Below are 55,546 nucleotides of genomic sequence, written 5' to 3'. Positions count from 1 at the left end.
TGCTGACGCGAGCCTGGCGTTGCTGGCCGCCGATGTCGAAGGTCAGCAGGTCGCCCATTTGCAGTTTCAGGCTGGTGGCCAGTTCCGCCTCTACCGAAACACCGGGGATTTCATCGTCGGCAGGCATGGCTTGCCACCAGTTGCCGGCAGTCAGAGCGTTGCCCTCGGGCAGTTCGGCGGCCCAGGTCAGGCTGAGGTCGCGCTGCACGGCGCGCTCGCCTGCCGAATCCTTGCTGACGACTTGCTGCACCGGTTGCTCGTTGATTTGCACCAGGCGGCCGGGTGTCACTGGGTACAGGGGCGCTGAAGCGGCGTTGACCTGGTGCAGGCGTTGCGCGAACGGTTCACGGTCATCCGGCAGGATGTTCAGGGCGAAATGGTTGGGCGCATCCTTGGGCAACTGGGCTTGCCAGGTGTCCAGCAATTCGGCGCGTAGCAGGGCGACCAGGGCCATGGCCAGCAGGATCAGGCCGAAGGCCAGGGCTTGCCCTGCAGCGGCCGTGGGGTGGCGCAGCAGCTGGCCCAGCCCCAGGCGCCAGGTCAGCGGCGCCCCGGCCAGCAACTGGCGCAGGCTGCGCAAAGCGAGCAGCAGCAGGCCGCCGAGCAGCAACGCTGCGACCAGGCCGCCACCGAGCAAGGCGAAGGTGAGCAGCAGGTCAAGGCTGAGGCGCCACATGATCAGGCCCAGGGCGAGCAGGGCGGCGCCGTACACCAGCCAGCTGCTGGGTGGTATCGGCAACAGGTCGCGGCGCAGTACCCGCAATGGGGGCGCTTGGCCCAGTGCAGCGATGGGGGGCAGGGCGAAGCCGGCCAGCGCCACCAGACCAGTGCCGATACCGGCCAGGGCAGGCACGATACCACCGGCAGGTACTACGCTGGGGAGCAGGCCATGCAGCAGGCGGAACAGGCCCAGTTGGGCCAGCCAGCCGAGCAAGGCCCCAGCCAGCGCGGCGACCAGGCCGAGCATGGCCAGTTGCAGGCAATACAGGTCCAGTGCCTGACGGCGCGACAGGCCCAGGCAGCGCAGCAGGGCACTGGCATCCAGGCGGCGTGCGGCGTAGCGGCTGGCTGACAGGGCCACCGCAACGCCAGCCAGCAGCACCGCCACCAGGCTGGCCATGTTCAGGTAGCGTTCGGCCTTGCCCAGTGCGCCGCCGATCTGTTGGTTGCCATCACGGGTGTCGCGCAGGCGCTGATTGGCGGCCAGGTCCTTTTCCACCGCCTGGCGGTATTGGGCCAGTGCCGCAGCATCGCCGCGCCACAGGTCGCGGTAGGTGACCCGGCTACCCGGCTGGATCACGCCGGTGGCTTGCAGGTCGGCCAGGTTCATCATCACCCGCGGGGTAAGGCTGTAGAAGTTGTTGGCGCGGTCCGGTTCGTAGGTCAGCACGCGGCTCATGCGCAGGGTTTTCATACCCACGTCGATGCTGTCGCCAATCGCCAGCCCCAGCGCAGCCAGCAGGCGGGGCTCGACCCAGGCCTCGCCAGGTGCCGGGCCGCCGCCTGGGGTTTCCTCGGCATAGGGTGCCATTGCGCTGCGTACCTGCCCGCGTAACGGGTAGGCGCCATCGGCAGCCTTTACACTGGACAGCTGGATGCCGTTGTCGCCGCCCACCACGCTGGTGAACTCGACTACCTGTGCGTGGCGCAGGCCAAGGGCCGTGCCGCTATCGATCTGCTGCTGGCGGGCTGGAGCGCTGCCCTGCAGTACCAGGTCGGCGCCCAGGAATTCGCTGGCGCGCAGTTGCATGGCACCGTTGAGGCGGGCGCCGAAATAGCCGATGGCGGTGCTGGCGGCCACTGCCACCAGCAGGGCGAAGAACAGCACGCGAACTTCGCTGGCGCGAATGTCACGCAGCAACTGGCGCAGGGCCAGGCCCCACAGGCGGGACAATGGCATGTGATTCATCAGGCCTCCACCGGGGCCACCAGGCGGCCCGCATCCAGGCGGATCTGGCGACGGCAGCGCCGGGCCAGGCGTTCGTCATGGGTGACCAGTACCAGGGTGGTGCCGCGCTCCTTGTTCAGCTCGAACAGCAAGTCACTGATACGCTCGCCGGTGTGGCTGTCGAGGTTGCCAGTGGGTTCGTCGGCAAACAGCACGGCAGGCTGTGCGGCGAAGGCGCGGGCGATGGCCACCCGCTGTTGCTCGCCGCCCGACAGTTGCCGTGGGGTGTGGCTCAGGCGTTTGCCCAGGCCAACCCGTTCCAGCAGGGTGCGCGCGTGTTCGCGTGCATCGCGGCGGCCGTCCAGCTCCAGCGGCAGCATGACGTTTTCCAGCGCGTTGAGGCTGTCGAGCAACTGGAACGACTGAAACACGAAACCGACATGTTCGGCGCGCACCCGGGCCCGCTGGTCTTCATCCAGTGGCCCCAGGTCGTGGCCAGCGAGGATGACCTTGCCGGCGCTGGGCTGGTCGAGGCCGGCCAGCAGGCCAAGCAGGGTCGACTTGCCCGAGCCCGAAGCGCCGACGATGGCCAGGCTGTCGCCCTGGGCCAGGTCGAGGGAGAGTGCGTGGAGGATGGTGAGATCACCTTCCGCGCTGGGGACCACTTTGCTAAGGTTCTGCGCAACGAGAATGCTGGGGCCCATGGAGAATCCGATGCGAGTGTGGTGGTTGAGTGCCGGTCTGGCCCTGTATTGCCTGGCCCAGAGCGCGGCGGCGGGAACACTGCTGGTTGTCGGCGATAGTATCAGCGCCGGTTTTGGCCTGGATAGCCGCCAGGGTTGGGTCTCTTTGTTGCAGACCCGGCTCAAGGACGAAGGTTTCGACGACAAAGTGGTCAACGCCTCGATCAGTGGCGACACCAGTGCAGGTGGCCAGGCGCGGCTGCCGGCGCTGCTTGCAGCCCATAAGCCGAGCCTGGTGGTGCTGGAGCTGGGCGGTAACGATGGGCTGCGTGGGCAGCCTCCCGCGCAATTGCAACAAAATCTTGCCTCGATGATCGAGAGTGCGCGCCAGGCCGGTGCCAAGGTGGTGCTGCTGGGCATGCGCCTGCCGCCTAATTATGGCGTGCGCTATACCACCGCGTTTGCCAAGGTGTATGAACAATTGGCTGCGGACAAGCAGGTGCCATTGGTGCCGTTTTTCCTCGAAGGGGTAGGGGGTGTGCCTGAATTGATGCAGGCCGATGGTATCCACCCGGCCCAGGGTGCTCAGCAGCGTCTGCTGGAAAATGCATGGCCAGCGATAAAACCCTTGCTGTGACGCTTTAAACGGGGCCGGCTTTCGGCTAATGTTGCGCCCCCCGTTTCGAGTGCCCCCGATGCCGCGCCCCGCCTGGTCCCTGTATGCCTACCAATTGATCGAGCCCGATGAGCAGCTCGACTTGTTCGCTTGCCAGGAAATCCGCGTCCACCTGGTGGCCCGACAGCTTGAACTGGGCGTGCCGGTAGACCGCACCTTGTGCGGCGGCCTGCTGCCTGCGCAGCCGCGCTGGTCTGCCGTGCCGCGCGCCATCTACCGTGACAACCGCCTGTGCGACCTGTGCCGTGCCATCCTCGATGCCCAGCGGCGGGGCATGCGCCCGGTCTGGCCGGAGCTGCAGGCCAGCTGAACGGCAAGCACCTTTCATCATCTGAAACGCTTGTATGGCGCCAATGCCTCCCGCTTGCATCGACGCGGGTGTACAATCGATCCTCTTGACCCACCTTTCGAAGGATTTACCGGATGTTGCCGCGCTTTCCTGCCGTCACCCGTAGCCTGTCCCTGGCCGCCCTGCTGGTAGCGGGCCCCGCTGCTGCGCTGGAGCTGCCACTGCCACCGCCCGGTGAAGACATCGTCGGCCAGGTGCATGCGATCAAGGCAAAGTACGAGGACACGTTCGCCGATATCGGCACCGCCAACGACCTCGGCTACCTGGAAATGATTGCCGCCAACCCGGGTGTCGACCCCTGGCTGCCGGGCGCAGGCACCGAGATAGTCCTTCCGACCCGTTACATTCTGCCGCCGGGCCCGCGCGAAGGCATCGTCATCAACCTGGCCGAGTACCGCATGTACTACTTCCCGAAAGGGCAGAACGTAGTGCACACCTTCCCGTTGGGAATTGGCCGTGAGGGTTGGGGTTCGCCGATTGCCAACACCAAGATCACCGCCAAGACGCCGAACCCTACCTGGACGCCACCTGCGTCCATCCGCAAGGAGCACGCAGCGGACGGTGACATCCTGCCAGCCGTGGTGCCGGCCGGCCCGGACAACCCGCTGGGGCCGTTCAAGTTCACCCTGGGCGTGCCGGGCTACCTGATCCATGGGTCGAACAAGAAGTTCGGCATTGGCATGCGTACCAGCCACGGTTGCTTCCGCATGCTCAACAACAACGTGCTGGAACTGTCGAAGATGGTGCCGGTGGGTACTCCGGTACGCATCATCAATGAGCCATACAAGTTCGGTATCAGTGGCGGCAAGGTGTACCTGGAAGCGCACACGCCGCTGGACGATCAAGGCAACCCGTCGGTGGTGGACAAACACACTGCCGTAATCAATGCCTTGCTCAAACGTGAAGACCTGGCCAATAACCTGCGCATGAACTGGGACATGGTGCGTGACGTGGTGGCTGCAGAAGATGGCATGCCGGTCGAGATTGCCGTGCCAGTGGAAAACCAGGGCGGTGCGCCGATGGTGACGAGCATTCCACCCGAACTGCAGTAAGGCATTTGCGACACACCCAGGCCCGCCTTAGTGCGGGCCTTTTCGTTCTTGCCGGGCGCGTCTGCCTTGTTTGCAGGCAATAAAAAAGCCGACCCACAAGTGGGTCGGCTTCTCAACAATCCGTGAGGATTATTACTTGCGGCTGGCTTTGTCCAGCATACGCAGGGCGCGCTCGTTGGCTTCGTCAGCGGTCTGCTGAGCCTTCTGAGCGGCTGCCAGTGCGTCGTCAGCCTTACGGTAGGCTTCGTCAGCACGAGCTTGAGCGCGAGCTGCTGCGTCTTCAGTCGCAGTCAGACGAGCTTCGGTTTCTTTGGATACGCTGCTGCAACCGGTAGCCAGAACTGCGGCCAGAGCCAGAGCAGAGAATTTCAGAACGTTGTTCATCGTGTTCCCCTTCAAGGACTTTCTATTAAATAGCCATCTCTCAGGAAAGAGAAACTGGCCGGCGTACATAGTACCCATTACTTGTAGTAAGTAAACTGACTGAGCGCAAGAACTGCAAAAAAAATGTTGCTTGACGCCTTGCCGACAAGATTTGCGACGCGTGTGTGAAAAAAATGTGCAGGGAGCGCAAGCGATTGTAGTACAGGAACTTTTTTGTTGAACTAACAGTGACTTTAACTGTCCTTCGACGTCTTAAGCCCTACAACATCCGGCCGCTGTTGAACCTGCAGGGAAGAGTCGTTTTCTGTGCGTTTTCGCCTTTTTTAGCCGCCACCACCTTGAGCAATCCCGTTTGCGGCGCCTACTATCTTGTGAGTGCCATGGGATCCGAACGATTGCAATCGTCCAGTGGTCGAAGGGGCAACAGGTGGCATAGGGAATCTGTGCCGGATAAACCACCATCGGTTAAGGTATGGGTCTGCCGAGAAGACCTGCGAGGAGTAGTGATGAGCGAAGCGCTGACCATCCACCATGACCAGGCCGGTCATCAGTTCGAGACCAACGTGGACGGTCATCGTGCCTATCTGACGTACATGGATCTGGGCAAGCAGACGCTGGACATCTATCGCACCTTCGTGCCCAACGCCTTGCGGGGCCGCGGGATTGCTGCTGCATTGACCGAGCGGGCGCTGGAGTACGCTGAACAGATGGGGTACACGGTGATACCTTCCTGTTCGTATGTGGAACGCTACATGGAGCGCCAGCAGCGGCATTCGAGCAAGGCCTGAATCGGTAAATAAAGAGCGGGGCCGCTGCGCGCCCCATCGCGACACAAGGCCGCTCCTACAGGAGATCACATATCCCTGTAGGAGCGGCCTTGTGTCGCGATGGGGCGCGCAGCGGCCCCGCTTTTATTGCATTAGCCGCGCTTTCGCTGCGGCAGCACATCTTTCAGCTTGGCGTGCATGCTGCGCAGGGTCTTCTCGGTAGCCGACCAGTCGATGCAGGCATCGGTTACAGACACGCCGTACTGCAGTTCTTCCAGGTCCTTCGGAATCGACTGGCAGCCCCAGTTCAAGTGGCTTTCCACCATCAGGCCGATAATCGACTGGTTGCCTTCGAGGATCTGGTTGGCAACGTTCTCCATCACCAGCGGTTGCAGGGCCGGGTCCTTGTTGGAGTTGGCGTGGCTGCAATCGACCATGATGTTGGCCTTGATCTTCGCCTTGGCCAGGTCCTGCTCGCACAGGGCGACGCTGACCGAGTCGTAGTTAGGCTTGCCATTGCCGCCGCGCAGAACCACGTGGCCGTAAGGGTTGCCCTTGGTGGTGACGATTGACACACCGCCTTCCTGGTTGATGCCGAGGAAGCGGTGAGGCTTGGACACCGACTGCAGGGCGTTGATGGCAACGGTCAGGCCACCATCGGTGCCGTTCTTGAAACCGACTGCCGAGGACAGGCCCGAGGCCATTTCGCGGTGGGTTTGCGATTCGGTGGTGCGGGCGCCAATGGCCGACCAGCTGATCAGGTCCTGCAGGTACTGCGGCGAAATCGGGTCGAGTGCTTCGGTGGCGGTCGGCAGGCCCATTTCGGCCAGGTCCAGTAGCAGCTGACGGCCGATGTGCAGGCCATCCTGGATCTTGAACGAGTCATCCAGGTACGGGTCGTTGATCAGGCCTTTCCAGCCGACGGTGGTGCGTGGCTTTTCGAAGTACACACGCATGACCAGGTACAGCGTATCGGACACTTCTTCGGCCAGCACCTTCAGGCGCTCGGCGTATTCGTGGGCGGCCTTGATGTCGTGGATGGAGCAAGGGCCGACCACGACAAACAGGCGATGGTCCTTGCCGTCGAGAATATTGCGCACCACTTCACGGCCGGCAGTCACGGTCTGCAGGGCCTTGGCGCTGAGGGGGATTTCCTTCTTGAGCTGATCGGGGGTGATCAGGGTCTCGTTGGAGGCAACGTTCAAGTCATCGATCGGTAAATCAGCCATCGTGTTACTCGTCAGGTCACGGGTGCCGGCCGCCAACTATCCCCGTGCGGCCCAGCAGCAAGAATAATCGCAGCGGGGAGCCGAACCTTAGCGCGTTACGGGTGGCGCGACAATGGGCGGCACTTCCGTCAGCCTGCTGTTTTCCCTGCGCCTGTGGTGCTTTTGCGCCCGTGGGCTACCTGGCGGCGTGCAACCTGTGTAAAAAAGAGGGCTCACATCAACTGGAGATCGGCATGCACACGCCTACACGACGCATCGGCATCATCGGCAGCGGCGCCATTGGTGGTTTTTATGGTTTGATGCTGGCGCGGGCCGGTTTCGATGTGCATTTTCTGCTGCGCAGCGAATACGAGGTTGTGCGTGAGCAGGGGCTGGCGGTGGAAAGTGCCGTGCATGGCGCGCTGCAGATGAAGGTGCAGGCCTATGCCGATGCCGGCGACATGCCGCCTTGCGACTGGTTGCTGGTCGGCGCCAAGGCCACCAGTAACGACCAGTTGGCGCCGCTGATCGTGCAGGCCGCTGCGCCCGGCGCCAAGGTGGTACTGCTGCAGAACGGCCTGGGCGTGGAAGCGCAACTGCGCCCGGCCTTGCGCAGCGACATGCACCTGCTCGGTGGCCTTTGCTTTATCTGTGTCAACCGCCATGCGCCGGGTGTGATCCGCCACCAGGCACTGGGCGCGGTCAACCTGGGTTACCACAGTGGTCCGGCCAGTGATGGCGGCGCCGAGGTGGTCCGTGAAGGTGCGGGCCTGTTCGAGGCCGCGGGGATCGATTCGCAGGCCATGCCGAACCTGGAGTTGGCGCGCTGGCAGAAACTGGTGTGGAACGTGCCCTATAACGGCCTGTCGGTACTGCTGGCGGCCAGCACCACGCCGCTGATGGCGAACAGTCACAGCCGGGACCTGATCCAGGCGTTGATGGCAGAGGTGGTACAAGGTGCTGCCGCGTGTGGTCACGTGTTGCCCGAGGGCTATGCCGAGCATCTGTTCCAGGTGACCGAGCGCATGCCTGACTACTGGCCAAGCATGTATCACGACTATGCCCTGATGCGCCCGCTGGAGCTGCAGGCTATCTATGCCGAGCCGCTGGCGCGTGCGCGTGCGGCAGGCTTGCATTTGCCGCGAATGGAAATGCTGTACCAGGCGCTGGGTTTCCTCGACAGCAACGATCGGCCCCGCTGAGGGCGCCTCTTGTCGGCCCTCCAGCCCACGCCAGCAGCGCGCCGGACGGCAAAGCGTGCGTCCGGCCCGCTGCTAAGCTGAAGCTTGCTCTGCCGTTGCGGCAGTCGAGGAGGTCGAATGATCCGCTCCATGCTGTACGCCACCGACCTCGGTGTCTACGCACCCTTTGTGATGCAACACGCGCTGGCCCTGGCGCGTACGTTCAGTGCCGAGCTGTATGTGATCCACGCGGTGGAGCCAATGGGGCAATTCGCCGAATCCCTCCTGCAAAGCTACCTTGATGAGCAGACGCTCGACCAGTTGCACAGCCAGGGTGTCAACACGGTAATGGCCAACATCGAGCAGCGCGTGCTGGAAAATTTTCGTGATGAGCTGGGCGAGGAGGCCGACCTGGCGGTGATCAAGGCGGTGCGGGTACGCCAGGGCGACCCCGCGCAGGTGATCCTTGAACAGGCGCAGCGACTGAGCGTCGACCTGTTGATTTTCGGTAGCCACAGCGCCGGAGCGGGGGTGGATGTGCCCCTGGGGCGCACGGCGGTACGGCTGCTGCAACTGTCGCCGGTGCCGGTGTACATGGTGCCTTTGGCGCAGCACCTGGGGCGTAGGAAAACATGAAGATTGGCGTAGGCCATTTCCGGGGGCATGTAACAAAATAGTTCTAGATTTATTTCCAGAACCACTAATATAGTTATATATCGTCGCTGCCTGCTGCCGCGGACTCATCGCTGAACCGAGGGGAATCTATGAAGCTTCAACAACTGCGCTACATCTGGGAAGTGGCGCACCATGACCTCAACGTCTCCGCGACGGCGCAGAGCCTGTATACCTCCCAGCCGGGTATCAGCAAGCAGATCCGCCTGCTCGAAGATGAGCTGGGTGTTGAAGTTTTTGCCCGCAGTGGCAAGCACCTGACCCGTGTCACACCGGCCGGTGAGCGCATCATCAATACCGCCGGCGAAATCCTGCGCAAGGTCGAAAGCATCAAGCAGATTGCCCAGGAATTCTCCAACGAGAAGAAGGGCACGTTGTCCATCGCCACCACCCACACCCAGGCACGCTATGCCTTGCCGCCGGTGATCAGCAGCTTCATCAAGCAGTACCCGGAAGTGTCCCTGCACATGCACCAGGGTTCGCCCATGCAGATCGCCGAGATGGCAGCAGATGGCACGGTAGACTTCGCCATCGCCACCGAGGCGCTGGAGCTGTTCGGCGACCTGATCATGATGCCGTGCTACAAGTGGAACCGGTGCGTGGTGGTGCCGCAAGGTCACCCGCTGGCCAAGCTGCCGAAGCTGACCCTGGAAGCGGTTGCCGAATACCCGATCGTTACCTACGTGTTCGGTTTCACCGGGCGCTCGAAGCTGGACGAAGCCTTCAACCACCGCGGCCTCACGCCAAAAGTGGTGTTCACCGCGGCAGATGCCGACGTCATCAAGACTTATGTGCGCCTGGGGCTGGGTGTGGGGATCGTCGCGGGTATGGCCGTGGATGCCAAGCTCGACAGCGACCTGGTGGCCCTGGATGCCAGTGAGCTGTTCGAAGCCAGCATCACCAAGATCGGCTTCCGCCGTGGCACGTTCCTGCGTGGCTTCATGTGCGACTTCATCGAGAAGTTCGCCCCGCACCTGACCCGTGAAGTGATGGCCAAGGCCATTCAGTGCCATAACAAGCAGGAGCTCGAAGAGCTGTTCGAAGGGGTCGAACTGCCGGTGCACTGATCCGAGAATGCTGGGGCCGCTTCGCGGCCCATCGCGACACAAGGCCGCTCCTACAGGAGATCGCATAACCCTGTAGGAGCGGCCTTGTGTCGCGATTGGGCTGTGAAACAGCCCCGGCTATCTCAAGCCTTGCTGATGAGGTTGCCCGCGTGCAACCCGCATTCCTTCTGCGTCGACTCTTCCCACCACCAACGCCCTTCACGCTCATGCTGGTTCGGCAGCACCGGCCGGGTGCAAGGTTCGCAGCCGATGCTGATGAAGCCACGCTCATGCAGGCTGTTGTACGGCAGCTCCAGCATGCGGATATAACCCCACACTTCCGCGCTGCTCATTTGTGCCAGCGGGTTGAACTTGTACAGGGTACGCTCGGGCGTGGAAAATGCGCCGTCGATTTCCAGTGCCGCCACCTGGCTGCGGGTGCCCGGGCTCTGGTCGCGGCGTTGGCCAGTGGCCCAGGCGCTCACGGTGGCAAGTTTGCGGCGCAGCGGCTCGATCTTGCGGATGCCGCAGCACTCGCCGTGGCCGTCCTTGTAGAAGCTGAACAGGCCCTTTTCCTTCACGAACGGGTCGAGTTTGTCACGGTCTGGGCTGAGGATTTCAATCGGCAGGTTGTACTGTTCGCGCACCTGGTCGATGAACCGGTAGGTCTCCGGGTGCAGGCGACCGGTGTCGAGGCTGAACACCTTGACTTGCTTGTTCAGCTTCCAGGCCATGTCGACCAGCACCACGTCCTCGGCGCCGCTGAAGGAGATCCACAGGTCATCACCAAAATGCTCGAAGGCGAGCTTGAGAATGTCCTGCGGGGACTTGTTGGCATAGGTCGCGGCCAGGGCGGCGACGTCGAAGGGTTGGCTCATCAGGCGGTTTCCATCTTGGCTGTGGCGCTGTGCGCTCGTAGTAAGGTGATGGTAACAAAAAAACGCGGGCTAGACGGACTCACAAGCCCTGCAAGGTCTCCATCAGTACCCGCACTTTGGCGATCGACTCTTCATATTCAGCCTGCCACTCGGAGTCGGCCACCACCGCGCCGCCGCCCCAGCAACTGACCTGGCCGTCCTTGACCAGCAGGCTGCGAATGGCAATCGAACTGTCCATTTCCCCGCGCACGTCCACATACAGCAGCGAGCCGCAGTACAGCGCCCGGCGTGCGGGTTCCAGTTCGTCGATGATCTGCATGGCGCGGATTTTCGGCGCGCCCGTGATCGAGCCGCCAGGGAAGCTGTCGCCGATCAGGTCCAGCGCATCCTTGTCGCTGGCCAGCTGGCCGGTGACGCTGCTGACCAGGTGGTGCACGTTGGGGTAGCTTTCCAGGCTGAACAGCTCCGGTACCCTCACCGAACCGATCTGACAGGTGCGCCCGAGGTCGTTGCGCAGCAGGTCGACGATCATCAGGTTTTCCGAGCGGTCCTTGGGGCTGCACAGCAGCTCATTGGCATTGCGCTGGTCTTCAAGCGGGTCGCTGGCGCGCGGGCGGGTGCCCTTGATCGGCCGTGTTTCCACCTGGCCTTGGCTGACACGGATGAAACGCTCGGGCGAAAAGCTCAGCAGGGCGCTGCCATCGGCCAGTTGCTGGTAACCGGAAAACGGCGTAGGGCAGGCCTGGCGCAGCGCCTGGTAGGCTCGCCACGGGTCGCCCTGGCAGGGGGCGCGGAAGCGTTGAGTCAGGTTGATCTGGTAGCAGTCGCCGGCCTGGATGTAGCGTTGTACCTGGTTGAAAGCGGCTTTGTACTGTTCCGGGTGCAGGTCACCGGCCATTGGGGCGAGCAGCTGGAAACCGCCGGTTGCGGTGTTGCTACCGCCTTCGAACAGGCTGATCAGGCGCTCTCGCTCCTCGCTTGCCAGGCTTGGGTGAAAGACCAGCTGGCTGGTGCCGTGCTGGTGGTCGCTGACCAGTGCCCAGGCATACAGCCCCAGCTGCGCATCAGGCAGGCCCAGGTCGTCTACGGCCTGGCTTGGCAGGTGTTCCAGGCGGCGGCCGAAGTCGTAGCTCAGGTAGCCGATCAGGCCGCCGGCGAAGGGCAGCTCTACGCCCTCGGGCACGTCGGCATGGCCCAGTTGTGCCAGGCTGGCGCGCAGGCGCTGGAGGAATGCGCGGCCATCTTCATCGGCTTGTGCTTGCAGGTGTTGCAGTGGCCAGGCGCTGAGCAGGTCAAAGCGACCGCGTTCGGCACCTGGGCGGGCGCTGTCGAGCAGGATCGCGCCGGGGGCCTGGCGTAGGCGGGCGAAATAGGCAGCAGGGTCGGGCTGGTAGGGCAGGGCGTGCAGCGTACAGGTCGGCATCAGTGTGGACGGCGATGTAAAAGCGAGGAGGGCGATTGTAGACCTGTGTAGGAAAAGCGCCTAGCACTGGGCGCGACATTCAACATTACGTTTAATGCAGGGGCCGCTTTGCGGCCCCGGCGATGTCAGCCTGGATGAACATGTCCGAACAGCCCTTGGGCTACCCGAACGCGCTGTTCGGCATCTTCGGTAATACCATCCTTGGCCAGCGCTTCGATGTGCGCCTCGATGGCGTGGGTACGCTGGGTCAGGCCGCAGTCGTTGGCAATCTGGATGTTCAGGCCCGGGCGGGCGTTGAGTTCCAGAATCAGCGGGCCTTTCTCCTGGTCCAGTACCATGTCCACGCCAATGTAGCCCAGCCCGCACAGTTCATAGCAGCCGGCAGCCAGCTTCATGAAACCGTCCCAGTTCGGCAACTGCACGCCGTCCACGGCGTTGGTGGTGTCCGGGTGCTTGCTGATGATGTTGTTCAGCCAGGTGCCGCGCAGGGTCACACCGGTGGCGAGGTCTACGCCCACGCCAATAGCGCCCTGGTGCAGGTTGGCCTTGCCGCCCGACTGGCGGGTCGGCAAGCGCAGCATGGCCATGACCGGGTAGCCCATCAGCACAATGATGCGGATGTCCGGCACCCCTTCGTAGCTGATGCTCTTGAAGATCTGGTCAGGCGTGACCCGGTACTCGATCAGCGCACGGTCGCGGTGGCCGCCCAGTGAGTACAGGCCGGTGAGGATGCTCGAGATCTGGTGCTCGATTTCCTCGTGGCTGATGATCTTGCCCGACACCGTGCGGTAGCGGTCCTCGAAGCGGTCGGCAATCACCAGAATGCCGTCACCGCCAGCGCCTTGCGCCGGCTTGATGACGAAATCGCTGCGCCCGCCAATGATCTGGTCGAGCTTCTCGATTTCTTTCTCGGTTTCGATGATGCCGTACATTTCCGGCACATGGATGCCGGCCGCCAGGGCGCGCTCCTTGGTGATGATCTTGTCGTCGACAATCGGGTACAAGTGGCGCTTGTTGTACTTCAACACGTAGTCCGCGTTGCGCCGGTTGATACCCATGATGCCCCGGGCCTCCAGGGCTTTCCACGTCTTGATCAGGCCAAACATCAGGCGTCAGCCTTCTTCAGGAATGCCTTGAAGCGCACGAGCTCGGTCAGGCGGTAGCCACGGTAGCGGCCCATCGCCAGCATGAAGCCCACCAGGATCAACAGCACCGCCGGGAAGGTGAACACGAAGTACACCAGCTCCGGCACCATCATCAGCAGGTGCGCCAGGGAGGCGGCGAACAGCGTGCCGATGGCCACTTTCATGGCATGGCCACCGCCACGTTCTTCCCAGGTGATCGACAGGCGCTCGATGGTCATGGTCAGGATCACCATTGGGAACAGTGCCACCGACAACCCGCGCTCAAGGCCCAGCTTGTGGCTGAACAGGCTGATGGCGGCGATCAGCACCACGACGAAGGTCAGCACCACCGATAGCCGCGGCAGCATCTGCAACTTGAGGTGTTCAAGGTACGAGCGCAGTGACAGGCCAAGGGCGGTGATCACCGTGAACAGCACGATCCCGAAGCCCAGCTGGGTCTCGCGGAAGGCCAGGGCGATCAGCACCGGGGTGAAGGTACCCAGGGTCTGCAGGCCGATCAGGTTGCGCAATACCAGGATCACCAGCACGCCGATCGGGATCATCACCATGATCATGAAGGTTTGCTGGGTTTGCAGCGGCAGGCTGTACAGCGAGTACTCAAGGAAGTCGGCGTCGGTGTTCTCGTCGGTCAGCTTGGCCAGGCGGATGGCGTTCATCTCGCTGTTGTTCATGCTGAAGGTGACATTGGCTTTCTTGCCGCCGTCGACGGTGATCAGGTTGTCGTCACCGGTCCACCACAGCAGGCGGTCGCTGGGCAGGCCCTGCTCGCCGGTATCCGGGTTGAAGTACAGCCAGTCGTTACCGTTGAAGCTGCGCAGCCACAATTCCGGCGTTTGCGGGGTGTCGGCCACCAGGCGGATGGTGTGCACCTTCTCCATTGGTACGTGGGCAATCGACAGCAGCAGGTCGATGACCTGGGCCTTCTTCATCGGCGAAGTGTCACCGGCGAGCAGCAGCTTGACGTTGTCGTCGTTGAGGTTGTTGACCCGCTTGATGGTCTCGCTGACAAACGTCTCGACGTCGGCCGAATGCTGGCGGATGGGTGCCATCAGCGCTTCGGCGGCGATTTTCTCGGGGCCTTCGATGGCCAGGCTGTCACGGAAGGTCGGGCCTTTTACCGTGGTTTTTTCGTTGCTGTAGCGCTTGGTCAGCACCAGACGGTAGTAGAGGGTCTGGTTGCCGTTGGCGCGGCGGGCCGACCAGGTCACCTTGCGGTTGCCATCGGCACGGTTGACGCTGACCCCGTAGTTGTTGGAGATGAAGCTCTCGTTGAGGCTGACGTAGTCGCGGTTCAGCGGCGGCACGAACATCTGGATCTTCACCGGATCCTTGGTGCTGGCCACGAACTCGACCTTGGCGTCGATGTTCCACAGGTCATCGGTTTCATCCTCGGTCACCGGGATGCCGAGGAAGAAGATCTGATAAGCCGTGACCGCCACGCCCAGTAGCACCAGTACGGTGATCAGGACTTTCAGATGGAGGGTAAGAGAGCGCATCGGGGTTACTCTGCTTTGGGAGCGTCGGTGGCACAGGCAGGTTTGCCGGCCGCGTATTTAAGGCTTGGGTCTACCAGCGCATCGAAGTGCTTGAGCGCCTCGGAGCCGATCAGCAGCGGGAACTGGAAGGCGCTGCGGTCGGTGAGGTTGACTTCGATGGTGCGCATGGCCTGGCCCATGCAGATTTCAAGTTCGATGACCGGGCGGGCCGTGTAGGCCTTGCCCGAATCTGCATCGTAGTCGCCGGCCCGGCGTTTGATCTTGCTCACGCGTGCCAGCGGGCGTTCGATCGGGTGCGAGTGGGCGGCATCGATGGCCAGGTAGAAACGCACCCAGCTTTCGCCGTTGCGCTTGAACCGTTTGATATCGCGGGCGCTGAGCGACGCGGTCTTGGCACCGGTGTCGAGCTTGGCGGCCACTTCCAGGTCCAGGTCGCCCAGGCGGGCATATTCGTTGAGACCGTACACGGTCTTGCCCGCCGCCTGGCCAAGGGCCGGCAGCAGGGTGAGGCATAGCAGCAATAAAACGGGTGTAAGTCTCATATTCCTGGCGCGGTACTGTGCAAGGTTCGGGGCAAGGCGACTGGCAACTACTGCGCAAGCTTCCTCGTTCATCTGTCAACAAGCATGAATGGATGACAGACAGGCTATCCATACTCCATCGGAGGCGCGGCATTCTATCACGCCGACGTCTTGACGCCAGCGGTGCGCGATCTGACAGCGACGGGGTAGGGTTAGTTCGTTCTTAGACGATTGTCGACAATATTCATTTTGTCTTTGACTGGAACGGCTTGATTCGCTAATTTCTGGCGTATTGATTTTCAAGGTGTCGACAATATGCAAGACCTTTCCACCCCCAGCCCGGTACAGGCAGACGAAACGGAAACCTTGTCCGAAAACGTCTTCCGGCGTATCCAGGCGGCTATCGTCAAGGGTGAAATCGCCCCCGGCAGCAAGATTTCCGAGCCGGAGCTGGCGCGCACCTATGGCATCAGCCGCGGGCCGCTGCGCGAGGCCATCCACCGCCTCGAAGGCCAGCGCCTGCTGGTGCGCGTGCCGCATGTTGGGGCGCGTGTGGTTTCGCTGAACCACGCCGAGCTGATCGAACTGTACGAAATCCGCGAGTCGCTGGAAGGCATGGCCTGCCGCCTGGCCGCCGAACGCATGAGCCAGGCCGATATCGACGAGCTGCGCCGGGTGCTCGACACCCACGAGCGGGACGCCGCATTCCAGGCTGGCCTGGGTTATTACCAGCAGGAAGGCGACTACGACTTCCACTACCGCATCATCCAGGGCAGCGGCAACCAGACCCTGGTCAAGATGCTGTGCGGCGAACTGTACCAATTGGTGCGCATGTACCGCATCCAGTTCTCTGCCACGCCCAACCGGCCACGCCAGGCCTTTGCCGAGCATCACCGCATTCTCGATGCTATCGCCGACCGTGACGGCGAACTGGCCGAACTTCTGATGCGCCGCCACATCGGCGCATCCAGGCGCAATATCGAGCGTCACTATCTGGACGCCCACAACAACAGCCCACGAGGTGAGAAATGACTGTGAAGAGCACCCCCGGCCAGCGCTTCCGCGACGCCGTTGCCGCTGAACACCCGCTGCAAGTGGTTGGCGCCATCAATGCCAACCATGCCCTGCTGGCCAAGCGCGCCGGCTTCAAGGCCATCTACCTGTCCGGTGGCGGCGTGGCCGCTGGCTCGCTGGGTCTGCCGGACCTGGGCATCACGGGCCTGGACGACGTGCTCACCGATGTGCGTCGTATCACTGACGTGTGCGATGTGCCGTTGCTGGTGGATGTCGACACCGGCTTTGGTGCGTCAGCCTTCAACGTCGCCCGCACCGTGCGCTCGATGAGCAAGTTCGGCGCTGCCGCCATCCATATCGAGGACCAGGTTGGCGCCAAACGCTGTGGCCACCGCCCGAACAAGGAAATCGTCAGCCAGCAGGAAATGGTCGACCGCATCAAGGCCGCCGTCGACGCCCGCAGCGACGACAGCTTTGTGATCATGGCGCGTACCGACGCCCTGGCCGTCGAAGGCCTGAACGCTGCCCTTGATCGCGCCGAGGCGTGCATCGAGGCCGGCGCCGACATGATCTTCCCGGAAGCCATCACCGAACTGCAGATGTACAAGACGTTCGCTGATCGGGTGAAGGCGCCGATCCTGGCCAACATCACCGAATTCGGCGCCACCCCGTTGTACACCACCGAAGAGCTGGCCTCGGTCGACGTTTCGCTGGTGCTGTACCCGCTGTCGGCGTTCCGCGCCATGAACAAGGCGGCCGAAAACGTGTACACCGCGCTGCGCCGCGACGGCACGCAGAAGAACGTGATCGACACCATGCAGACCCGCATGGAGCTCTACGATGCCATTGGTTACCACGCCTTCGAGCAGAGCCTCGACGCGCTGTTTGCCCAGAAAAAAGGGTAAGTGATGGTGCCTGTGCCGGCCTCTTCGCGGGTTTACCCGCGAAGAGGCCGGGACAGACGAACCGAATTAGCCAGCAAGAAATCCATAACAAGTTCAAGAAAGGAGAAACACCATGGCCGAAGCGAAAGTACTCAGTGGCGCAGGCCTGCGCGGTCAGGTGGCCGGCCAGACTGCACTGTCGACTGTGGGCCAGGCCGGTGCCGGGCTCACCTACCGCGGTTACGACGTGCGCGACCTGGCAGCCGGTGCCGAATTTGAAGAAGTCGCTTACCTGCTGCTGTACGGCGAGCTGCCAACCCAGGCCGAACTGGCAGACTACAAGCGCAAGCTCAAGGGCCTGCGTGACCTGCCGCAAGCGCTGAAGGAAGTGCTGGAGCGTATCCCGCGTGACGCCCACCCGATGGACGTGATGCGCACCGGTTGCTCGGTGCTGGGCACCCTGGAGCCAGAGCTGACGTTCGAAGCCCAGCGCGACAAGACTGACCGCTTGCTGGCGCTGTTCCCGGCCGTGATGTGCTACTGGTACCGCTTCACCCATGATGGTGTGCGCATCGATTGCACCAGCGACGAAGACACCCTTGGCGGCCATTTCCTGCACCTGCTGCACGGCAAGAAGCCAAGCGCGCTGCACGTCAAGGTCATGAACGTGTCGCTGATCCTGTACGCCGAGCATGAGTTCAACGCCTCCACCTTCACCGCCCGCGTCTGCGCCTCGACCCTGTCCGACCTGTACTCCTGCGTCACCGCCGCCATCGGCTCGCTGCGCGGCCCGTTGCACGGGGGTGCCAACGAGGCGGCAATGGAGCTGATCGAGCGCTTCCAGAGCCCGCAGGACGCCACCGCCGAGCTGCTGCGCATGCTGGAACGCAAGGACAAGATCATGGGCTTTGGCCATGCCATCTACAAAGAGTCCGACCCGCGCAACGAGGTGATCAAGGGTTGGTCGAAGCAGTTGGCCGACGAAGTGGGCGATACGGTGCTGTACCCGGTGTCTGAAGCCATCGACAAGACCATGTGGGAGCAGAAGCGCCTGTTCCCCAACGCCGACTTCTACCATGCCTCGGCGTATCACTTCATGGGCATCCCGACCAAGCTGTTCACCCCGATCTTCGTTTGCTCGCGCCTGACCGGCTGGGCGGCGCACGTGTTCGAGCAGCGCGCCAACAACCGCATCATCCGCCCGAGCGCCGAGTATGTCGGCGTCGAACAGCGCCAGTTCGTGCCGATCGAGCAGCGCTGAATAGATATAGAGAGGCAACCCGTTTCCCCTGTGGGAGCGGGCGTGCCCGCGAAGGCGTCCGTACTGGCAACCGTTTTGCAGCTGCTGACGCATTCGCGGGCACGCCCGCTCCCACAGGGCCGGCGAAACCTTCCGAACCCTGTGACCGAGCCTGATTCCATGATGAACACTGCATACCGCAAGCACCTGCCAGGCACTGACCTGGACTACTTCGATGCCCGTGCGGCGGTCGAGGCGATCAAGCCCGGCGCCTACGACGGCCTGCCATACACCTCCCGCGTGCTCGCCGAAAACCTCGTGCGCCGCTGCGACCCGGCCACCCTCGACGCCTCGCTGGGCCAACTGATCGAGCGCCAGCGGGACCTCGACTTCCCGTGGTTCCCGGCCCGCGTGGTGTGCCACGACATCCTCGGCCAGACAGCGCTGGTCGACCTTGCCGGCCTGCGTGACGCCATTGCCGACAAAGGCGGTGACCCGGCCGCCGTCAACCCGGTGGTGCCGGTGCAGCTGATCGTCGACCACTCGCTGGCCGTGGAGTGTGGTGGTTTCGACCCACAGGCGTTCGAAAAGAACCGTGCCATCGAGGATCGCCGCAACGAAGACCGTTTCCACTTCATCAACTGGACCAAGAAGGCGTTCAAGAACGTCGACGTGATCCAGCCGGGCAACGGCATCATGCACCAGATCAACCTGGAGAAGATGTCGCCGGTCATCCACAACGACCGCGGTGTGGCCTACCCGGACACCTGCGTCGGCACCGACAGCCATACCCCGCATGTCGACGCCCTGGGCGTGATCGCCATCGGCGTAGGCGGCCTGGAAGCCGAGAACGTGATGCTCGGCCGCGCCTCGTGGATGCGCCTGCCGGAAATCGTCGGCGTCGAGCTGACCGGCAAGCTGGCACCGAACATCACTGCCACCGACCTGGTGCTGGCCCTGACCGAGTTCCTGCGCAAGCAGAAAGTCGTTGGCGCGTACCTGGAGTTCCACGGCGAGGGCGCCCGCGCCCTGACCCTGGGCGACCGCGCCACCATCTCCAACATGGCCCCGGAATACGGCGCCACTGCAGCGATGTTCGCCATCGACCAGCAGACCATCGACTACCTGCGCCTGACCGGCCGTGAAGAGCAGCAGGTCAAACTGGTGGAAACCTACGCCAAGGCCACCGGCCTGTGGGCCGACAGCCTCGGCGGCGCCGTCTATGAGCGCACCCTGAGCTTCGACCTGTCGAGCGTGGTGCGCAACATGGCAGGCCCGTCCAACCCGCATGCACGCGTCGCCACCAGCGACCTGGCAGCCAAAGGCATTGCCGGCAACTGGCAAGATGTGCCGGGGCAGATGCCTGACGGTGCGGTGATCATTGCCGCTATCACCAGCTGCACCAACACCAGTAACCCGCGCAACGTGATTGCCGCTGGCCTCATGGCGCGTAATGCCAACAAGCTGGGCCTGGCCCGCAAGCCGTGGGTCAAGTCATCGCTGGCACCAGGCTCCAAGGCCGTGCAGCTGTATCTGCAAGAGGCCGGCCTGGAGAAGGAGCTGGAGCAGCTCGGCTTTGGCATCGTCGCCTTCGCCTGCACCACTTGCAACGGCATGTCGGGCGCACTCGACCCGGCCATCCAGCAAGAGATCATCGACCGCGATTTGTACGCCACCGCCGTGCTGTCGGGCAACCGCAACTTCGACGGGCGTATTCACCCTTACGCCAAGCAGGCGTTCCTGGCTTCGCCGCCGCTGGTGGTGGCCTACGCCATTGCCGGTACCATCCGCTTCGACATCGAGAAGGATGTGCTGGGCGTGGTCGATGGCAAGGAAATCCGCCTCAAGGACATCTGGCCCAGCGATGAAGAGATCGACGCCGTGGTGCGAGCTGCGGTCAAGCCAGAGCAGTTCCGCAAGGTGTACATCCCGATGTTCGCCATCGAGGAAGACCGTGGGCCGAAGGTGGCGCCGCTGTACGACTGGCGCCCGATGAGCACCTACATCCGTCGCCCACCGTACTGGGAAGGTGCCCTGGCAGGTGAGCGCACCCTGCGTGGCATGCGCCCGCTGGCGGTGCTGCCGGATAACATCACCACCGACCACCTGTCGCCGTCCAACGCCATCATGCTCGACAGTGCTGCCGGCGAGTACCTGGCAAAAATGGGCCTGCCGGAAGAGGACTTCAACTCCTACGCCACCCACCGTGGCGACCACCTGACCGCCCAGCGCGCCACCTTCGCCAACCCCAAGCTGTTCAACGAAATGGTGCGCAAGGAAGACGGCAGCGTGAAGCAGGGCTCGCTTGCGCGTATCGAGCCAGAAGGCAAGGTCACCCGCATGTGGGAGGCGATCGAGACGTACATGGAGCGCAAGCAGCCGCTGATCATCGTTGCTGGCGCCGACTACGGCCAGGGTTCGTCCCGCGACTGGGCCGCCAAGGGTGTGCGCCTGGCGGGTGTCGAGGCTATCGTTGCCGAAGGCTTCGAGCGCATTCACCGCACCAACCTGGTGGGCATGGGCGTGCTGCCGCTGGAGTTCAAGCCGGGCACCGACCGCAAGACCCTGGGCCTGGACGGTAGCGAGACGTATGACGTGCTGGGGGCGCGCACGCCAAGGGCGACCTTGACCCTGGTGGTTACCCGTAGCAATGGCGAGCGCCTGGAAGTGCCGGTGACCTGCCGCCTGGACACCGCCGAGGAAGTATCGATCTACGAGGCGGGAGGGGTGTTGCAGCGCTTTGCCCAGGACTTCCTCGAGGCGACCGCCTAACCATGAGAGCGGGGCCGCTGCGCGGCCCATCGCGACTCCTACAAGTGTTACGCGATCCCTGTAGGAGCGGCCTTGTGTCGCGATGGGCTGCAAGGCAGCCCCAGAGGCCATATGCATTTCGGACAGGACAGCACATCAATGGCTCACGTACCGCAAGTAAAAATCCCCGCCACCTACATCCGTGGTGGCACCAGCAAAGGCGTGTTCTTCCGCCTGCAAGACCTGCCCGAGCAGGCACAAATCCCCGGCCCGGCGCGCGATGCCCTGCTGCTGCGGGTAATCGGTAGCCCCGACCCCTACGGCAAGCAGATCGACGGCATGGGTGGCGCCACTTCCAGTACCAGCAAGACCGTGATCCTGTCGCCAAGCATCAAGCCCGAACACGATGTCGACTACCTGTTCGGCCAGGTCAGCATCGACAAGGCTTTCGTCGACTGGAGCGGCAACTGCGGCAACCTGTCGGCTGCCGTGGGTTCGTTCGCCATCAGCAGCGGCCTGGTCGACCCGGCCCGTATTCCGCAAAACGGCGTTGCCACCGTGCGCATCTGGCAGGCGAACATCGGCAAGACCATCATCGCCCATGTGCCGATTACCGAAGGTGAAGTGCAGGAAACCGGTGATTTCGAGCTGGACGGGGTGACTTTCCCTGCGGCCGAAGTGCAACTTGAGTTCCTCGACCCGGCGGCAGACGAAGACGGCGACGGCGGTTCGATGTTCCCGACCGGTAACCTGGTCGATGACCTGGAGGTGCCGGGTGTGGGTACCTTCAAGGCGACCCTGATCAATGCCGGTATTCCGACCATCTTCGTCAATGCAGCAGACATCGGTTACACCGGTGCCGAACTGCAGGACGCGATCAACGGCGACCCTCAGGCGCTGCTGCGTTTCGAGACCATTCGCGCCTATGGTGCGGTGCGTATGGGGCTGATCGACAATGTCGACCAGGCTGCCGGGCGTCAGCACACGCCAAAAGTGGCATTCGTCGCGCCGCCGAGCACCTACACTGCGTCCAGTGGCAAGGCGGTGCAGGCGGGCGATATCGACCTGCTGGTGCGGGCCTTGTCCATGGGCAAACTGCACCATGCGATGATGGGTACGGCTGCGGTGGCAATTGGCACTGCGGCGGCCATTCCGGGCACGTTGGTCAACCTCGCTGCGGGTGGGAGCGAGCGCAGCGCCGTGCGTTTCGGCCACCCCTCGGGCACCTTGCGCGTCGGGGCCGAGGCGCGCCAGGTGGATGGTGAGTGGACAGTGACCAAGGCAATCATGAGCCGCAGTGCTCGCGTGCTGATGGAGGGCTGGGTTCGCGTACCTGGCGATAGCTTCTAACGCACCACTGGCGCTCGGCTTTCGTTCGTTGGGGCCGCTTTGCGGCCCTATCGCGACACAAGGCCGCTCCTACATGGGTACGCGATCCCTGTAGGAGCGGCCTTGTGTCGCGATAGGGCTGCAGCGCAGCCCCGGCAATTCTGAAGGGAGCTGGATATGAGCGCCAACGTTGACCTGAACGACCGCCCGGACTACGACCGGGTGCTGCAAACCCTGGCCGACTACGCCCTCGGCTACCGGGTCGATTCCGCCGAAGCCCTGGACACCGCACGCAACTGCCTGATGGACACCCTCGGTTGCGGCCTGCTGGCCCTGCGCTTCCCCGAATGTACCAAACTGCTCGGCCCCCAGGTGGAAGGCACGCTGGTCCCCAATGGTGCCCGCGTCCCCGGCACCGCTTACCGCCTCGACCCGGTCAAGGCGGCCTGGGACATCGGCTGCACCGTGCGCTGGCTGGACTACAACGACACCTGGCTGGCTGCCGAATGGGCGCACCCCTCGGACAACCTCGGCGGCATCCTGGCCGTTGCCGATCACCTGTCCCAGAAGCGCATTGCTGCGGGGGAAGCGCCGCTGCTGATGCGTGATGTGCTCGAAGCCATGGTCATGGCCCATGAGATCCAGGGCGTGCTGGCGCTGGAGAACTCGTTCAACCGCGTTGGCCTCGACCACGTGATTCTGGTGAAGGTGGCCTCGACTGCCGTGTGCGCCAGGCTGATGGGGGCCAACCGCGAGCAGATGCTCTCTGCCTTGTCGCACGCCTTCGTCGACGGCCAGGCCCTGCGCACTTACCGGCACGCGCCAAACGCCGGCTCGCGCAAATCCTGGGCCGCTGGCGATGCGTCCAGCCGCGGTGTGCGCCTGGCCGATATCGCCCTGCGCGGCGAGATGGGCGTGCCGGGCGTGCTCACGGCGCCGCAGTGGGGCTTCTACGACGTATCCTTCAGCCATACCAACAAGGACCTGGCGCTCAAGCCTGCTGGGCAGTATGAGCTGCGCCTGCCCCAGGCCCTGGGCAGCTACGTGATGGAAAACGTGCTATTCAAGGTCAGTTTTCCTGCCGAGTTCCATGCCCAGACTGCCTGCGAGGCGGCGGTCACCCTGCATCCACGGGTGCGCAACCGCCTGCATGAAATCGACCGCATCGTCATCACCACTCAAGAATCGGCGATCCGCATCATTTCCAAGAGCGGCCCACTGGCCAATGCGGCTGACCGTGACCACTGTTTGCAGTACATGGTGGCGGTGCCGTTGATCTTTGGGCATCTGGTGGCGGAGCACTATGAAGATGCATTCCATGCCAACCACCCAAGCATCGACCGCCTGCGCGAGAAGATGGAAGTGGTGGAAGACCCGCGCTTCAGCCGTGAATACCTGGAAGCGGACAAGCGTTCGATCGCCAACGCGTTGCAGGTGTTCTTCAAGGACGGCAGCAGTACCGAGCAGGTGGTGGTGGAATACCCGATCGGGCATCGGCGGCGGCGGGAGGAGGGGATTCCGTTGCTGGAGGCCAAGTTCAGGGCCAACCTGGCGACGCGGTTTGCGCGGCAGCGCTGTCAGCAGATATTCGAACTGTGCAAGGACCAGCAACAGCTGGAGCAGATGGCAGTGCACAGATTTGTGGAGTTGTTTGTGATTTGAGGTTGCCAGTGCCGGCTTCTTCGCGGGCTTGCCCGCTCCCACAGGTTCTCCGCAGGCCGTGACTGTGTGGTGTGCCTGTGGGAGCGGGCAAGCCCGCGAAGAGGCCGGAACAGCAGACACAAAAAAAGCCCCGGCATTTCTGCCGGGGCTTTCTTTACACCTTACAACTCAGCTTACGCCTGAACCACCGGGATCTTGGCGTTGGCTGCCGCTTCGCGGAACTCGGCGATCTGGTCGAAGCTCAGGTAGCGGTAAACGTCGGCAGCCATGCTGTCGATGTCTTTCGCGTACTGCATGTACTCTTCGACGGTCGGCAGCTTGCCGATGATCGAAGCGACAGCAGCCAGTTCGGCCGATGCCAGGTACACGTTGGTGGCGTCGCCCAGACGGTTCGGGAAGTTACGGGTCGAGGTGGAAACCACGGTCGAACCGGTCTGCACACGTGCCTGGTTACCCATGCACAGCGAGCAGCCTGGCATTTCCATGCGCGCACCGGCCTTGCCGTAGATGCCGTAGTAGCCTTCTTCGGTCAGCTGGTGAGCGTCCATCTTGGTTGGCGGAGCCAGCCACAGACGGGTCGGGATACCGCCCTTGACCTTGTCCAGCAGCTTGCCGGCAGCGCGGAAGTGGCCGATGTTGGTCATGCACGAACCGATGAACACTTCGTCGATCTTCTCGCCCTGTACCGAAGACAGCAGGCGGGCATCGTCCGGGTCGTTCGGCGCGCAGAGCACAGGCTCCTTGACGTCGGCCAGGTCGATTTCGATGATTTCGGCGTACTCGGCATCGGCGTCAGCCGACAGCAGCTCAGGGTTGGCCAGCCAGGCTTCCATGGCCTGGGCGCGACGCTCCAGGGTACGTGGGTCGCCGTAGCCTTCGCCGATCATCCAGCGCAGCAGGGTGATGTTGGACTGCAGGTACTCGGCAATGGCCTTCTCTGGCAGCTTGATGGTGCAACCGGCAGCGGAACGCTCGGCCGAGGCGTCGGACAGCTCGAAAGCTTGCTCGACGGTCAGTTCGTCCAGGCCTTCGATTTCCAGGATGCGGCCGGAGAAGGCGTTTTTCTTGCCTTTCTTCTCGACGGTCAGCAGGCCTTTCTGGATGGCGTAGTAAGGGATGGCATGAACCAGGTCACGCAGGGTGATGCCCGGTTGCAGTTTGCCCTTGAAGCGCACCAGGATCGACTCTGGCATGTCCAGCGGCATGACGCCGGTGGCGGCAGCGAAGGCCACCAGGCCGGAACCGGCCGGGAACGAGATGCCGATCGGGAAACGGGTGTGCGAGTCGCCACCGGTACCGACGGTGTCAGGCATCAGCATGCGGTTCAGCCAGCTGTGGATGATGCCGTCGCCCGGGCGCAGCGACACGCCGCCACGGGTGCGGATGAAGTCTGGCAGGGTGTGGTGGGTGGTGACGTCGATCGGCTTCGGATACGCCGCGGTGTGGCAGAACGACTGCATGACCAGGTCGGCGGAGAAGCCCAGGCACGCCAGGTCTTTCAGCTCGTCACGGGTCATCGGGCCAGTGGTGTCCTGGGAACCGACGGTGGTCATCTTCGGCTCGCAGTAGGCACCTGGGCGCACGCCCTGGCCTTCTGGCAGGCCGCAGGCACGGCCGACCATTTTCTGCGCCAGGGTGAAGCCCTTGCCGGAGTCGGCTGGCTGCTCTGGCTTCTTGAACAGGTCCGATGGACCCTGGCCCAGCTCGGCGCGGGCTTTTTCGGTCAGGCCACGGCCGACGATCAGCGGAATACGGCCGCCAGCGCGCACTTCGTCCAGCAGTACTTCGGTTTTCAGTGCAAAGCTGGTGACCAGCTCGTCGCTGCCGTGACGGCGTACTTCACCTTTGAACGGGTACACGTCGATGACGTCGCCCATGGCCAGGTTGGTGCAGTCGAATTCGATCGGCAGGGCGCCGGCGTCTTCCATGGTGTTGTAGAAGATCGGGGCGATCTTGGTGCCGAAGCAGAAGCCACCGGCGCGCTTGTTCGGCACGTACGGAATGTCGTCGCCGAAGAACCACAGTACCGAGTTGGTAGCGGATTTACGCGAGGAGCCGGTACCGACCACGTCACCTACATAGGCAACCGGGAAGCCCTTGGCCTTGACGGCTTCGATCTGGGCCAGCGGGCCGACCGAACCAGGCTGCGATGGCTCGATGCCGTCACGGGCCATTTTCAGCATGGCCAGGGCGTGCAGCGGGATGTCAGGGCGCGACCAGGCGTCCGGGGCAGGGGACAGGTCGTCGGTGTTGGTTTCGCCTGGCACCTTGAACACGGTCAGGGTGTACTTGTCGGCGATGGCCGGGCGCGAGGTGAACCACTCGCCGGCAGCCCAGGAATCCAGCACGGCCTTGGCGTGAATGTTGCCAGCCTTGGCTTTTTCGGCCACGTCGTGGAAGGCATCGAACATCAGCAGGGTGTGCTTGAGCTGTTCGGCCGCGACGGCGCCCAGTTCGGCGTCATCCAGCAGTGCGACCAGCGTTTCGATGTTGTAGCCGCCCTGCATGGTGCCCAGCAGTTCAGCGGCGTGCTTGCGGTCGATCAGTGGCGACTTGGCTTCGCCCTTGGCGATGGCAGAGAGGAAAGCGGCCTTGACGTAGGCAGCTTCGTCGACCCCTGGCGGTACGCGGTTGGTGATCAGGTCTACGAGGAAGGCTTCTTCGCCGGCCGGCGGGTTTTTCAGCAGCTCGACCAGGCCTGCAGTTTGTTCGGCGTTCAGCGGCTGGGGCACGATACCCAGGGCGGCACGCTCTTCGATGTGTTTGCGGTAGGCTTCAAGCACAGTTATTTCCCTCATCAGTGGTCCCTAAAGGGGGTCCGGGACGCTTATCCAGCATTCAATGCACCCATGCGCTGCCACGGCTTTGTGGGCCGCCCAGCCAGAGTCGCAAAGAATCCTTACAGAAGCTGCTTTCAAAGTTTTACGCCTGCAGAACGGGGAGCTGATGAGGGCTGGCACGGGCATGCGAGGGATGCATGGCCCGGGCCAACGCCGTTCTACCGGATTAACTGTGCTCGTGACGCTTTGAAAACAGCTTCCAACGGACATTGTTGCCTTGAAAAGGCGCATTGATTCTACGGCAAAAAAAGCGCGAAGGTAAGGCGCAGAAGATGACTTTAACGAGTGACCCTGGTTAGACAAAGGGCTAACATGGGCCGGTGTTCCACCGCCAAGCTGTTGTTTTTCATGTCCAACAAGTCCATCAAGACCCCTTGCGTCGGCCTGTGCTCCACGGTGTACGGAGACACGGTTTGCCGTGGCTGCAAGCGGTTTCACCACGAAGTGATCAACTGGAACGGGTACGACGACGACCAGAAACGCGCCGTGTGGCTGCGTCTGGAGCAGTTGCTGGTGCAGGTGATGATGGCCAAGCTGGAGGTGTTCGACAAAAGCCTGCTGCGCCAGCAGCTGGAGCAGCGTTCCATCCGCTTTGTCGAGCAGCAGTCGGAATATTGCTGGGCGTACCAGCTGATTGCCCGCGGGGCGCGGATGATCCGTGACCTGGAGGCCTACGGCATGGTGTTGCTGCCAGAGTTTCGCGGCTGGGAACTGCCGCAATTGCGCGATGCCATCGACCGCGAGTTCTTCCTGCTTTCAGAAGCGCATTACCAGCGCTACATCGCCCCCAGCTTCCTGCGCGATGCCATGGGCAGCGGGTCCCTGTAGGAGCGGCCTTGTGTCGCGATGGGCCGCAAAGCGGCCCCAACAATCTATGCAACGATGCGAAAATCCCGGGTCCGCTGCGCGGCCCATCGCGACACAAGGCCGCTCCTACAGGAGGACCTGTGCATGCTTGAATGCGCCGAATCAGTCTCCGGTGTATTCACACCCGCTGGTGCAGGTTTCGTGGATGCGCACCTTTGACAACTCTGGCATCAGCGGCTTGACCTGTTCCCAGATCCACTTGGCGATCACTTCGCTGGTGGGGTTCTCCAGGCCAGGGATGTCGTTCAGGTAGTTGTGGTCCAGTTGCTCGTAGATCGGCTTGAAGATCGCCTTGACCTCGGCGAAGTCGCGGATCCAGCCAGTGTGCGGGTCCAGCGGGCCGGTCAGGTGCAGGCCGACCTTGAACGAGTGACCATGCAGGCGGCCGCATTTGTGCCCTTCGGGAACGTGGGGCAGGCGGTGGGCCGATTCGAATGTGAATTCCTTGAAGATTTCCACGCTGTCATAACTCTTTGTGAATCAATAATGCGCGCAGTCTACCAGTTCGCCGGAACATCTTCAGCGCCTATCAGATCGAGTGCCACCGCGCATGCGCTATCATGGCGCCAGCTGTTTTCAGGTTGAATTAAGGACCGGTGGTTAGTCTTGACCCCGTACCCAACTTGCACAGTTCTCAGGAGAGAAGAACGATGAAAACCTTGACTGCCCTGTTCACCGCCGCCGCCCTCGCCCTGGGCGCGAATGCCGCCTTCGCCAAGGACGTACAGCCTGACGAAGTGGTCAAACTGGTCAACGCCAAGACCATCAAGTCGCTGGACGAGCTGAAAGCCACCGCCGTGGCCAAGCACCCGGGCGCTACCGTTACCGACTCGGAGCTTGAAGACGAGTACGGCCGTTACATCTACAAGGTTGAACTGCGCGACACCCAGAACGTCGAGTGGGACGTGGCGCTGGACGCCAAGACCGGTGAAGTGCTGAAGGACGAGCGGGACAACTGATGATCCACTTACCGCGGCCAGCGCGCTACCTCGCGCTGGCGCTGCTGGCCGTATGCTCCCTTGCCGCTGCCCGCGACCTTGATCAGGACGAAGCCCTGAAGCTACGGCAGAAGGGCGTCATCCTGCCGCTCGAGCAATTGCTGGAAACCGCCCTGGGGCGTTACCCCGGGGCGCGTTTGCTGGAGGCCGAGCTGGAAGAAGACGACGATCGCTACGAATATGAAGTCGAACTGCTGACGGCGGAAGGTGTGGTGCGCGAGATCAAGCTCGATGCCAGCACTGGTGCCCTGCTCAAAGACGAGGAAGACGACTGAATGCGCCTGTTGCTTGTCGAGGACAATGTACCGCTGGCCGATGAACTGACCGCCGGCCTGCAGCGCCAAGGCTATGCCGTGGACTGGCTGGCCGATGGCCGTGACGCGGTTTACCAGGGCCAGAGCGAACCCTACGACCTGATCATCCTCGACCTTGGCCTGCCAGGCTTGCCGGGCCTGGATGTGCTCGCCCAGTGGCGTGCCGCCGGGCTGGCCACACCGGTGCTGATCCTTACCGCCCGCGGTTCGTGGGCCGAGCGTATCGAAGGGCTCAAGGCCGGGGCCGATGATTACCTGAGCAAACCGTTCCACCCGGAAGAGTTGCAACTGCGTATCCAGTCGCTGCTGCGCCGCGCGCGCGGCCTGGCCAACCAGCCGACACTGGAGGCTGCCGGCCTGCACCTGGATGAAAGCCGCCAGTGCGTGAGCCGTGATGGCGTGGATATCCAGCTGACCGCCGCCGAGTTCCGCCTGCTGCGCTACTTCATGCTGCATCCGCAGCAGATCCTCTCCAAGAGCCACCTGGCCGAGCACCTTTACGACGGTGAAACCGAGCGCGATTCCAATGTGCTGGAAGTACACGTCAACCACCTGCGACGCAAGCTGGGCCGCAGTGTGATCGAAACCCGGCGCGGGCAAGGCTACATTTACGCGGGGAGCGCCGCGTGAAGTCGATTCAGGCACGCCTGAGTCTGGGGCTGGTGGCGGTGCTGGTGGTGGTCGGCGTGGTGCTGGCGCAACTGACCTTGTGGCTGTTCGAGGCCGGCCTGCAACGCTACCTGGAAAACGGCCTGCGCAAGGAAAGCGAGAACCTGCTGGTGGCCCTGGTGCGCGGGCCATCCGGCCTGCAGCTGGATGAGCGGCGCATCTCGGCGGCCTATCAGCGGCCGTTTTCCGGTTATTACTTTCGCATCGATTTCGACCAGGGCACCTGGCGTTCACGTTCGCTGTGGGACCTGGATATGCCCAAGCCCGCCACGCCCGGGCTTTCCGATAGCCACGAGCTAGGCCCGGAAGGGCAGCAACTGCTGGCCCTGCGTGCCGATTATCGGCGCCTGGGCCAGGACATCTCCATCAGCGTGGCGCAGGACTACTCGCCGGTGCGCGAGGGTTTCAGGCGCATGCAGCAGATCGGCCTGGGCATGGGGCTGGTGGCGCTGATCCTGGTGCTGGTGCTTCAGCGCATTACCGTGACGCGCTCATTGCGGCCACTGGAGCGGGCACGCCAGCAGATCGCCCAGTTGCAGCAGGGCCAGCGTTCGCAGCTGGATGCCGAGGTGCCCAGCGAGCTGGCGCCATTGGTGGGGCAGATCAACCACTTGCTGAGCCACACCGAAGACAGCCTGCGCCGTTCGCGCAATGCCTTGGGCAACCTGGGGCATGCGTTGAAGACGCCCTTGGCGGTGCTGCTTAGCCTGGCGTCCAGTGAACGCCTGAAAGATCTGCCCGAGGTGCGTGCGCAGATGCGCGAGCAACTGGAGCAGATTCAGCAGCGGTTGGCGCGTGAGCTGAACCGTGCGCGGCTGGCGGGGGATGCGTTGCCCGGTGCGCAATTTGACTGTGACGCCGAGCTGCCGGGGCTGCTGAGCACCCTGGGTATGATTCATGGAGAGGGCTTGCTACTGGCCAGGGACGTACCCCCCGGTCTGCTGCTGCCGTGGGATCGCGAGGACTTCCTTGAGCTGCTGGGCAACTTGCTGGACAACGCCTGCAAGTGGGCTGACAGCGAGGTGCGGCTGAGCATCGCGCCGAATGCAGAGGGCTACCAGCTGTGGGTCGATGACGATGGCCCAGGCATCCCCGAAAGCCAGCGCCAGCAGGTGCTGGAGCGCGGTTCGCGGCTGGACGAGCAGGTGGACGGGCATGGTCTGGGGCTGGGCATTGTGCGCGATATCGTCGAGGCATGGGGCGGGCAGCTGGCGCTGCTGGAAAGCCCTCTGGGCGGGCTGCGTGTGGTTATCGAGCTACCGCGCAAGGCTCGATAGAGTCGGGGCCGCTTTGCGGCCCATCGCGACACAAGGCCGCTCCTACAAGGGTACGCGATCCCCTGTAGGAGCGGCCTTGTGTCGCGATGGGCTGCGCAGCAGCCCCGGCAATTTGTGCTGGCTCCGAGATCCTGGGGCTGCTGCGCAGCCCATCGCGACACAAGGCCGCTCCTACACAGGCAACGCGTCGCCAAGGAATTCCGGGCAAAAAAAACCCCGGACTTCGTATGGGGAGGGGGAAGTTCGGGGTCCAAGTCCGGACCGCTAGGGCGGGGTCCAGATATCTGCCAACACTTAACACAACATAGGAGCATCGAAGGGCTTCACCAGCCATTCAGTTACTCTGAGTTCCGGTTCACCGGTTTAGTTCCAAAGCCCTCAAAACTATTTGCGATAGTTTCATGAAACTTCAGTACCAATGGCACTGAGCGGTGCCAGGATCCGCGTCACTACGTCGCAGATCCTACACAGCTTTCCCCGCTCAATCAGTGAGCTTCGTCCCAATTCGCACCAATTCCTGCCTCAACCAGCAGCGGCACGTCCAGTTCCGCGGCCTTGCTCATGTGCTGGCGAATTTCATCTTTCACCTGCTGAAGCAGGTCTTCACGCACCTCAAGTACCAGTTCGTCGTGTACCTGCAGGATCACCCGGGCATCCAGCCCGCTCTCGCTCAGCCAGTTGTCCACATTGACCATGGCGCGTTTGATGATGTCGGCCGCGGTGCCCTGCATCGGCGCGTTGATTGCCGTGCGCTCGGCGCCTTTGCGCAGGGCCGGGTTCTTGGCATTGATGTCCGGCAGGTACAGGCGGCGGCCGAACAGGGTTTCGACGAAGCCTTGCTCGGCGGCCTGGGCGCGGGTGCGCTCCATGTAGGCCAGCACGCCCGGATAGCGTGCGAAGTAGCGGTCGATGTAGTCCTGCGATTGTTTGCGGTCGACACCGATCTGCTTGGCCAGGCCAAAGGCACTCATGCCGTAGATCAGGCCGAAGTTGATGGCCTTGGCCTTGCGGCGCTGGTCGGTTGTGACATCTTCCAGCGCCACACCGAACACTTCCGCCGCCGTGGCACGGTGTACGTCCAGGTCGTTACGGAAGGCATGCAGCAAGCCTTCGTCCTTGGCCAGGTGGGCCATGATGCGCAGCTCAATCTGCGAGTAGTCCGCCGCCAGCAGCTTGTAGCCCGGGCTGGCAATGAAGGCCTGACGGATACGTCGGCCTTCGGCGGTGCGGATCGGGATGTTCTGCAGGTTCGGGTCGCTCGACGACAGCCGGCCTGTGGCCGCCACCGCCTGCTGGTACGAGGTGTGGATACGCCCGGTGCGCGGATTGATCTGCCCCGGCAGCTTGTCGGTATAGGTGCTCTTGAGCTTACTCAGGCTGCGGTACTGCATCAGCACCTCAGGCAGCGGGTAGCCTTGCTCGGCCAGCTCGTCGAGCACGGCCTCGGCGGTGGATGGCTGGCCCTTGGCAGTCTTGCTCAGCACCGGCATGCCCAGCTTGTCGTAAAGGATCGAACCCAGCTGCTTGGGCGAACCGAGGTTGAATTCCTCGCCAGCCAGCTCGTAGGCACGCTGCTCCAGTTCGGCCATTTTCACGCCCAGCTCACCGCTTTGTACGTGCAGCAGTGCAGCATCGACCAACGCACCCTGGCGCTCGATCTTGGCCAGCACCGGCACCAGTGGCATCTCGATGTCCATCAACACCGGCTGCACGCTCGGCGTCTGCGCCAGGCGGGCCTGCAGCGCCTGGTGCAGGCGCAGGGTGATGTCGGCGTCTTCAGCGGCGTAAGGGCCGGCCTTGTCCAGGTTGATCTGGTTGAAGGTCAGCTGCTTGGCGCCCTTGCCGGCGATGTCCTCGAAGGCGATGGTGCTGTGGTCGAGGTACTTCTGCGCCAGGCTGTCCATGTCGTGGCGGGTGGCGGTAGAGTTCAGCACGTACGATTCGAGCATGGTGTCATAAGCCACACCGCGCATCTCGATGGCGGGCGAGCCGTTGGCGAGGATGTTGATGTCGTACTTGGCGTTCTGCCCGACCTTGGCCTTGGCCGGGTCCTCCAGCAGCGGCTTCAATGCCAGCAGCACCGCCTCGCGGTCCAGCTGGGCCGGCGCGCCTTCGTAGTCATGGGCCAACGGCACATAGGCTGCTTCATGCGGGTCGACGGCGAACGACAGGCCGACCAGCTGCGCCTGCTGGGCATCCAGGCCGGTGGTCTCGGTGTCGAAGGCGAACAGCGGCGCCTGGCGTAGCTTTTCCAGCCAGGCGTCGAAACGGGCCTGGTCAAGAATGGTTTCGTATTTCGGTTCAACCTTGGCCGCCGGCTCGTCGACCACCGGGGCGAGATCATCGCCCGCCTTGCTCGCCTCGCGCTGCACCTCGGCGACCCAGCTCTTGAACTCCATTTCGGTGTAAAGCGCCAGCAACGCATCGCGGTCCGGTTCCCCGCACACCAGCGCCTCGACCTCGACATCCAGGGGTACATCGCACTTGATGGTGGCCAGTTCGTAGGACAGGAACGCCGAATCGCGGTGCTCCTCGAGCTTGGCCGGCAAGGTCTTGGCGCCGCGGATGGCCAGGGTCGGAACCTTGTCGAGGTTGGCGTACAGGTCGCTGAGGCCGCCGCCGATACCGGTCAGCAGGCCGACCGCGGTCTTTTCGCCTACGCCCGGCACGCCGGGAATGTTGTCGACCTTGTCGCCCATCAGGGCGAGGAAGTCGATGATGTGTTCCGGGCCGACGCCAAACTTTTCGTGCACGCCGGCAACATCCATCACGCTGCCGGTCATGGTGTTGACCAAGGTCACGTGGCCGTCCACCAGTTGCGCCATGTCCTTGTCCCCGGTCGAGATGATCACCGGCCGCCCCTGGGCGGCGCTACTGCGGGCCAAGGTGCCGATGACGTCGTCAGCCTCGACGCCCTCGACACACAGCAATGGGTAGCCCAGCGCCTTCACGCTGGCATGCAACGGCTCCACCTGCACCCGCAGATCGTCCGGCATGCTGGGGCGGTTGGCCTTGTACTCGGCAAACATGGCATCTCGGAAAGTGCCGCCTTTTGCGTCGAACACCACCGCAAACAAGCTGTCAGGGTATTGCCTGCGCAGGCTCTTGAGCATGTTCAGCACACCCTTCACCGCACCGGTCGGCATGCCCTTGGACGTGGTCAGCGGGGGCAAGGCGTGGAAGGCACGGTACAGGTAGGAGGAACCGTCCACCAGGACGAGGGGCGCTTGGCTCATGAGCAGAATCAACCTTTTCGACGGGTCCGGCGCTAGAATAGCCAGAATCATTGACGACAAAGGGACTAGGTTATCATGCGTACACTCAATCGCCTGTTACTGCTCGGCCTGTTGGCAACCATGCCTGTCGTTACCCTGGCGGCGGACGACGCCCCCTCGGCCGATCCCGAGGTGACCATTCGCACGGAAGGCGATAAAACCATCCAGGAATACCGGCAGAACGGGTTCCTGTATGCGATCAAGATAACGCCGAAAAACGGCAAGCCTTATTTTCTGGTACGCGCCGATGGCACTGATGCCAATTTCATTCGATCCGACCAGCCGGACATGCTGATTCCGTCCTGGAAGATCTTCGAGTGGTAATCTGACGCGCACCGTTCACATCAACCCGGCACTTCCCGGCGGAAGTGCCCGTATGGGCAATTTTTCATCATGTCAGTCTTCACCCCCGTGACCCGGCCTGAGCTGGAAACCTTTCTGGCGCCGTACGAGCTGGGCCGTCTGCTCGACTTCCAGGGCATTGCCGCCGGCACCGAGAACAGCAATTTCTTCGTCAGCCTCGAACAGGGGGAGTTCGTCCTGACGCTGATCGAGCGTGGGCCAAGCGAAGACATGCCGTTCTTCATCGAACTGCTCGACACCTTGCACGCTGCCGACATGCCGGTGCCCTATGCCATTCGTGACCGCGACGGCAATGGCCTGCGCGAGCTGTGCGGCAAGCCGGCGCTGCTGCAACCGCGGTTGTCGGGCAAACACATCAAGGCGCCGAACAACCAGCACTGCGCCCAGGTCGGCGAACTGCTGGCCCACATTCACCTGGCCACCCGCGAGCACATCATCGAGCGCCGCACCGACCGTGGCCTGGACTGGATGCTGGCCTCCGGTGCCGAGCTGCTGCCACGCCTCACTGCCGAACAAGCCGCACTGCTGCAACCGGCGCTGGATGAAATCACCGCGCACAAGGCGCAGATCCTGGCCTTGCCACGGGCCAACCTGCATGCCGACCTGTTCCGCGACAACGTGATGTTCGAAGGCACCCACCTGACCGGTGTGATCGACTTCTACAACGCCTGCTCGGGGCCGATGCTGTATGACATCGCCATCACCGTGAACGACTGGTGCCTGGATGAGAAGGGTGCAGTGGATGTACCGCGTGCCCAGGCGCTGCTGGCGGCTTATGCGGCGCTGCGGCCGTTCACGGCGGCCGAAGCCGAGCTATGGCCGGTAATGTTGCGGGTAGGGTGTGTTCGCTTCTGGCTGTCGCGCCTGATTGCGGCGGAGTCGTTTGCCGGGATGGATGTGATGATCCATGACCCGAGCGAGTTCGAAGTGCGTCTGGCTCAGCGCCAGCAGGTGGCCTTGCACCTGCCGTTTGCCCTCTAGTCCTTCTTCTGCTTCTTCGCGGGCGCGCCCGCTCCCACAGGTACGGCGATAGGCTTGAGACTAGCGCTATCTCTGTGGGAGCGGGTTCACCCGCGAATAGGCCGGAACAGGTTTACAACTGTTCCAGACACCCTGCCAGATCACCACCCAGCTTCTCCAGCAAGCGCTCATAGCCCTTGCCATCCACCGGGTCGGTACCGCCCAGTGCATCCAGCTCAGCCAGCGTCACCGGCAGCCCGGCCGTCAGGGTTTCGGCAAGCCGTGGCCGCAGTGGCGGTTCGCTGAACACGCAGGTCTTGCCCACTTCCTGCAGGCGCTTACGCATGGCAGCTACATGCTGCGCCCCTGGCTGCACCTCGGACGCCACGCTGAACACACCCGTGTGCTTCAGACCATACTCCGCCTCGAAGTAGTCGAACGCTTCGTGGAACACGAAGTATGGCTTGTCGGCAATGCCCGCCACTCGCGCCTTGATCCGCGCATCCAGCGCGTCCAGGCGCTCGTCGAAGGCCTTCAGGTTACTCTGGTAGCGGGCGGTATTGGCCGGGTCGACCTGGGCCAGGTCAGCCGCCATTTTTGCCGCGATTACCCGCGCATTGACCGACGATAACCACAAGTGCGCATCGAGGCTGCCCGGGCGGTGATCGTGGTCATGATCGTCGTGGTCTTCTTCCTCATGGGAATGGCTGTCTTCGCCAAAATGACGCAGCTTCATGCCAGTCAGCGACTGCACGGCCACCGTAGGCTTGCTGCGGCTGCCCAGCACCCGTGGCAGGAAGTTCTCCATGTCCGGGCCGATCCAGTACAGCAGGTCGGCATCACCTACCCGGCGCACATCGGAGGGGCGCAATGCATAGTGGTGCGGCGAAGCGCCCGGTGGCAGCAACACGTCAGGGCTGCCCACGCCATCCTGCACGGCGGCGGCAATCTGTTGCAGGGGCTTGATACTGGTAAGCACACGCACATCGGCCTGGGCGGAAAATGCGATGAAAGCGACAAACAGAGCTAGGAATCGGGACACGGTGGATACTCGAGTCGTCAGAAACAGGTAACATAATAACGTCTCCATCCAGAACCGTCGCTGCCCATGTCCATCACGCCGCTGGCCAACCGTCCTCACGATCACTCCCATTGCGTACACAGCGCACTGGCTGAAGCCGATGCCTTGTGCACCCGCCAGGGCCTGCGCCTGACCGCGCTGCGCCGCCGTGTGCTGGAGCTGGTGTGGCAAAGCCACAAGCCGCTGGGCGCCTACGACATCCTCGCCGTGCTCAGCGAACAGGACGGCCGCCGCGCCGCGCCGCCTACGGTATACCGCGCGCTGGACTTCCTGCTGGAAAACGGCCTGGTGCACCGCATCGCCTCGCTCAACGCTTTCATCGGCTGTAGCCACCCCGAGCACGTGCACCAGGGCCAGTTCCTGATCTGCCGCGCCTGCCATGTGGCCATCGAGCTGGAGCAGAACAGCATCAGCGAAGCCATCATCAACAGCGCCAAAGGCGTGGGTTTCACCGTCGAAACCCAGACCGTGGAAGTGGTCGGCCTGTGCGGCAGCTGCCGGAGCGCGGCATGAGCGACGCGCTGATCCGCCTGGAGGAGGTCGGCGTCACCTTTGGCGGCGAGGCAGTGCTCGACAGCATCGACCTGTCGGTCGCACCCGGCCAGATCGTCACCCTGATCGGCCCCAACGGGGCGGGCAAGACCACCCTGGTGCGCGCCGTGCTCGGGCTGCTCAAGCCGCACCGCGGCAAGATATGGCGCAAGCCGAAGCTGCGCATTGGCTACATGCCTCAAAAGATCCAGGTAGATGCCACGCTACCGCTCTCGGTGCTGCGTTTCCTGCGCCTGGTACCCGGCGTAGACCGTGCGGCAGCCTTGTCGGCGCTACAGGAAGTCGGCGCGGAGCAGGTCATCGACAGCCCGATCCAGACCATTTCCGGTGGTGAGATGCAGCGTGTGCTGCTGGCCCGCGCATTGCTGCGCGAGCCCCAGTTGCTGGTGCTCGACGAGCCGGTACAAGGTGTGGATGTGGTCGGCCAGACCGAGTTGTACAACCTGATCACCCGCCTGCGCGACCGTCACGGTTGCGGCGTGCTGATGGTGTCCCACGACCTGCACCTGGTGATGAGCGCCACGGACCAGGTGGTGTGCCTGAACCGCCACGTCTGCTGCTCGGGTCACCCGGAGCAAGTCAGCAACGACCCGGCCTTCGTCGAACTGTTCGGCCAGAACGCCCCGAGCCTGGCCGTTTACCACCACCATCACGACCACAGCCACGACCTGCACGGCTCGGTCGTCGCGCCCGGCGCACATGTTCACGGAGAGCACTGCAAGCATGGCTGATTTTCTTCTTTACGCCTTGCTTGCGGGTCTTTCCCTGGCAGTGGTAGCGGGCCCGCTTGGCTCTTTCGTGGTGTGGCGGCGCATGGCGTATTTCGGCGACACCCTGTCCCACGCCGCGCTGCTGGGCGTGGCAATGGGCTTCGTGCTCGATGTAAGCCCGGCCCTGGCGGTGACCGTCGGCTGCCTGTTGCTGGCAATCTTGCTGGTGACCTTGCAACAACGTCAGCCACTGGCCTCCGACACCCTGCTCGGCATCCTCGCCCCCAGCACCTTGTCGCTGGGCCTGGTGGTGCTGAGTTTCATGCACGATGTGCGCATTGACCTGATGGCCTACCTGTTTGGCGACCTGCTGGCCATCAGCACCACCGACCTGGCCTGGATCCTCGGCGGCAGTGCATTGGTCCTGCTGCTGCTCGCCGTGCTGTGGCGGCCACTGCTGGCGGTAACCGTGCATGAAGAACTGGCCATGGTCGAAGGCCTGCCGGTGGCTGGCCTGCGCATGGCGCTGATGTTGCTGATTGCCGTGGTGATTGCCGTGGCGATGAAGATTGTCGGCGTGCTGCTGATCACCTCGCTGCTGATCATCCCCGCCGCTGCGGCGCAACGTCACGCCCGCTCACCCGAGCAGATGGCCCTGGGCGCCAGCCTGCTGGGCGTTACCGCCGTCTGCGGGGGCCTGGCAATGTCCTGGTTCAAGGATACCCCTGCCGGCCCGTCGATCGTGGTCTGCGCGGCGGTGCTATTCTTGCTGAGCCTGGCCCTGCCAAAACGTTGAAAAACAGGGCGTGTGATGGCACGCCTTGCAACCTTTTGCCGGGTAAAGGGTCTGTAAGACCTGTTTTCGAGCGTGCGCACCTGGGTGTAGACTTGCTCGCTTTTTGCGCAAATAGAGAGTCGCAGGAATGAAGCCGTTCGCCTCCCGTTATCTGCTTGTTGCCGCGTTTTCCCTGTTCCTGGCTGCCTGTTCCAGCGCGCCGGTCGAACAGGCCGCCGTACCTGCCCAAGCCGATGCCTGGCAGCAGTTGCAACAGAACATCGCCAGCAACGAGCTGGCCACCGCCGAAGACCAGCTGGCAGCCCTGCAGGCCCAGTCACCTGACGACGCACGCCTGGAGCAATACCAGCGGCAGTTGGCCGAGGCCTACCTGCAACGCAGCCAGATCGTGCTGCAAAAGGGCGATGTGAACGCGGCAGCAACCGCACTGGCTCGTGCCCGTGCATTGATGCCGCAAGCCCCGGCAGTGACCGGTGGCGACCCCCTGTCGCAAGCGCGCAAGGCCGAGCTGGAGAAGGCAGAAGCTGCCTTGAAAGCTGCTGAGGCCAAGCCCAGGGCACGTATCATCGACCCGACAGCGCCAAGCACGGTGGTGGCCTTGAAGACCACCGACAGCCGCGCCATGCGTCGCCAGCTCGATGACATTGCCGCCGATGTTGTGAGCTATGACTGCGAAGTGGTGTTCCAGGTACCGCGCACCGACGACGCGCCGTGGTTGAAGACCTTGCTGGAGAAGCGCGTGCGCAAGATCGATAGTGGGTTCGCGCTCAAGCAGAAGCATGAAATTCAGCGCTCGCTGCCAGCGCAGGTGGTTCTGGTCCCGCATCAGCGTTGAGATTGCTGGGGGCGCTGCGCGCCCCTTTCGCGACACAAGGCCGCTCCTACAGGGATCGCATTCTCCTGTAGGAGCGGCCTTGTGTCGCGATGGGCTGCAAAGCAGCCCCTTAGGCCGGCACAGCCGCTGCAGCAGCCTCCCGCTCCCACACCCGATGCCCCTCTACCGCTTTGACAAAGGCATCCACGGTCTTCTGCTCATCTCCCAGCAACAACCCCTTGTCCTCCTTGAGCCCCAGTGCTTTCACCAGTTCCTTGGTCAACACTAGCGCTTTCAAGTGTTTGTAGCCTTCCAGAAGGAAGTGCTTGGCCACCCCGCTGCCCGCCAGGGCATCCGTCGAGGCTTTGCCCCCCGGCACAACAATCCCGTCAAACATGATCGACGGCATCCCCTCCATCGACGCATCCACCGCCAACTGCTTGCCATCCGCTGCCTTCACCGGCGCCGACGTGGGCCCCAGCAGCATCAACCGCGCACTCACGGCTTCCAGTGCCTTGACCAGCCTGTCGACACTCGCAGCATCTACGCCGTCAGCTACCAACACTGCAATCTTGCGGCCCTTGATGCCGACCGAGCCGGGGTGGTTCATCTGGCTCAACGCCTTGGACTGCGCCAGCTTGCCGCCTTTCACCTTGAGCGTGCCCTGCTTGGGCGCTGCCAGCCCCAGGTTCGCCGCCACAGCCGCAGCCAGCTTCAGGTCGATATTGGCCAGGATCTCGCTCACCTCTCGTTCACGAATCTCTGCCCGCTCCACCTTGCCCAGCTCAAAGCTGTAGGCCTTGATGATGTGCTGCTGTTCGGTCGGGCTCATGCTCTGGAAAAACAGCCGTGCCTGCGAGAAATGGTCGCCAAACGACTCGCTGCGCTGGCGGATCTTGTGCGCGTCGATACGCTCCTGATAACTCTCGAAACCACCATCCTGCGCCGCTGGCGGTGTTTCCCGCGGCCAGCCTCCATCAATCGAGTTGGGCTCGTAGGATGCCCGGCCCTTGTCGATGGTCATGCGGTGCATGGCATCGCGCTGGCTGCTGTGGTTGGGCGCTACCGGCCGGTTGATCGGGATTTCATGGAAGTTCGGCCCGCCCAGCCGGCTGATCTGCGTATCGGTGTAGGAGAACAACCGGCCCTGCAACAGCGGGTCGTTGGTAAAGTCGATGCCCGGCACGATATGCCCCGGGCAAAAGGCAACCTGCTCGGTTTCGGCGAAAAAGTTGTCCGGGTTGCGGTCCAGCACCATCTTGCCCAGCAGCGTCACCGGCACCAGCTCTTCAGGGATCAGCTTGGTCGGGTCGAGCAGGTCGAAGTCGAACTTGTGCTCATCGGCCTCGGGCACGATCTGCACGCCCAGCTCCCATTCCGGGTAGTCACCGGTCTCGATCGCTTCCCACAGGTCGCGGCGGTGGTAGTCGGTGTCCTTGCCGGCCAGCTTCTGCGCCTCGTCCCACAACACAGAATGCACGCCCTGGCGCGGCTTCCAGTGGAACTTGACGAAACTGGCCACACCCTCGGCATTGATCAGGCGGAAGGTGTGTACGCCAAAGCCCTCCATCATCCGCAGGCTGCGCGGGATGGCGCGGTCGGACATGGCCCAGATGACCATGTGCGCCGACTCCGGCACCAGTGAAACGAAATCCCAGAATGTGTCGTGGGCAGAACCACCGGTGGGCATTTCGTTGTGCGGCTCGGGCTTCACGGCATGCACGAAATCCGGGAACTTGATGGCATCCTGGATAAAGAACACTGGCATGTTGTTGCCAACCAGGTCGAAATTGCCTTCATCGGTATAGAACTTGACGGCAAAACCGCGCACGTCACGCACCGTATCGCCCGACCCCCGCGGCCCCTGCACGGTGGAAAAGCGTACGAACACCGGCGTGATCTTGTCGGGGTCTTGCAGGAAACCCGCTTTGGTCAGCTCGGCATGGCAAGCGTAGCTCTGGAAATAACCGTGCGCCCCGGTACCACGGGCATGCACGATGCGCTCCGGGATGCGCTCATGGTCGAAGTGGGTGATCTTCTCGCGCATGATGAAGTCTTCGAGCAGCGACGGCCCGCGTGCGCCGGCCTTGAGGCTGTTCTGGTTGTCGGCAACCTTCACCCCTTGGTTGGTGCGCAGGGCCTGGCCGGTAGCATCGCTGCGGAAGGTTTCCAGGCTCTGCAACTTGGCATTGGTATTGGCCCGGTCCGGGGTCTGGGTGCCGGCGGCCTCGCTGTGCTTGGGCGCGTCCGTTTTCTTGCTGGGCATGGGTCGGCTCTCCTCATCATTCTTCAGGCGTGCCCGTTTCGGGCTTGTTCAACTAGTGACTGGAGGGCTTTACCGAGCGTTCAATCAGGATTACCGGTTGTCGCGATATGCCCGAAGGATTGGTGCATTACGAAATAAATGCTAAGAACAGCTATGGGAAAAGGCTAAAATGCGCGACCCCAGCTAACCGCTGACCCCAATTTCCATGCGCCCCACAAGGTTCGCTACGTGATCGAGTTCCAACAGGTACATAAAACCTACCGCGTTGCCGGTAGGGAAATCCCCGCACTGAATCCGACCAGCCTGACCATCGAAGATGGCCAGGTGTTCGGCCTGATCGGCCATTCCGGCGCAGGCAAAAGCACCATGCTGCGCCTTATCAACCGCCTGGAAGAGCCTTCCGGCGGCAAGATCATCGTCGACGGCGAAGACGTCACCGCGTTCAACGCCAACCAGCTGCGCGGCTTCCGCCAGCAGGTCGGCATGATCTTCCAGCACTTCAACCTGCTGGCCTCCAAGACCGTTGCCGACAACGTCGCCCTGCCACTGACCCTGGCCGGCGAGCTGTCGCGCAGCGAAATCGACAAGCGCGTCACCGAGCTGCTGGCCCGCGTCGGCCTGTCGGACCACGCCAGAAAGTACCCGGCGCAGTTGTCTGGCGGCCAGAAGCAGCGCGTCGGCATCGCCCGCGCATTGTCCACCAACCCGAAGATCCTGCTGTGCGACGAGGCCACCAGTGCCCTCGACCCGCAAACCACGGCCTCGGTCCTGCAATTGCTGGCCGAGATCAACCGTGAGCTGAAGCTGACCATCGTGCTGATCACCCATGAAATGGACGTGATCCGCCGGGTCTGCGACCGCGTGGCAGTGATGGACGCCGGCGTGATCGTCGAGCAAGGCTCGGTGGCCGAGGTGTTCCTGCACCCGCAGCACCCCACCACCAAGCGCTTCGTCCAGGAAGACGAGCAAGTCGACGAAGGCGAGCAGCGCGACGACTTTGCCCACGTACCAGGCCGCATCGTGCGCCTGACCTTCCAGGGCGACGCCACCTACGCACCGCTGCTGGGCACCGTGGCCCGCGAAACCGGTGTGGACTACAGCATCCTCGCTGGGCGTATCGACCGCATCAAGGATGTCCCCTATGGCCAGCTCACACTCGCCCTGATCGGCGGTGACATGGAAGCGGCGTTCGCCCGCTTCAAGGCAGCTGACGTACATATGGAGGTACTGCGTTGATGGACGCCCTGAATTTCTTTGCCAACGTCGACTGGGCCGAAATCTGGCTGGCCACCGTCGATACAATGATCATGCTGTTCGGCTCGCTGTTCTTCACCGTGCTGCTGGGCCTGCCGCTGGGCGTGCTGCTGTTCCTCTGCGGGCCTAAGCAGATGTTCGAGCAAAAGGGCGTGTATGCGCTGCTGTCGCTGGTGGTGAACATCCTGCGCTCGCTGCCATTCATCATCCTGCTGATCGTGATGATCCCGTTCACCGTGCTGATCACCGGCACTTCGCTGGGCGTTGCCGGCGCCATCCCGCCGCTGGTGGTGGGTGCCACGCCGTTCTTTGCCCGCCTGGTGGAAACCGCCTTGCGTGAAGTGGACCGCGGCATCATCGAGGCCACCCAGTCGATGGGCGCCACCACCCGCCAGATCATCACCAGCGCACTGCTGCCAGAGGCCCGCCCGGGCATCTTCGCAGCCATTACCGTGACCGCCATTACCCTGGTGTCGTACACCGCCATGGCCGGTGTGGTCGGTGCCGGTGGCCTGGGCGACCTGGCTATCCGCTTCGGCTACCAGCGGTTCCAGACCGATGTGATGGTAGTGACCGTGGTGCTGCTGCTGGTACTGGTTCAAGTACTGCAGAGCGTGGGCGACAAACTGGTCGTGCATTTTTCCCGTAAGTAACCCCAATGGGGTCGGCCCGGCCGACCCGTTCGGGGGCCGTCGCGGCCCTCACAAGGAGTGATTGATGAAGAAGCTGCTTGCTGTTGCTGCCGCTGTCGCGGCCTTCTCGGCCCACGCCGATACCCTGACCGTTGCCGCCACCCCGGTACCACACGCCGAGATCCTCAACTTCGTCAAACCACAACTGGCGAAAGAGGGCGTGGAGCTGAAGGTGAAGGAATTCACCGATTACATCCAGCCGAACGTACAAGTGGCCGAAAAGCGCCTGGACGCCAACTTCTTCCAGCACCAGCCGTACCTGGATGAGTTCAACAAGGCCAAGGGCACCAACCTGGTGAGCGTGGCCGGCGTGCACATCGAGCCGCTGGGCGTGTACTCGACCAAGATCAAGAAGCTGGACGAACTGTCCTCCGGCGCCACCGTGGTCATCCCCAACGACGCCACCAACGGCGGCCGCGCCCTGCTGCTGCTGGACAAGGCCGGCGTGATCAAGCTGAAGGACAACAAGAACATCCTGTCCACCGTGAAGGATGTTGCCGAGAACCCGAAAAGCATCAAGTTCCGTGAGCTGGAAGCGGCCACCATCCCGCGTGTGCTGACCCAGGTCGATGCTGCCCTGATCAACACCAACTACGCGCTGGAAGCCAAGCTGAACCCTGAGAAGGACGCGCTGGCCATCGAAGGCAGCGACTCGCCTTACGTGAACATCCTGGTTGCCCGCCCGGACAACAAGGACTCGGAAGACATGAAGAAGCTGGCAGCTGCACTGCACTCGCCAGAGGTGAAGCAGTTCATTAACGAGAAGTACAAAGGCGCTGTGGTTCCGGCGTTCTGATCCGACATCCCCGGGGCCGCTTCGCGGCCCTTTCGCGACACAAGGCCGCTCCTACATGGGATCGCATTCCCCTGTAGGAGCGGCCTTGTGTCGCGATAGGCCTGCGAAGCAGGCCCAACCATCTCAATCCCGCTTCACAAGCCCGGGCAACTGCGCCACCAGCTTCTGGTTGTTGAACGGCGCACGAATAAACCCGCGCTGACGCCCGTCCGGCCCGACAACCGCCAGGTTGCCGCTGTGATCCACGGTATACCCCGGCTTGCTGGTATCCGCCGGAATGAACGGAATGCTCAAGGCATTCGCCAGCTTCTGGGTATCCTCGATCGACCCCGCCACCCCGACAAAGTCCTTGTCGAAATAGCCCAGGTACTGCTTCAGCTGGTTCGGCGTATCGCGGTTCGGGTCCACGCTCACCAGCACCACCTGCAGCCGGTCGACGGCTTCCTTGGGCAACTCGCTCTTTACCTGGCGCAGCTGGGCCAGGGTGGTCGGGCAGATGTCCGGGCAATAGGTGTAGCCGAAGAACAGCAGCGACCATTTGCCCTTCAGGTCATCCAGTTGCACCGGCTGGCCATCCTGGTTGGTCATGGTCACATCGGCCACGGTGCGGCTCTGCGGCAGCAGGATGATGCCCGCATCGATCAGCTCGGTGGGGTTGGGCTGGTCGCGGCCATTGAGCACCTTGTTGACGGTCAGGCCCATGATCAGCGCGACCAGGGCAACGAGGATGAAGACGGTTTTCTGGGTTCGGGTCATAGGTTCAGCAACAGGTAGTGGTCGAGGAGCAGCGCGATGAACAGCGCGAACAGGTAGCCGATAGAGTACTTGAACGTGCCGATTGCCGCGTGCGGCCGGCTGCCACGGTACAACACCCAGGCCCAATGCAGGAAGCGCAGGCCCAGCACCAGGGCGCTGGCCAGGTACAGCGGGCCGCTCATGTGGATGGCATACGGCAGCAGGCTTACCGCCAGCAGAATCAGGGTGTACAGCAGGATATGCAGCTTGGTGTAGCGCTCGCCGTGGGTCACCGGCAGCATCGGGATATCGGCCTTGGCATATTCTTCCTTTCGGTGGATGGCCAGGGCCCAGAAATGCGGCGGGGTCCAGGCGAAGATGATCAGCACCAGCAGCAAGGGCTCGGCACTGACATGGCCACTGACCGCAACCCAGCCAAGCAACGGCGGTGCAGCCCCTGCCAGGCCACCGATGACGATGTTCTGCGGCGTGGCGCGCTTGAGAAAGCCGGTGTAGAGCACCGCATAGCCGAGCAGCGAGGCCAGGGTCAGCCAGGCGGTGAGGGCGTTGGTGAACACCAGCAGCAAGGCCATGCCCGACAGCGCCAGGGCCAGGGCGAACAACAGCGCCGGCAGTGGCTCGACCCGGCCCTGGGCCAGTGGCCGCTTGTGAGTACGCGCCATCAGCGCATCGATGCGCCGGTCCACCACATGGTTGACCACCGCCGCGCTGCCAGCACACAGGCCAATCCCCAGGTTACCGAACAGCAACACCCTCCAGTCCACGCCCGCGCGGGTGGCGAGGAACATGCCTGCCAGCGAGGTGATCAGCATCAGCATCACCACCTTGGGCTTGGTCAGCTCCAGGTAATCGCGCCAGCTGGCTCGCCGTGCACTCAGAAGCGTCGCCACGAATCGTTCCTCATGTGATGGGAAATGCCCACACCGGTCACGGGCCGCAAGCGCCAGCCGTGGCCTACACCCACACGCACCTTGTCGACTACGCGAATGCGGTAGTTGACCAGCACCATGCTCAGCAGCAACAGTGCGCCACCCGCGTTGTGCGCCACCGCGACAGCCAACGGCAGGTGGAACAGTACGTTGCTGATGCCCAGGCCGACTTGCAGGGCCAGCGCCAGCAGTACCAGCCGTGCCAAGCCGGGCAGGCCACAGCGATGCAGCTTCCAGCTGAGCATCAGCAGCACGCAAATCACCAGCAGCGCACCCAGGCGGTGGCTGATGTGGATAGCGGTGCGCGCATCACTGTCCAGTTGCCCACCCAGGTAATTGGGGCCGACGTGCTGGGTCAGGTGGAAGCCGTTGCTGAAGTCCGCCGCCGGCCACCACTGGCCGTGGCAAGTGGGCAGGTCGATGCAGGCGACGGCCGCATAGTTGGCACTGACCCATCCGCCCAGGGCGATCTGGCCAATCACCACCAGCAGGGCCAACGCAGCGATGCGGCGCAAGCTCAACGGCAACTTGGGCAATGGCGCAAACGCCCGGGATAGGCGCAGGGATAACAGGAACAGCAGGCTCAACGTGGTGAAGCCGCCGAGCAAGTGCGCGGTGACCACCTGTGGCCACAGCTTCAGGGTAACCGTCCACATGCCGAAGGCCGCCTGTGCCAGCACCACGCCCAGCAACAGCACAGGCAGACGATAAGGCTGCCCGTCGCGGGCATGCCGGCGCACCGCCTGGAAGGCCAGCAGGGCGATTACCATGGCCAACGTGCCGGCGAAGTAGCGATGGACCATCTCCGCCCAGCCCTTGGCCTCTTCCACCGGGTGATCCGGGAAGTGCAGCTCGGCATGGGCAAGTTGGGCTTCGCTCTTGGGCACGCTGATTAATCCGTAGCAACCCGGCCAGTCGGGGCAACCGAGGCCAGCGTGAGTCAGGCGGGTATAGGCACCCAGCAGCACGACCAGCAATGCCAGCAGGGTGGCGAACACAGCTAAGCGGAATCCGGGTCTGGCCATGGCAGGCTCCTAGCCGATGTTGGACAGCTTGAGCAGGTGGCGCAGGTCGTCCAGCACATGCTTGCCGTTGACCTTGCCGTCATAGCGCAGCACCAGGTTGCCGTGGGGGTCGACGATCCAGAGTTGTGGGCCGGGCTCACCCACCTTCTGCAAATAGCGTGGTGCATCAAGCGGGTAGCGTTGCAGTTGCGGGTACTCGCGGCCCAGCAGCGCCTGGTAGTCAGCGCTTAGCGGTTGGGCAGCGGCCAGCGCATGGCTGGCGCGGCTGGCATCGCGGCCCAGGCCGACCTGGATCTGCCGGGCCAGGTACACCAGGCGCTGGCAGTCCTCGGCGCAGGCCTCGGGCGCGCTGACCAGCAGCTGCCAGCGCTGGTCTTCACCCGCCACGCCGATATCCGCACGGGTTTCACCATTACCGATCATGGCGCCGTGGTAGCTGCGGCCTTCCGGCACCCAGAAGTTGAGCTTGTACATGCTGGTAGCCAGAATCATCGGCCCAAGCACCACCAGCAGGATCAGCAACAGCTGCAAACGCCCGCGGGCTCTGGGTTTGCTACGTTCAGGCAGGTCCAGCGGAGTGGCGGTGGCCATGGCGTTTCTCCTTGTTTTGGTGCCAGCCGAAGTAGAGGTAGAGCAGAACCAGCGCGGTCGCCAGGGCAAACCACTGCACGGCGTAGCCCAGGTGTTTTTCAGGGCCCATGGCCACGACCGGCCAGTCCAGGCGGTAGGTTGCCGGGCCGGGCTCCAGGCGCAGTTCGTGGGCGTAACCCTCACGACCGAAATGCGGCCATAGCTGAGCGGCGTCGATGGCGGTCAGCAGGTGCGGCCATTGGCCGCCGACTGGGTCCGGGTGCAACTGGAAAGTGTTGCCGGGTGCCACATACACCGAGGCGTCGAGGGCCAAGGCCTGGGCAGGGGTATCGAAGTGCACCGGCACGCGGCGGTCTGGCCATGGCAGCCAGCCGCGATTTACCAGCAGCCACAGGCCGCTGGCCTGGTCGTGGAAGGGTTGCAGCAATTCAACGCCGGCCTGACCGTCACGCAGGCGGTTGTCCAGCAGCACGCTGTGCTCGGCGTCGAACCGGCCATACAGGTGCACGCGGCGGAAGGCGTTGTCTTCGTTGCCATTCAGCTGGCTGGTCGCCAGCGGCGCTTCGATACGTCGCTCGGCGTAGCTGGCCAGCAGTGCGCGCTTTTCCTCGGCCCGGCCGAGTTGCCAGCAGCCAAGCGCGATCAGCCCCGGTAGCAGCGCAAGCACCACCAAGGTGGGTACCCAGCCTGGGCGAAACGGCCTCACGGGCGCCTCGCTATACTTATCCACATCACCGCATCCCCCCGGAGTAGCGCCATGCTCAAGGCCGCGATTGTCCTGATGCTGTTGGCCACGATTGCCAGCCTGTTCAGTGGCCTGGTGTTCCTGGTCAAAGACGATGAAAACTCGACCCGCCTGCTGAAAGCGCTGACTGTGCGGGTGACCCTGGCGGCGCTGACCATCGGCCTGGTCGCCTGGGGCTTCATCAGTGGTCAGCTCGTCTCCCACGCCCCTTTCTAGATCTTTCGCCGTCCCTTGTAGGAGCGGCCTTGTGTCGCGAAAGGGCTGCGCAGCAGCCCCAGGATCTCAGCGCAAACGCATAAATTGATGGGGCTGCTGCGCAGCCCATTCGCGACACAAGGCCGCTCCTACAAAGTGCTGCATCGCCTGTCACAGCACGTATACAAAAATGAACAACCCCACCCACACCACATCAACGAAGTGCCAGTACCAGCTGGCTGCCTCGAAGCCGAAGTGTTTCTCCGCGTTGAAGTGCCCCCGCAAAATCCGCACGAACATCACGATCAGGATGATCGTGCCCAAAGTCACGTGGGCACCGTGGAAGCCGGTGAGCATGAAGAACGTCGCACCGTAGATCCCCGACCCCAGCGTCAGCCCCAGCTTGGTGTAGGCCTCGTGGTACTCGAAAGCCTGAAGCGCAATAAAACTGAGGCCCAGCAGGATGGTCAGCGCCATCCAGAACTTAAGCGGCCCTCGGTGATCACGGCGCAACGCATGGTGGGCGATGGTGATGGTCACACTGGAGCTCACCAGCAAGATGGTGTTGATCAGCGGCAAATGCCACGGGTCGATCACTTCCTTGGGCGGCGGGAACAGTTTCGGGTCCGGTGTGTGCAGCAGCGGCCAGGTGAATTCGAAGGTTGGCCACAGCATGTGCGCAACCCCTTTGGCCCCTTCACCGCCCAGCCAAGGCCCGGCCAGCACGCGCACATAGAACAGCGCGCCGAAGAAGGCCAGGAAGAACATCACCTCGGAAAAGATGAACCAGCTCATGCCCCAGCGGAACGAGCGGTCCAGTTGCGGGCTGTACAACCCCGCACGGCTCTCCTTCACCACGGCACCGAACCAGCCAAACAGCATGTAGGCCAGGAACAATGCACCAATGAAGAAAATCAGCGGCCCGTGCGAATCCGGGTGCCCAGCCTTCATGTCATTGAACCAGGTGCCCAGGCCAAATACCGTGATGAACATGCCGATGGTGGCAATGATCGGCCACTTGCTCTGCGCCGGAACGTAGTAGTGCTGATGACTTGCCATTGCTGTTCTCCTTCCCTTAACGGGCGCCCTGGACGTCCTGGGCCGCAACATGAGCGACCGGCGGGTGGCGAGCGGTGATGTCGAACAAGGTGTAGGCCAGTGTCAGGTGCTTCACGCTGGCCGGCAGGTCGCGGTCGACAATGAAGCGCACCGGCATCTCGATGCGTTCGCCGGGCTGCAGCACCTGCTGGGTAAAGCAGAAGCACTCGGTCTTGTGGAAGTACGCCGCGGCCTCGGCCGGGGTGATGCTGGGTATCGCTTGCGCACTCATCGGCCGGTCGGTCGGGTTGTGGGCAATGAAGATCATCTGGTTCACCGCCCCCGGGTTGACCTCCAATTGGTCAGCCGTGGAATAGAAGTCCCAGACCATGTCGCTGGCATTGGTCGACATGAACTGCACCCGCACCGAGCGCGACGGGTCGCTGACCTGGCTGCCCTCGTATTGCCCGCCGGTCTTGCCGTTGATGCCAAACGCCTTGCACATCACGTCGTAGATCGGCACCAGGGCAAAGCCGAAGGCGAACATCACCACCGTCAGCATCAGCAGGCGCGTTACCAGGCGTTTCAGCGACAGGCCTTTCATGGCGGGTTCCCTATTTCACTTCCGGTGGTGTCTGGAAGGTGTGGTAAGGCGCAGGCGAGGGGATCGACCACTCCAGGCCCTCGGCGCCATCCCAAGGCTTGGCCGGTGCCGGTGCCCCACCGCGGATGCACTTGATGACGATAAACAGGAAGAAGATCTGCGTTGCACCAAACATGAAGGCACCGATCGACGACACCATGTTGAAGTCGGCGAACTGCAGGTTGTAGTCAGGGATGCGGCGCGGCATGCCTGCCAGGCCCACGAAGTGCATGGGGAAGAAGGCCATGTTCATGCCGATGAACGACAGCCAGAAGTGCAGCTTGCCAAGGGTTTCGTCGTACATGTGGCCGGTCCATTTCGGCAGCCAGTAGTAGGCCGAGGCAAAGATGCCGAAAATCGCCCCGGGCACCAGCACGTAGTGGAAGTGCGCTACCACGAAGTAGGTGTCGTGGTACTGGAAGTCCGCCGGGGCGATGGCCAGCATCAACCCGGAGAAGCCGCCGATGGTGAACAGGATGACGAAGGCAATGGCGAACAGCATCGGCGTTTCAAAGGTAAGCGAGCCTTCCCACATGGTGCTGACCCAGTTGAACACCTTCACTCCGGTGGGCACGGCAATCAGCATGGTGGCGTACATGAAGAACAACTCACCGACCACCGGGATGCCGACCACGAACATGTGGTGGGCCCAGACGATGAACGACAGGAAGGCAATTGCGCCGGTGGCGTACACCATCGAGGTGTAGCCGAACAGCGGCTTGCGCGAGAACGCCGGGATGATCGAGCTGACCGCGCCGAACGCCGGCAGGATCATGATGTACACCTCGGGGTGGCCGAAGAACCAGAACACATGCTGGAACAGCACCGGGTCACCGCCACCGGCGGCACTGAAGAAACTGGTGCCGAAATGGATATCCATCAGCATCATGGTCACCACGCCCGCCAGTACCGGCATTACTGCAATCAAAAGGAACGCGGTAATCAGCCAGGTCCAGACGAACAGTGGCATTTTCATCAGGGTCATGCCCGGTGCGCGCAGGTTGAGGATGGTGGCGATCACGTTGATCGCGCCCATGATCGAGCTGATGCCCATCAGGTGGATGGCGAAGATGAAGAAGGTGACACTGGCCGGGGCGTAGGTAGTGGACAGCGGGGCGTAGAAGGTCCAGCCGAAGTTGGGGCCACCGCCAGGGCTGAACAAAGTCGAGACCAGCAGCAGGAACGCCGCCGGCAGCAACCAGAAGCTGAAGTTGTTCATGCGCGGCAGGGCCATGTCGGGCGCGCCGATCATCAGCGGGATCATCCAGTTGGCCAGGCCGACGAAGGCCGGCATCACCGCGCCAAACACCATGATCAGGCCGTGCATGGTGGTCATCTGGTTGAAGAACGCCGGCTCCACGATCTGTAGCCCAGGCTGGAACAACTCGGCGCGGATCACCATGGCGAACGAGCCGCCGAGCAGGAACATGATGAAGGCGAACCACAGGTACATCGTGCCGATGTCTTTATGGTTGGTGGTCAGCACCCAACGCATCAGGCCCTTGGCCGGGCCGTGGGCGTGCTCATGGCCGTGGGCGTGGTCGTCGATCACTGTGCTCATGTCCTGCCTCCTGCAACCCATTGATTGCCGCGAGTAACCCGGTTCACTTGGCTTCTGCCTGCTTCAGCGCCAGCACGTCCTTCGGCGTGACCATGTCGCCCTTGTTGTTGCCCCAGGCATTGCGCTCGTAGGTGACCACGGCAGCGATGTCGACTTCCGACAGCTGCTTGCCAAAGGCGGCCATGGCGGTGCCGGGCTTGCCGTGGTAGACGATGCTCAGGTGGCCCTCTTTCGGCCCGGTGGCGATCTTCGAGCCCTTGAGCGCCGGGAACATCGGCGGCAGGCCCTGGCCTTCGGCCTGGTGACAGGCCACACAGGTGGTGTGGTAAATCTTGTCGCCACGTTCCACCAGCTCTTCCAGGGTCCATTCCTTGCTGGTCAGCTCTTTGAGCTTGGCGGCCTCAGCCTTGCGTTCGCCGAGCCAGGTGTCGTAGTCGGCCTTGGATTTCACCTCGACCACCACCGGCATGAAGCCATGGTCCTTGCCGCACAACTCGGTGCACTGGCCGCGGTAGATGCCGGGCTTCTCGATACGGGTCCAGGCTTCGTTGACGAAGCCGGGGATGGCGTCGCGCTTGACCGCGAAGGCCGGCACCCACCAGGAGTGGATGACGTCGGCGGCGGTTACCAGAAAACGCACCTTGGCGCCCACCGGCAGCACCAGCGGCTGGTCGACTTCGAGCAGGTAGTGCTCGTCCTTGGGGGCCTTGTTGTGGATCTGGTCGGCGGGGGTGGCCAGGTTGCTGAAGAACTCCACGTCCTGGCCCAGGTACTTGTAGTGCCACTTCCACTGGTAGCCGGTGACCTGGATGTCGATGTCCGACTCGCTGGCGTCGTAGATATCGATCAGGGTCTTGGTGGCCGGGATGGCCATGACCACCAGGATCAGGAAAGGCACCACCGTCCAGAGGATTTCCACCCAGGTATGCTCGTGGAAATGCGCGGCCTGCTGGCCGGTGGAACGGCGGTGGATGACCATCGACCAGAACATCGCGCCAAACACGACGATGCCAATGATCACGCAGATCCAGAAGATGGTCATGTGCAGGTCGAAGACGGCGTTGGAGACTTCCGTCGCCCCCGGGTGCATGTTCACGGTCCAGGCGGCGTTCGCCTGACCAAAAACCGACCACAACAGGAGGCCCATCCAGACATGTGGATGTCGCATCATTGCGGGTTCCCCTTCTAATTCTTGTTGTCCCGGAGGCGTGGCCTGCGGCAAGAGGGAACGGCGGTCAAGACTGCCTGGCTTCGACGACCGAGCCCCTGCAAAAGCAGTCGGGCCTCATCAACGAATCACGTTCACCGGGAGTATAGTCAGCGACTAATGGCACGCAATGAAGGCAGTGAAATGAACTTCACGAAATGGCCAGATGCCCTGGAAACCGCAGGCTTGAGAGCTCATGGCCAGATAATGGCACCTCGATATGCCCGAGAGCGCACACGTTTGCGCGGCTTATAACAAATGCGTCTTAGGTATTCTGTATACCGAGCTAATTTAGTGTCTTCCGTTTGAAACGTAATGTCCCTGGAGTTGTCATGAACATCGCTGCTGTACGCGAGCAGGTAAGCCAAGCCCATCAACATGAAGGCCAGACCGGCCAATTGAAACAGCGTCTCGAGCTGCAACTGCCCCACCTGCACCCCTCGATCCAACTGCCTGAGCAGGACGCCCAGGGTACTTTGGCGCGCTTCGTCAGCGCCTACATCGACCAGGTTCCGGAACTGCTGGAAGCCGCACACGCGGTTGCCCGCGAGGCCGGGATCGAGTCGCAGATCAAACCTGTATTGAAAATTGCCGAGGCTTACTTCCTGCAGCCACCCGAGGTCATGAACGGGCATGTGGGGCTGGACTGCCTGCTGGATGAGGCGTACCTGGCGCACCGCCTGGTGGAAGAGGTGAATGACTTGTACATCCGCCATTTCCAGCAGCCGCTGATCCCGGTCGACACCACTGTTGCCAACCTGATTGCCCACCAGTTGATTGGCGAAGAATTTGCCAACCAGCTGGATGAAGTGGTGCACCACTCGGTGGATGAGATGCTCAATGACGCAAGCTTTGCGGTGGAGTCGGTGGAAGCCTACCGCGAGAAGCTGAGTAGCCCGGCAACCGGTGAGGCGTGGAAGCGCTGGCCGTGCCTGTCGCGTCAGCTGGGTGTCGAGCTGGGTCAACCGGCCTGATACTCCTGCTCCGGCCTCTTCGCGGGCACGCCCGCTCCCACAAGGACCGCACAGCATCTGAGTTGTGTGCGGTCCCTGTGGGAGCGGGCGAGCCCGCGAAGAGGCCAGTTCAGGCAATACAAAACTTAAGCTTCAGGCCCCAACCCCCGCCGTAGTCCGCAACCGCCCCTCGATCCGCCGCTTCAACCGCCGCTGCTCGATCAACAACCGCGACCCGTTTGCAGCATTACTTCTGTGCCAGTCCTCCAGCAACTCAAGGCACGAGTGGTCGATGTAACTCAGGTTACCCAGCGGCACATGCAATGTGGTCCCCGCCGGTACGGTATCCAGCACCTGGGTCAGCGCCGGCACCTTCAGGAACGTTGCCGCACCACTTAACCGCAGCTCCATATGCCCAGCCTTCTCCAGGCTCACCAGGTTGATCTTCAGCCGCGCCGCCTTGAACGCCAGCTTCAGCAAGGTCAGGGCAAAGCCCAGCAGCACGCCAGTCAGCAGGTCGGTAAAGATGATCGCCAGCGCTGTCGCCGCGTAGGTAAACATCGGCATGCGGCCATAACGGCCCAGCCCGCGAAACGCCTTGAAGTCGACCAGCTTGACCCCGGTGAACACCAGCACACCCGCCAGGCTCGCCACCGGAATCTGCTGCAGCACGCTGCTCAACGCCACCACGAACGCGAGCAGCCATAGGCCATGGAAGATCGCCGACGCGCGGGTTTGCGCGCCCGCCTGCACATTCGCCGAGCTGCGCACGATCACCCCGGTCATTGGCAATGCACCCAACACGCCGCATAGCATGTTGCCGATGCCTTGGGCCGACAGCTCACGGTCGAAGTCCGAGCGCTGGCCGCTGTGCATGCGGTCTACCGCCGCGGCCGACAACAAGGTTTCCGCACTGGCGATGAAAGCCAGGGCGAAGGCGGCGACCAGCAGGGTAGGGTCGGCCAGTTGCATCAGGTCATCCGGGCGAATCCAGTCGATGGCCTCGGACAGGTCTGCCGGCACTTGCACCCGGTTTACCGGCAACGCCAGCCACATGCTGATCGCAGTCATGGCTGCTACACCCAGCAAGGCACCAGGGACAAACCTCAGCCGCTGCGGCCGCAAGCGCT

At 62.9% G+C, this 55,546-nt stretch carries 53 protein-coding genes (2 of these 53 cut by a window edge); 29 read left to right on the top strand and 24 right to left on the bottom strand.

Going from position 1 to position 55,546, the window contains the following annotated elements; all coding sequences use genetic code 11:
* Together ACQKPZ_RS10120 and ACQKPZ_RS10115 are read right to left on the bottom strand one after the other, a co-directional pair.
* Window positions 1–1,909 carry the 5' portion of an ABC transporter permease gene (locus ACQKPZ_RS10120; RefSeq protein ID WP_427537348.1) on the bottom strand. The gene continues 599 nt to the left of window position 1, outside the view, so 1,909 of the gene's 2,508 nt are visible here — the first part of the coding sequence; the start codon lies at window positions 1,907–1,909; its stop codon lies off the left edge, out of view.
* The gene (locus ACQKPZ_RS10115) at window positions 1,909–2,592 is read right to left on the bottom strand and encodes an ABC transporter ATP-binding protein (RefSeq protein ID WP_016714756.1); all 684 of its coding nucleotides are present in this window, start codon (window positions 2,590–2,592) and stop codon (window positions 1,909–1,911) included. The genes ACQKPZ_RS10120 and ACQKPZ_RS10115 overlap by 1 nt, the downstream gene beginning before the upstream one ends.
* A gap of 10 nt (window positions 2,593–2,602) precedes the next feature.
* Here ACQKPZ_RS10115 and ACQKPZ_RS10110 point away from each other — a divergent pair, with 10 nt between their 5' ends.
* The 3 genes from ACQKPZ_RS10110 (at window position 2,603) to ACQKPZ_RS10100 (ending at window position 4,648) form a co-directional block, all read left to right on the top strand.
* Window positions 2,603–3,208, top strand: coding sequence for an arylesterase (locus tag ACQKPZ_RS10110; protein ID WP_427537345.1), 606 nt, complete (start codon window positions 2,603–2,605; stop codon window positions 3,206–3,208).
* Window positions 3,209–3,266: 58 nt separating this feature from the next.
* A complete protein-coding gene (locus ACQKPZ_RS10105; protein ID WP_183673451.1) occupies window positions 3,267–3,557 on the top strand; it encodes a hypothetical protein in 291 nt (96 codons plus the stop codon).
* Between the two features lie 113 nt (window positions 3,558–3,670).
* Complete coding sequence (locus ACQKPZ_RS10100) at window positions 3,671–4,648, top strand: L,D-transpeptidase family protein (protein WP_391132972.1); 978 nt, start codon at window positions 3,671–3,673, stop codon at window positions 4,646–4,648.
* Between the two features lie 132 nt (window positions 4,649–4,780).
* Here the strand turns inward: ACQKPZ_RS10100 and oprI are convergent, their stop codons facing one another.
* Window positions 4,781–5,032, bottom strand: a complete 252-nt coding sequence (gene oprI, locus ACQKPZ_RS10095; protein ID WP_003259780.1) for an outer membrane lipoprotei OprI — start codon at window positions 5,030–5,032, stop codon at window positions 4,781–4,783.
* A 506-nt stretch (window positions 5,033–5,538) separates the two neighbouring features.
* On the opposite strand from oprI, the gene ACQKPZ_RS10090 reads away from it, so the two are divergent.
* Complete coding sequence (locus ACQKPZ_RS10090; RefSeq protein WP_003250290.1) at window positions 5,539–5,820, top strand: GNAT family N-acetyltransferase; 282 nt, start codon at window positions 5,539–5,541, stop codon at window positions 5,818–5,820.
* 131 nt (window positions 5,821–5,951) lie between these two features.
* On the opposite strand, the gene ACQKPZ_RS10085 is transcribed toward ACQKPZ_RS10090, so the two are convergent.
* Window positions 5,952–7,028 (bottom strand): 3-deoxy-7-phosphoheptulonate synthase, encoded by a 1,077-nt coding sequence (locus tag ACQKPZ_RS10085; protein ID WP_427537342.1) that lies wholly within the window; start codon window positions 7,026–7,028, stop codon window positions 5,952–5,954.
* Between the two features lie 233 nt (window positions 7,029–7,261).
* On the opposite strand from ACQKPZ_RS10085, the gene ACQKPZ_RS10080 reads away from it, so the two are divergent.
* The 3 genes from ACQKPZ_RS10080 to cysB all read left to right on the top strand — a co-directional run bounded on the left by ACQKPZ_RS10080 (window position 7,262) and on the right by cysB (window position 9,927).
* Window positions 7,262–8,209, top strand: a complete 948-nt coding sequence (locus ACQKPZ_RS10080; protein ID WP_427537339.1) for a putative 2-dehydropantoate 2-reductase — start codon at window positions 7,262–7,264, stop codon at window positions 8,207–8,209.
* Window positions 8,210–8,326: 117 nt separating this feature from the next.
* A complete protein-coding gene (locus tag ACQKPZ_RS10075) occupies window positions 8,327–8,824 on the top strand; it encodes a universal stress protein (protein ID WP_391132982.1) in 498 nt (165 codons plus the stop codon).
* A 128-nt stretch (window positions 8,825–8,952) separates the two neighbouring features.
* Window positions 8,953–9,927: an HTH-type transcriptional regulator CysB gene (gene cysB / locus ACQKPZ_RS10070; RefSeq protein WP_010953293.1), complete on the top strand. Its 975-nt coding sequence runs from the start codon at window positions 8,953–8,955 to the stop codon at window positions 9,925–9,927.
* Window positions 9,928–10,049: 122 nt separating this feature from the next.
* Here cysB and ACQKPZ_RS10065 read toward each other — a convergent pair whose 3' ends face one another.
* The 5 genes from ACQKPZ_RS10065 to ACQKPZ_RS10045 all read right to left on the bottom strand — a co-directional run bounded on the left by ACQKPZ_RS10065 (window position 10,050) and on the right by ACQKPZ_RS10045 (window position 15,390).
* Window positions 10,050–10,784, bottom strand: coding sequence for a phosphoadenylyl-sulfate reductase (locus tag ACQKPZ_RS10065; protein ID WP_391132986.1), 735 nt, complete (start codon window positions 10,782–10,784; stop codon window positions 10,050–10,052).
* Between the two features lie 79 nt (window positions 10,785–10,863).
* Window positions 10,864–12,207 (bottom strand): aminodeoxychorismate synthase component I, encoded by a 1,344-nt coding sequence (gene pabB, locus ACQKPZ_RS10060; protein WP_427537336.1) that lies wholly within the window; start codon window positions 12,205–12,207, stop codon window positions 10,864–10,866.
* A gap of 125 nt (window positions 12,208–12,332) precedes the next feature.
* The gene (locus ACQKPZ_RS10055; RefSeq protein WP_427537333.1) at window positions 12,333–13,313 is read right to left on the bottom strand and encodes an alpha-L-glutamate ligase-like protein; all 981 of its coding nucleotides are present in this window, start codon (window positions 13,311–13,313) and stop codon (window positions 12,333–12,335) included.
* Complete coding sequence (locus ACQKPZ_RS10050; protein WP_391132995.1) at window positions 13,313–14,848, bottom strand: inactive transglutaminase family protein; 1,536 nt, start codon at window positions 14,846–14,848, stop codon at window positions 13,313–13,315. The genes ACQKPZ_RS10055 and ACQKPZ_RS10050 overlap by 1 nt, the downstream gene beginning before the upstream one ends.
* A 5-nt stretch (window positions 14,849–14,853) precedes the next feature.
* Window positions 14,854–15,390 carry an ATP-dependent zinc protease family protein gene (locus ACQKPZ_RS10045; protein ID WP_427537330.1) on the bottom strand — a complete coding sequence of 179 codons (537 nt, stop codon included), beginning with the start codon at window positions 15,388–15,390 and terminating at the stop codon, window positions 14,854–14,856.
* A gap of 294 nt (window positions 15,391–15,684) precedes the next feature.
* Here ACQKPZ_RS10045 and ACQKPZ_RS10040 point away from each other — a divergent pair, with 294 nt between their 5' ends.
* The 6 genes from ACQKPZ_RS10040 (at window position 15,685) to prpD (ending at window position 24,249) form a co-directional block, all read left to right on the top strand.
* Window positions 15,685–16,401, top strand: a complete 717-nt coding sequence (locus tag ACQKPZ_RS10040) for a GntR family transcriptional regulator (RefSeq protein WP_391132998.1) — start codon at window positions 15,685–15,687, stop codon at window positions 16,399–16,401.
* Window positions 16,398–17,288, top strand: a complete 891-nt coding sequence (gene prpB, locus ACQKPZ_RS10035; RefSeq protein ID WP_016485912.1) for a methylisocitrate lyase — start codon at window positions 16,398–16,400, stop codon at window positions 17,286–17,288. Before ACQKPZ_RS10040 ends, prpB begins: the two co-directional genes overlap by 4 nt.
* A 112-nt stretch (window positions 17,289–17,400) precedes the next feature.
* Window positions 17,401–18,528 carry a bifunctional 2-methylcitrate synthase/citrate synthase gene (gene prpC, locus ACQKPZ_RS10030; RefSeq protein ID WP_391133002.1) on the top strand — a complete coding sequence of 376 codons (1,128 nt, stop codon included), beginning with the start codon at window positions 17,401–17,403 and terminating at the stop codon, window positions 18,526–18,528.
* 162 nt (window positions 18,529–18,690) lie between these two features.
* Window positions 18,691–21,279, top strand: coding sequence for a Fe/S-dependent 2-methylisocitrate dehydratase AcnD (gene acnD, locus ACQKPZ_RS10025; RefSeq protein ID WP_427537388.1), 2,589 nt, complete (start codon window positions 18,691–18,693; stop codon window positions 21,277–21,279).
* A gap of 138 nt (window positions 21,280–21,417) precedes the next feature.
* Window positions 21,418–22,608 (top strand): 2-methylaconitate cis-trans isomerase PrpF, encoded by a 1,191-nt coding sequence (prpF, locus tag ACQKPZ_RS10020; protein ID WP_427537327.1) that lies wholly within the window; start codon window positions 21,418–21,420, stop codon window positions 22,606–22,608.
* 156 nt (window positions 22,609–22,764) lie between these two features.
* A complete protein-coding gene (prpD, locus tag ACQKPZ_RS10015; protein ID WP_427537324.1) occupies window positions 22,765–24,249 on the top strand; it encodes a 2-methylcitrate dehydratase in 1,485 nt (494 codons plus the stop codon).
* 173 nt (window positions 24,250–24,422) lie between these two features.
* Here prpD and acnB read toward each other — a convergent pair whose 3' ends face one another.
* Window positions 24,423–27,032, bottom strand: coding sequence for a bifunctional aconitate hydratase 2/2-methylisocitrate dehydratase (gene acnB / locus ACQKPZ_RS10010; RefSeq protein ID WP_427537385.1), 2,610 nt, complete (start codon window positions 27,030–27,032; stop codon window positions 24,423–24,425).
* 405 nt (window positions 27,033–27,437) lie between these two features.
* On the opposite strand from acnB, the gene ACQKPZ_RS10005 reads away from it, so the two are divergent.
* Window positions 27,438–27,917 carry a DUF1289 domain-containing protein gene (locus ACQKPZ_RS10005; RefSeq protein WP_427537321.1) on the top strand — a complete coding sequence of 160 codons (480 nt, stop codon included), beginning with the start codon at window positions 27,438–27,440 and terminating at the stop codon, window positions 27,915–27,917.
* A gap of 141 nt (window positions 27,918–28,058) precedes the next feature.
* Here ACQKPZ_RS10005 and queD read toward each other — a convergent pair whose 3' ends face one another.
* Complete coding sequence (gene queD, locus ACQKPZ_RS10000; RefSeq protein WP_043202104.1) at window positions 28,059–28,415, bottom strand: 6-carboxytetrahydropterin synthase QueD; 357 nt, start codon at window positions 28,413–28,415, stop codon at window positions 28,059–28,061.
* A gap of 191 nt (window positions 28,416–28,606) precedes the next feature.
* Between queD and ACQKPZ_RS09995 the strand changes: the two genes are divergently transcribed.
* From ACQKPZ_RS09995 to ACQKPZ_RS09980, 4 genes are read left to right on the top strand one after another with little or no spacing between them, the layout of a single operon-like run.
* Window positions 28,607–28,915, top strand: a complete 309-nt coding sequence (locus ACQKPZ_RS09995) for a PepSY domain-containing protein (protein WP_016714736.1) — start codon at window positions 28,607–28,609, stop codon at window positions 28,913–28,915.
* Complete coding sequence (locus ACQKPZ_RS09990) at window positions 28,915–29,229, top strand: PepSY domain-containing protein (protein WP_016485921.1); 315 nt, start codon at window positions 28,915–28,917, stop codon at window positions 29,227–29,229. The genes ACQKPZ_RS09995 and ACQKPZ_RS09990 overlap by 1 nt, the downstream gene beginning before the upstream one ends.
* On the top strand, window positions 29,230–29,898 hold the full coding sequence (locus ACQKPZ_RS09985) for a response regulator transcription factor (protein WP_427537318.1): 669 nt from the start codon (window positions 29,230–29,232) through the stop codon (window positions 29,896–29,898). It abuts the gene before it with no gap.
* Entirely contained in the window at window positions 29,895–31,214 is a 1,320-nt protein-coding gene (locus ACQKPZ_RS09980) for a sensor histidine kinase (protein WP_427537315.1), read from the top strand. The genes ACQKPZ_RS09985 and ACQKPZ_RS09980 overlap by 4 nt, the downstream gene beginning before the upstream one ends.
* 485 nt (window positions 31,215–31,699) lie before the next feature.
* On the opposite strand, the gene polA is transcribed toward ACQKPZ_RS09980, so the two are convergent.
* A complete protein-coding gene (polA, locus tag ACQKPZ_RS09975) occupies window positions 31,700–34,450 on the bottom strand; it encodes a DNA polymerase I (RefSeq protein WP_427537312.1) in 2,751 nt (916 codons plus the stop codon).
* A gap of 75 nt (window positions 34,451–34,525) precedes the next feature.
* Between polA and ACQKPZ_RS09970 the strand changes: the two genes are divergently transcribed.
* Window positions 34,526–34,813 (top strand): DUF2782 domain-containing protein, encoded by a 288-nt coding sequence (locus ACQKPZ_RS09970; RefSeq protein ID WP_010951520.1) that lies wholly within the window; start codon window positions 34,526–34,528, stop codon window positions 34,811–34,813.
* Window positions 34,814–34,882: 69 nt separating this feature from the next.
* Window positions 34,883–35,833 carry a homoserine kinase gene (locus ACQKPZ_RS09965; RefSeq protein WP_427537309.1) on the top strand — a complete coding sequence of 317 codons (951 nt, stop codon included), beginning with the start codon at window positions 34,883–34,885 and terminating at the stop codon, window positions 35,831–35,833.
* Between the two features lie 112 nt (window positions 35,834–35,945).
* On the opposite strand, the gene ACQKPZ_RS09960 is transcribed toward ACQKPZ_RS09965, so the two are convergent.
* Window positions 35,946–36,902, bottom strand: coding sequence for a zinc ABC transporter substrate-binding protein (locus ACQKPZ_RS09960; RefSeq protein WP_427537306.1), 957 nt, complete (start codon window positions 36,900–36,902; stop codon window positions 35,946–35,948).
* Window positions 36,903–36,920: 18 nt separating this feature from the next.
* Between ACQKPZ_RS09960 and zur the strand changes: the two genes are divergently transcribed.
* The 4 genes from zur (at window position 36,921) to ACQKPZ_RS09940 (ending at window position 39,786) form a co-directional block, all read left to right on the top strand.
* The gene (gene zur, locus ACQKPZ_RS09955; RefSeq protein WP_391131971.1) at window positions 36,921–37,406 is read left to right on the top strand and encodes a zinc uptake transcriptional repressor Zur; all 486 of its coding nucleotides are present in this window, start codon (window positions 36,921–36,923) and stop codon (window positions 37,404–37,406) included.
* Window positions 37,403–38,176 (top strand): zinc ABC transporter ATP-binding protein ZnuC, encoded by a 774-nt coding sequence (gene znuC / locus ACQKPZ_RS09950; RefSeq protein ID WP_427537303.1) that lies wholly within the window; start codon window positions 37,403–37,405, stop codon window positions 38,174–38,176. Before zur ends, znuC begins: the two co-directional genes overlap by 4 nt.
* Window positions 38,169–38,951 (top strand): zinc ABC transporter permease subunit ZnuB, encoded by a 783-nt coding sequence (znuB, locus tag ACQKPZ_RS09945; RefSeq protein WP_019099207.1) that lies wholly within the window; start codon window positions 38,169–38,171, stop codon window positions 38,949–38,951. Before znuC ends, znuB begins: the two co-directional genes overlap by 8 nt.
* A 127-nt stretch (window positions 38,952–39,078) precedes the next feature.
* Window positions 39,079–39,786, top strand: coding sequence for a PA5502 family lipoprotein (locus ACQKPZ_RS09940; protein WP_427537300.1), 708 nt, complete (start codon window positions 39,079–39,081; stop codon window positions 39,784–39,786).
* Between the two features lie 109 nt (window positions 39,787–39,895).
* Here the strand turns inward: ACQKPZ_RS09940 and katE are convergent, their stop codons facing one another.
* Window positions 39,896–42,058 carry a catalase HPII gene (katE, locus tag ACQKPZ_RS09935; protein ID WP_427537382.1) on the bottom strand — a complete coding sequence of 721 codons (2,163 nt, stop codon included), beginning with the start codon at window positions 42,056–42,058 and terminating at the stop codon, window positions 39,896–39,898.
* A 201-nt stretch (window positions 42,059–42,259) separates the two neighbouring features.
* Here katE and ACQKPZ_RS09930 point away from each other — a divergent pair, with 201 nt between their 5' ends.
* The 3 genes from ACQKPZ_RS09930 to ACQKPZ_RS09920 all read left to right on the top strand — a co-directional run bounded on the left by ACQKPZ_RS09930 (window position 42,260) and on the right by ACQKPZ_RS09920 (window position 44,773).
* A complete protein-coding gene (locus ACQKPZ_RS09930; protein WP_391131961.1) occupies window positions 42,260–43,267 on the top strand; it encodes a methionine ABC transporter ATP-binding protein in 1,008 nt (335 codons plus the stop codon).
* Complete coding sequence (locus ACQKPZ_RS09925; RefSeq protein WP_010951513.1) at window positions 43,267–43,938, top strand: methionine ABC transporter permease; 672 nt, start codon at window positions 43,267–43,269, stop codon at window positions 43,936–43,938. Before ACQKPZ_RS09930 ends, ACQKPZ_RS09925 begins: the two co-directional genes overlap by 1 nt.
* A 64-nt stretch (window positions 43,939–44,002) precedes the next feature.
* Window positions 44,003–44,773 (top strand): MetQ/NlpA family ABC transporter substrate-binding protein, encoded by a 771-nt coding sequence (locus ACQKPZ_RS09920; RefSeq protein ID WP_403203065.1) that lies wholly within the window; start codon window positions 44,003–44,005, stop codon window positions 44,771–44,773.
* Between the two features lie 123 nt (window positions 44,774–44,896).
* Here the strand turns inward: ACQKPZ_RS09920 and ACQKPZ_RS09915 are convergent, their stop codons facing one another.
* The 5 genes from ACQKPZ_RS09915 to ACQKPZ_RS09895 are packed head-to-tail and all read right to left on the bottom strand — an operon-like array spanning window position 44,897 to window position 48,780.
* Window positions 44,897–45,529 carry an SCO family protein gene (locus tag ACQKPZ_RS09915; protein WP_060499831.1) on the bottom strand — a complete coding sequence of 211 codons (633 nt, stop codon included), beginning with the start codon at window positions 45,527–45,529 and terminating at the stop codon, window positions 44,897–44,899.
* Window positions 45,526–46,419 (bottom strand): heme o synthase, encoded by an 894-nt coding sequence (cyoE, locus tag ACQKPZ_RS09910; protein ID WP_427537297.1) that lies wholly within the window; start codon window positions 46,417–46,419, stop codon window positions 45,526–45,528. Before cyoE ends, ACQKPZ_RS09915 begins: the two co-directional genes overlap by 4 nt.
* A complete protein-coding gene (locus ACQKPZ_RS09905) occupies window positions 46,404–47,483 on the bottom strand; it encodes a COX15/CtaA family protein (RefSeq protein ID WP_427537294.1) in 1,080 nt (359 codons plus the stop codon). Before ACQKPZ_RS09905 ends, cyoE begins: the two co-directional genes overlap by 16 nt.
* 9 nt (window positions 47,484–47,492) lie before the next feature.
* Window positions 47,493–48,074, bottom strand: a complete 582-nt coding sequence (locus ACQKPZ_RS09900) for a hypothetical protein (RefSeq protein ID WP_427537291.1) — start codon at window positions 48,072–48,074, stop codon at window positions 47,493–47,495.
* Window positions 48,043–48,780, bottom strand: a complete 738-nt coding sequence (locus ACQKPZ_RS09895; RefSeq protein WP_427537288.1) for an SURF1 family protein — start codon at window positions 48,778–48,780, stop codon at window positions 48,043–48,045. The genes ACQKPZ_RS09900 and ACQKPZ_RS09895 overlap by 32 nt, the downstream gene beginning before the upstream one ends.
* Before the next feature lie 51 nt (window positions 48,781–48,831).
* Here ACQKPZ_RS09895 and ACQKPZ_RS09890 point away from each other — a divergent pair, with 51 nt between their 5' ends.
* A complete protein-coding gene (locus ACQKPZ_RS09890; protein WP_003258925.1) occupies window positions 48,832–49,035 on the top strand; it encodes a twin transmembrane helix small protein in 204 nt (67 codons plus the stop codon).
* Window positions 49,036–49,185: 150 nt separating this feature from the next.
* On the opposite strand, the gene ACQKPZ_RS09885 is transcribed toward ACQKPZ_RS09890, so the two are convergent.
* Genes ACQKPZ_RS09885 through coxB form a run of 4 tightly spaced genes read right to left on the bottom strand, consistent with a single transcriptional unit; the run spans window position 49,186 to window position 53,427 of the window.
* Complete coding sequence (locus ACQKPZ_RS09885) at window positions 49,186–50,073, bottom strand: cytochrome c oxidase subunit 3 (RefSeq protein WP_427537285.1); 888 nt, start codon at window positions 50,071–50,073, stop codon at window positions 49,186–49,188.
* A gap of 16 nt (window positions 50,074–50,089) precedes the next feature.
* Window positions 50,090–50,656, bottom strand: coding sequence for a cytochrome c oxidase assembly protein (locus ACQKPZ_RS09880; RefSeq protein ID WP_198751925.1), 567 nt, complete (start codon window positions 50,654–50,656; stop codon window positions 50,090–50,092).
* Window positions 50,657–50,666: 10 nt separating this feature from the next.
* Window positions 50,667–52,256, bottom strand: a complete 1,590-nt coding sequence (gene ctaD / locus ACQKPZ_RS09875; protein WP_198751928.1) for a cytochrome c oxidase subunit I — start codon at window positions 52,254–52,256, stop codon at window positions 50,667–50,669.
* 43 nt (window positions 52,257–52,299) lie between these two features.
* Entirely contained in the window at window positions 52,300–53,427 is a 1,128-nt protein-coding gene (gene coxB, locus ACQKPZ_RS09870; RefSeq protein WP_391131943.1) for a cytochrome c oxidase subunit II, read from the bottom strand.
* A 368-nt stretch (window positions 53,428–53,795) separates the two neighbouring features.
* Between coxB and ACQKPZ_RS09865 the strand changes: the two genes are divergently transcribed.
* The gene (locus tag ACQKPZ_RS09865; RefSeq protein WP_391131941.1) at window positions 53,796–54,437 is read left to right on the top strand and encodes a hypothetical protein; all 642 of its coding nucleotides are present in this window, start codon (window positions 53,796–53,798) and stop codon (window positions 54,435–54,437) included.
* Window positions 54,438–54,569: 132 nt separating this feature from the next.
* Here ACQKPZ_RS09865 and ACQKPZ_RS09860 read toward each other — a convergent pair whose 3' ends face one another.
* Window positions 54,570–55,546: the 3' portion of a SulP family inorganic anion transporter gene (locus ACQKPZ_RS09860; protein ID WP_427537282.1), read on the bottom strand. The gene runs 556 nt beyond the window's last position; 977 of the gene's 1,533 nt are visible here — the last part of the coding sequence; the start codon falls outside the window, past its right edge; it ends in the stop codon at window positions 54,570–54,572.

The sequence above is a fragment of the Pseudomonas sp. NPDC089547 genome (genome assembly GCF_050280665.1).
GTDB lineage: Bacteria > Pseudomonadota > Gammaproteobacteria > Pseudomonadales > Pseudomonadaceae > Aquipseudomonas.
Note: the sequence above shows the minus strand (reverse complement) of the source record. Positions and strands in the feature narration are given on the sequence as shown.

Excerpts from the sequence above, each read along its gene's own strand:
- ACQKPZ_RS10115 (WP_016714756.1), bottom strand. The coding sequence starts at position 2,592 with ATGGGCCCCAGCATTCTCGTTGCGCAGAACCTTAGCAAAGTGGTCCCC.
- ACQKPZ_RS10110 (WP_427537345.1), top strand. The coding sequence starts at position 2,603 with ATGCGAGTGTGGTGGTTGAGTGCCGGTCTGGCCCTGTATTGCCTGGCC.
- ACQKPZ_RS10105 (WP_183673451.1), top strand. The coding sequence starts at position 3,267 with ATGCCGCGCCCCGCCTGGTCCCTGTATGCCTACCAATTGATCGAGCCC.
- ACQKPZ_RS10100 (WP_391132972.1), top strand. The coding sequence starts at position 3,671 with ATGTTGCCGCGCTTTCCTGCCGTCACCCGTAGCCTGTCCCTGGCCGCC.
- oprI (WP_003259780.1), bottom strand. The coding sequence starts at position 5,032 with ATGAACAACGTTCTGAAATTCTCTGCTCTGGCTCTGGCCGCAGTTCTG.
- ACQKPZ_RS10090 (WP_003250290.1), top strand. The coding sequence starts at position 5,539 with ATGAGCGAAGCGCTGACCATCCACCATGACCAGGCCGGTCATCAGTTC.
- ACQKPZ_RS10085 (WP_427537342.1), bottom strand. The coding sequence starts at position 7,028 with ATGGCTGATTTACCGATCGATGACTTGAACGTTGCCTCCAACGAGACC.
- ACQKPZ_RS10080 (WP_427537339.1), top strand. The coding sequence starts at position 7,262 with ATGCACACGCCTACACGACGCATCGGCATCATCGGCAGCGGCGCCATT.
- ACQKPZ_RS10075 (WP_391132982.1), top strand. The coding sequence starts at position 8,327 with ATGATCCGCTCCATGCTGTACGCCACCGACCTCGGTGTCTACGCACCC.
- cysB (WP_010953293.1), top strand. The coding sequence starts at position 8,953 with ATGAAGCTTCAACAACTGCGCTACATCTGGGAAGTGGCGCACCATGAC.
- ACQKPZ_RS10065 (WP_391132986.1), bottom strand. The coding sequence starts at position 10,784 with ATGAGCCAACCCTTCGACGTCGCCGCCCTGGCCGCGACCTATGCCAAC.
- pabB (WP_427537336.1), bottom strand. The coding sequence starts at position 12,207 with ATGCCGACCTGTACGCTGCACGCCCTGCCCTACCAGCCCGACCCTGCT.
- ACQKPZ_RS10055 (WP_427537333.1), bottom strand. The coding sequence starts at position 13,313 with ATGTTTGGCCTGATCAAGACGTGGAAAGCCCTGGAGGCCCGGGGCATC.
- ACQKPZ_RS10050 (WP_391132995.1), bottom strand. The coding sequence starts at position 14,848 with ATGCGCTCTCTTACCCTCCATCTGAAAGTCCTGATCACCGTACTGGTG.
- ACQKPZ_RS10045 (WP_427537330.1), bottom strand. The coding sequence starts at position 15,390 with ATGAGACTTACACCCGTTTTATTGCTGCTATGCCTCACCCTGCTGCCG.
- ACQKPZ_RS10040 (WP_391132998.1), top strand. The coding sequence starts at position 15,685 with ATGCAAGACCTTTCCACCCCCAGCCCGGTACAGGCAGACGAAACGGAA.
- prpB (WP_016485912.1), top strand. The coding sequence starts at position 16,398 with ATGACTGTGAAGAGCACCCCCGGCCAGCGCTTCCGCGACGCCGTTGCC.
- prpC (WP_391133002.1), top strand. The coding sequence starts at position 17,401 with ATGGCCGAAGCGAAAGTACTCAGTGGCGCAGGCCTGCGCGGTCAGGTG.
- acnD (WP_427537388.1), top strand. The coding sequence starts at position 18,691 with ATGAACACTGCATACCGCAAGCACCTGCCAGGCACTGACCTGGACTAC.
- prpF (WP_427537327.1), top strand. The coding sequence starts at position 21,418 with ATGGCTCACGTACCGCAAGTAAAAATCCCCGCCACCTACATCCGTGGT.
- prpD (WP_427537324.1), top strand. The coding sequence starts at position 22,765 with ATGAGCGCCAACGTTGACCTGAACGACCGCCCGGACTACGACCGGGTG.
- ACQKPZ_RS10005 (WP_427537321.1), top strand. The coding sequence starts at position 27,438 with ATGTCCAACAAGTCCATCAAGACCCCTTGCGTCGGCCTGTGCTCCACG.
- ACQKPZ_RS09995 (WP_016714736.1), top strand. The coding sequence starts at position 28,607 with ATGAAAACCTTGACTGCCCTGTTCACCGCCGCCGCCCTCGCCCTGGGC.
- ACQKPZ_RS09990 (WP_016485921.1), top strand. The coding sequence starts at position 28,915 with ATGATCCACTTACCGCGGCCAGCGCGCTACCTCGCGCTGGCGCTGCTG.
- ACQKPZ_RS09985 (WP_427537318.1), top strand. The coding sequence starts at position 29,230 with ATGCGCCTGTTGCTTGTCGAGGACAATGTACCGCTGGCCGATGAACTG.
- polA (WP_427537312.1), bottom strand. The coding sequence starts at position 34,450 with ATGAGCCAAGCGCCCCTCGTCCTGGTGGACGGTTCCTCCTACCTGTAC.
- ACQKPZ_RS09970 (WP_010951520.1), top strand. The coding sequence starts at position 34,526 with ATGCGTACACTCAATCGCCTGTTACTGCTCGGCCTGTTGGCAACCATG.
- ACQKPZ_RS09965 (WP_427537309.1), top strand. The coding sequence starts at position 34,883 with ATGTCAGTCTTCACCCCCGTGACCCGGCCTGAGCTGGAAACCTTTCTG.
- ACQKPZ_RS09960 (WP_427537306.1), bottom strand. The coding sequence starts at position 36,902 with ATGGAGACGTTATTATGTTACCTGTTTCTGACGACTCGAGTATCCACC.
- zur (WP_391131971.1), top strand. The coding sequence starts at position 36,921 with ATGTCCATCACGCCGCTGGCCAACCGTCCTCACGATCACTCCCATTGC.
- znuC (WP_427537303.1), top strand. The coding sequence starts at position 37,403 with ATGAGCGACGCGCTGATCCGCCTGGAGGAGGTCGGCGTCACCTTTGGC.
- znuB (WP_019099207.1), top strand. The coding sequence starts at position 38,169 with ATGGCTGATTTTCTTCTTTACGCCTTGCTTGCGGGTCTTTCCCTGGCA.
- ACQKPZ_RS09940 (WP_427537300.1), top strand. The coding sequence starts at position 39,079 with ATGAAGCCGTTCGCCTCCCGTTATCTGCTTGTTGCCGCGTTTTCCCTG.
- ACQKPZ_RS09925 (WP_010951513.1), top strand. The coding sequence starts at position 43,267 with ATGGACGCCCTGAATTTCTTTGCCAACGTCGACTGGGCCGAAATCTGG.
- ACQKPZ_RS09920 (WP_403203065.1), top strand. The coding sequence starts at position 44,003 with ATGAAGAAGCTGCTTGCTGTTGCTGCCGCTGTCGCGGCCTTCTCGGCC.
- ACQKPZ_RS09915 (WP_060499831.1), bottom strand. The coding sequence starts at position 45,529 with ATGACCCGAACCCAGAAAACCGTCTTCATCCTCGTTGCCCTGGTCGCG.
- ACQKPZ_RS09905 (WP_427537294.1), bottom strand. The coding sequence starts at position 47,483 with ATGGCCAGACCCGGATTCCGCTTAGCTGTGTTCGCCACCCTGCTGGCA.
- ACQKPZ_RS09900 (WP_427537291.1), bottom strand. The coding sequence starts at position 48,074 with ATGGCCACCGCCACTCCGCTGGACCTGCCTGAACGTAGCAAACCCAGA.
- ACQKPZ_RS09890 (WP_003258925.1), top strand. The coding sequence starts at position 48,832 with ATGCTCAAGGCCGCGATTGTCCTGATGCTGTTGGCCACGATTGCCAGC.
- ACQKPZ_RS09885 (WP_427537285.1), bottom strand. The coding sequence starts at position 50,073 with ATGGCAAGTCATCAGCACTACTACGTTCCGGCGCAGAGCAAGTGGCCG.
- ACQKPZ_RS09880 (WP_198751925.1), bottom strand. The coding sequence starts at position 50,656 with ATGAAAGGCCTGTCGCTGAAACGCCTGGTAACGCGCCTGCTGATGCTG.
- ctaD (WP_198751928.1), bottom strand. The coding sequence starts at position 52,256 with ATGAGCACAGTGATCGACGACCACGCCCACGGCCATGAGCACGCCCAC.
- coxB (WP_391131943.1), bottom strand. The coding sequence starts at position 53,427 with ATGATGCGACATCCACATGTCTGGATGGGCCTCCTGTTGTGGTCGGTT.
- ACQKPZ_RS09865 (WP_391131941.1), top strand. The coding sequence starts at position 53,796 with ATGAACATCGCTGCTGTACGCGAGCAGGTAAGCCAAGCCCATCAACAT.